This is a genomic window from Enterobacter sp. BRE11 (genome assembly GCF_031844285.1).
Taxonomy (GTDB): Bacteria; Pseudomonadota; Gammaproteobacteria; order Enterobacterales; family Enterobacteriaceae; genus Pantoea.
Window position 1 is genome coordinate 1 of record NZ_JAUZUX010000013.1, and the last position, 55,475, is coordinate 55,475.

54 protein-coding genes, 1 tRNA gene and 2 pseudogenes (1 of these 57 running past the window's edge) are annotated in these 55,475 nt (G+C 60.0%); 47 read left to right on the plus strand and 10 right to left on the minus strand.

Features of this window, described 5'->3' with window-relative positions:
* The 7 genes and pseudogenes from Q9R34_RS14750 to Q9R34_RS14780 form a co-directional block, all read left to right on the plus strand.
* Positions 1-439, plus strand: a pseudogene (locus Q9R34_RS14750) (type VI secretion system tip protein VgrG); the annotation flags it as partial.
* Between the two features lie 2 nt (positions 440-441).
* A complete protein-coding gene (locus Q9R34_RS14755) occupies positions 442-1,899 on the plus strand; it encodes a hypothetical protein (RefSeq protein ID WP_485894657.1) in 1,458 nt (485 codons plus the stop codon).
* Positions 1,899-2,963 carry a type VI secretion protein ImpA gene (locus Q9R34_RS14760; RefSeq protein WP_485894659.1) on the plus strand — a complete coding sequence of 355 codons (1,065 nt, stop codon included), beginning with the start codon at positions 1,899-1,901 and terminating at the stop codon, positions 2,961-2,963. The genes Q9R34_RS14755 and Q9R34_RS14760 overlap by 1 nt, the downstream gene beginning before the upstream one ends.
* A 780-nt stretch (positions 2,964-3,743) precedes the next feature.
* Positions 3,744-4,454, plus strand: coding sequence for a hypothetical protein (locus Q9R34_RS14765; RefSeq protein ID WP_485894661.1), 711 nt, complete (start codon positions 3,744-3,746; stop codon positions 4,452-4,454).
* Positions 4,455-4,456: 2 nt separating this feature from the next.
* Positions 4,457-4,906 carry a type VI secretion system baseplate subunit TssE gene (gene tssE / locus Q9R34_RS14770; RefSeq protein WP_485894663.1) on the plus strand — a complete coding sequence of 150 codons (450 nt, stop codon included), beginning with the start codon at positions 4,457-4,459 and terminating at the stop codon, positions 4,904-4,906.
* A gap of 13 nt (positions 4,907-4,919) precedes the next feature.
* Positions 4,920-5,390, plus strand: coding sequence for a hypothetical protein (locus Q9R34_RS14775; RefSeq protein WP_485894665.1), 471 nt, complete (start codon positions 4,920-4,922; stop codon positions 5,388-5,390).
* 82 nt (positions 5,391-5,472) lie between these two features.
* Positions 5,473-6,849: a VasL domain-containing protein gene (locus tag Q9R34_RS14780; protein ID WP_485894667.1), complete on the plus strand. Its 1,377-nt coding sequence runs from the start codon at positions 5,473-5,475 to the stop codon at positions 6,847-6,849.
* Positions 6,850-7,025: 176 nt separating this feature from the next.
* On the opposite strand, the gene Q9R34_RS14785 is transcribed toward Q9R34_RS14780, so the two are convergent.
* Together Q9R34_RS14785 and Q9R34_RS14790 are read right to left on the minus strand one after the other, a co-directional pair.
* A tRNA-Arg gene (locus Q9R34_RS14785) sits at positions 7,026-7,100 on the minus strand.
* A 75-nt stretch (positions 7,101-7,175) separates the two neighbouring features.
* Positions 7,176-8,093, minus strand: coding sequence for a formate/nitrite transporter family protein (locus tag Q9R34_RS14790; protein ID WP_485894669.1), 918 nt, complete (start codon positions 8,091-8,093; stop codon positions 7,176-7,178).
* Positions 8,094-8,336: 243 nt separating this feature from the next.
* Here Q9R34_RS14790 and ccmA point away from each other — a divergent pair, with 243 nt between their 5' ends.
* From ccmA to mlaA, 10 genes are read left to right on the plus strand one after another with little or no spacing between them, the layout of a single operon-like run.
* Positions 8,337-8,954: a cytochrome c biogenesis heme-transporting ATPase CcmA gene (gene ccmA, locus Q9R34_RS14795; protein ID WP_485894671.1), complete on the plus strand. Its 618-nt coding sequence runs from the start codon at positions 8,337-8,339 to the stop codon at positions 8,952-8,954.
* On the plus strand, positions 8,954-9,613 hold the full coding sequence (gene ccmB, locus Q9R34_RS14800; RefSeq protein WP_485894673.1) for a heme exporter protein CcmB: 660 nt from the start codon (positions 8,954-8,956) through the stop codon (positions 9,611-9,613). Before ccmA ends, ccmB begins: the two co-directional genes overlap by 1 nt.
* Before the next feature lie 56 nt (positions 9,614-9,669).
* Positions 9,670-10,410 (plus strand): heme ABC transporter permease, encoded by a 741-nt coding sequence (locus Q9R34_RS14805; RefSeq protein ID WP_048784707.1) that lies wholly within the window; start codon positions 9,670-9,672, stop codon positions 10,408-10,410.
* A complete protein-coding gene (gene ccmD / locus Q9R34_RS14810; protein ID WP_033750637.1) occupies positions 10,407-10,640 on the plus strand; it encodes a heme exporter protein CcmD in 234 nt (77 codons plus the stop codon). The genes Q9R34_RS14805 and ccmD overlap by 4 nt, the downstream gene beginning before the upstream one ends.
* Entirely contained in the window at positions 10,637-11,122 is a 486-nt protein-coding gene (ccmE, locus tag Q9R34_RS14815) for a cytochrome c maturation protein CcmE (RefSeq protein ID WP_485894675.1), read from the plus strand. The genes ccmD and ccmE overlap by 4 nt, the downstream gene beginning before the upstream one ends.
* The gene (locus Q9R34_RS14820; protein ID WP_485894677.1) at positions 11,119-13,077 is read left to right on the plus strand and encodes a heme lyase CcmF/NrfE family subunit; all 1,959 of its coding nucleotides are present in this window, start codon (positions 11,119-11,121) and stop codon (positions 13,075-13,077) included. Before ccmE ends, Q9R34_RS14820 begins: the two co-directional genes overlap by 4 nt.
* Positions 13,074-13,628, plus strand: a complete 555-nt coding sequence (locus tag Q9R34_RS14825; protein WP_485894679.1) for a DsbE family thiol:disulfide interchange protein — start codon at positions 13,074-13,076, stop codon at positions 13,626-13,628. Before Q9R34_RS14820 ends, Q9R34_RS14825 begins: the two co-directional genes overlap by 4 nt.
* Positions 13,625-14,083 carry a cytochrome c-type biogenesis protein gene (locus Q9R34_RS14830; protein WP_485894681.1) on the plus strand — a complete coding sequence of 153 codons (459 nt, stop codon included), beginning with the start codon at positions 13,625-13,627 and terminating at the stop codon, positions 14,081-14,083. Before Q9R34_RS14825 ends, Q9R34_RS14830 begins: the two co-directional genes overlap by 4 nt.
* Positions 14,080-15,291 (plus strand): c-type cytochrome biogenesis protein CcmI, encoded by a 1,212-nt coding sequence (gene ccmI / locus Q9R34_RS14835; protein ID WP_485894683.1) that lies wholly within the window; start codon positions 14,080-14,082, stop codon positions 15,289-15,291. Before Q9R34_RS14830 ends, ccmI begins: the two co-directional genes overlap by 4 nt.
* Before the next feature lie 35 nt (positions 15,292-15,326).
* The gene (gene mlaA / locus Q9R34_RS14840; RefSeq protein ID WP_033750623.1) at positions 15,327-16,091 is read left to right on the plus strand and encodes a phospholipid-binding lipoprotein MlaA; all 765 of its coding nucleotides are present in this window, start codon (positions 15,327-15,329) and stop codon (positions 16,089-16,091) included.
* Between the two features lie 240 nt (positions 16,092-16,331).
* Here the strand turns inward: mlaA and fadL are convergent.
* A pseudogene (gene fadL / locus Q9R34_RS14845) lies at positions 16,332-17,615 on the minus strand (long-chain fatty acid transporter FadL).
* Positions 17,616-17,976: 361 nt separating this feature from the next.
* On the opposite strand from fadL, the gene Q9R34_RS14850 reads away from it, so the two are divergent.
* The 4 genes from Q9R34_RS14850 to sixA all read left to right on the plus strand — a co-directional run bounded on the left by Q9R34_RS14850 (position 17,977) and on the right by sixA (position 22,549).
* On the plus strand, positions 17,977-18,273 hold the full coding sequence (locus Q9R34_RS14850) for a YfcZ/YiiS family protein (protein ID WP_075203216.1): 297 nt from the start codon (positions 17,977-17,979) through the stop codon (positions 18,271-18,273).
* A gap of 161 nt (positions 18,274-18,434) precedes the next feature.
* A complete protein-coding gene (fadI, locus tag Q9R34_RS14855; protein ID WP_485894686.1) occupies positions 18,435-19,745 on the plus strand; it encodes an acetyl-CoA C-acyltransferase FadI in 1,311 nt (436 codons plus the stop codon).
* Positions 19,745-21,862, plus strand: coding sequence for a fatty acid oxidation complex subunit alpha FadJ (gene fadJ, locus Q9R34_RS14860; protein WP_485894688.1), 2,118 nt, complete (start codon positions 19,745-19,747; stop codon positions 21,860-21,862). Before fadI ends, fadJ begins: the two co-directional genes overlap by 1 nt.
* 204 nt (positions 21,863-22,066) lie before the next feature.
* Positions 22,067-22,549, plus strand: a complete 483-nt coding sequence (gene sixA / locus Q9R34_RS14865) for a phosphohistidine phosphatase SixA (protein ID WP_485894690.1) — start codon at positions 22,067-22,069, stop codon at positions 22,547-22,549.
* Positions 22,550-22,582: 33 nt separating this feature from the next.
* Here sixA and smrB read toward each other — a convergent pair whose 3' ends face one another.
* The gene (gene smrB, locus Q9R34_RS14870; RefSeq protein WP_033791677.1) at positions 22,583-23,131 is read right to left on the minus strand and encodes an endonuclease SmrB; all 549 of its coding nucleotides are present in this window, start codon (positions 23,129-23,131) and stop codon (positions 22,583-22,585) included.
* Between the two features lie 160 nt (positions 23,132-23,291).
* Here smrB and prmB point away from each other — a divergent pair, with 160 nt between their 5' ends.
* Genes prmB through Q9R34_RS14900 form a run of 6 tightly spaced genes read left to right on the plus strand, consistent with a single transcriptional unit; the run spans position 23,292 to position 27,882 of the window.
* Entirely contained in the window at positions 23,292-24,224 is a 933-nt protein-coding gene (prmB, locus tag Q9R34_RS14875) for a 50S ribosomal protein L3 N(5)-glutamine methyltransferase (RefSeq protein ID WP_434122744.1), read from the plus strand.
* Between the two features lie 27 nt (positions 24,225-24,251).
* Positions 24,252-25,337: a chorismate synthase gene (aroC, locus tag Q9R34_RS14880; RefSeq protein ID WP_485894693.1), complete on the plus strand. Its 1,086-nt coding sequence runs from the start codon at positions 24,252-24,254 to the stop codon at positions 25,335-25,337.
* Between the two features lie 4 nt (positions 25,338-25,341).
* Positions 25,342-26,166, plus strand: a complete 825-nt coding sequence (gene mepA, locus Q9R34_RS14885; protein ID WP_485894695.1) for a penicillin-insensitive murein endopeptidase — start codon at positions 25,342-25,344, stop codon at positions 26,164-26,166.
* Positions 26,167-26,175: 9 nt separating this feature from the next.
* Positions 26,176-26,973, plus strand: a complete 798-nt coding sequence (locus Q9R34_RS14890; RefSeq protein ID WP_434122747.1) for a sulfite exporter TauE/SafE family protein — start codon at positions 26,176-26,178, stop codon at positions 26,971-26,973.
* Between the two features lie 50 nt (positions 26,974-27,023).
* On the plus strand, positions 27,024-27,569 hold the full coding sequence (locus Q9R34_RS14895) for an elongation factor P hydroxylase (RefSeq protein WP_434122748.1): 546 nt from the start codon (positions 27,024-27,026) through the stop codon (positions 27,567-27,569).
* A 31-nt stretch (positions 27,570-27,600) separates the two neighbouring features.
* On the plus strand, positions 27,601-27,882 hold the full coding sequence (locus Q9R34_RS14900; RefSeq protein ID WP_434122749.1) for a YfcL family protein: 282 nt from the start codon (positions 27,601-27,603) through the stop codon (positions 27,880-27,882).
* 31 nt (positions 27,883-27,913) lie between these two features.
* Here the strand turns inward: Q9R34_RS14900 and mnmC are convergent, their stop codons facing one another.
* Positions 27,914-29,926: a bifunctional tRNA (5-methylaminomethyl-2-thiouridine)(34)-methyltransferase MnmC2/FAD-dependent 5-carboxymethylaminomethyl-2-thiouridine(34) oxidoreductase MnmC1 gene (gene mnmC, locus Q9R34_RS14905; protein ID WP_485894698.1), complete on the minus strand. Its 2,013-nt coding sequence runs from the start codon at positions 29,924-29,926 to the stop codon at positions 27,914-27,916.
* Positions 29,927-30,082: 156 nt separating this feature from the next.
* Here mnmC and fabB point away from each other — a divergent pair, with 156 nt between their 5' ends.
* Both fabB and Q9R34_RS14915 read left to right on the plus strand, forming a co-directional pair.
* Positions 30,083-31,303, plus strand: a complete 1,221-nt coding sequence (gene fabB, locus Q9R34_RS14910) for a beta-ketoacyl-ACP synthase I (RefSeq protein WP_033750590.1) — start codon at positions 30,083-30,085, stop codon at positions 31,301-31,303.
* A gap of 97 nt (positions 31,304-31,400) precedes the next feature.
* Positions 31,401-32,576, plus strand: a complete 1,176-nt coding sequence (locus tag Q9R34_RS14915; RefSeq protein WP_485894700.1) for an arabinose transporter — start codon at positions 31,401-31,403, stop codon at positions 32,574-32,576.
* 17 nt (positions 32,577-32,593) lie between these two features.
* Here Q9R34_RS14915 and flk read toward each other — a convergent pair whose 3' ends face one another.
* Positions 32,594-33,625: a flagella biosynthesis regulator Flk gene (flk, locus tag Q9R34_RS14920; RefSeq protein ID WP_485894701.1), complete on the minus strand. Its 1,032-nt coding sequence runs from the start codon at positions 33,623-33,625 to the stop codon at positions 32,594-32,596.
* 100 nt (positions 33,626-33,725) lie between these two features.
* Positions 33,726-34,622: a DMT family transporter gene (locus tag Q9R34_RS14925; protein WP_485894703.1), complete on the minus strand. Its 897-nt coding sequence runs from the start codon at positions 34,620-34,622 to the stop codon at positions 33,726-33,728.
* A gap of 94 nt (positions 34,623-34,716) precedes the next feature.
* Here Q9R34_RS14925 and Q9R34_RS14930 point away from each other — a divergent pair, with 94 nt between their 5' ends.
* The 15 genes from Q9R34_RS14930 (at position 34,717) to hisP (ending at position 48,822) form a co-directional block, all read left to right on the plus strand.
* Entirely contained in the window at positions 34,717-35,496 is a 780-nt protein-coding gene (locus Q9R34_RS14930; RefSeq protein WP_485894705.1) for an AraC family transcriptional regulator, read from the plus strand.
* A gap of 58 nt (positions 35,497-35,554) precedes the next feature.
* On the plus strand, positions 35,555-36,688 hold the full coding sequence (pdxB, locus tag Q9R34_RS14935) for a 4-phosphoerythronate dehydrogenase PdxB (protein WP_485894779.1): 1,134 nt from the start codon (positions 35,555-35,557) through the stop codon (positions 36,686-36,688).
* Between the two features lie 104 nt (positions 36,689-36,792).
* On the plus strand, positions 36,793-37,803 hold the full coding sequence (locus Q9R34_RS14940) for an aspartate-semialdehyde dehydrogenase (RefSeq protein ID WP_485894707.1): 1,011 nt from the start codon (positions 36,793-36,795) through the stop codon (positions 37,801-37,803).
* On the plus strand, positions 37,803-38,606 hold the full coding sequence (gene truA / locus Q9R34_RS14945; RefSeq protein WP_434122757.1) for a tRNA pseudouridine(38-40) synthase TruA: 804 nt from the start codon (positions 37,803-37,805) through the stop codon (positions 38,604-38,606). Before Q9R34_RS14940 ends, truA begins: the two co-directional genes overlap by 1 nt.
* A 27-nt stretch (positions 38,607-38,633) precedes the next feature.
* Positions 38,634-39,296, plus strand: a complete 663-nt coding sequence (locus Q9R34_RS14950; protein WP_084882521.1) for a DedA family protein — start codon at positions 38,634-38,636, stop codon at positions 39,294-39,296.
* Between the two features lie 150 nt (positions 39,297-39,446).
* Positions 39,447-40,358 carry an acetyl-CoA carboxylase, carboxyltransferase subunit beta gene (gene accD / locus Q9R34_RS14955; RefSeq protein WP_485894709.1) on the plus strand — a complete coding sequence of 304 codons (912 nt, stop codon included), beginning with the start codon at positions 39,447-39,449 and terminating at the stop codon, positions 40,356-40,358.
* Positions 40,359-40,444: 86 nt separating this feature from the next.
* Positions 40,445-41,719 carry a bifunctional tetrahydrofolate synthase/dihydrofolate synthase gene (gene folC, locus Q9R34_RS14960; RefSeq protein WP_434122759.1) on the plus strand — a complete coding sequence of 425 codons (1,275 nt, stop codon included), beginning with the start codon at positions 40,445-40,447 and terminating at the stop codon, positions 41,717-41,719.
* Positions 41,709-42,488 (plus strand): cell division protein DedD, encoded by a 780-nt coding sequence (gene dedD, locus Q9R34_RS14965; protein WP_485894711.1) that lies wholly within the window; start codon positions 41,709-41,711, stop codon positions 42,486-42,488. The genes folC and dedD overlap by 11 nt, the downstream gene beginning before the upstream one ends.
* A gap of 252 nt (positions 42,489-42,740) precedes the next feature.
* On the plus strand, positions 42,741-43,226 hold the full coding sequence (gene cvpA / locus Q9R34_RS14970; RefSeq protein WP_485894713.1) for a colicin V production protein: 486 nt from the start codon (positions 42,741-42,743) through the stop codon (positions 43,224-43,226).
* A 36-nt stretch (positions 43,227-43,262) separates the two neighbouring features.
* Positions 43,263-44,780: an amidophosphoribosyltransferase gene (gene purF / locus Q9R34_RS14975; RefSeq protein ID WP_434122761.1), complete on the plus strand. Its 1,518-nt coding sequence runs from the start codon at positions 43,263-43,265 to the stop codon at positions 44,778-44,780.
* 112 nt (positions 44,781-44,892) lie between these two features.
* Positions 44,893-45,462, plus strand: coding sequence for a UbiX family flavin prenyltransferase (locus tag Q9R34_RS14980; RefSeq protein ID WP_485894716.1), 570 nt, complete (start codon positions 44,893-44,895; stop codon positions 45,460-45,462).
* 268 nt (positions 45,463-45,730) lie between these two features.
* Positions 45,731-46,513, plus strand: a complete 783-nt coding sequence (argT, locus tag Q9R34_RS14985) for a lysine/arginine/ornithine ABC transporter substrate-binding protein ArgT (RefSeq protein WP_434122763.1) — start codon at positions 45,731-45,733, stop codon at positions 46,511-46,513.
* Between the two features lie 127 nt (positions 46,514-46,640).
* Positions 46,641-47,327, plus strand: coding sequence for a histidine ABC transporter permease HisQ (locus tag Q9R34_RS14990; RefSeq protein WP_033750538.1), 687 nt, complete (start codon positions 46,641-46,643; stop codon positions 47,325-47,327).
* Entirely contained in the window at positions 47,324-48,040 is a 717-nt protein-coding gene (locus Q9R34_RS14995; RefSeq protein WP_434122764.1) for an ABC transporter permease, read from the plus strand. Before Q9R34_RS14990 ends, Q9R34_RS14995 begins: the two co-directional genes overlap by 4 nt.
* Before the next feature lie 8 nt (positions 48,041-48,048).
* On the plus strand, positions 48,049-48,822 hold the full coding sequence (gene hisP, locus Q9R34_RS15000; protein WP_485894719.1) for a histidine ABC transporter ATP-binding protein HisP: 774 nt from the start codon (positions 48,049-48,051) through the stop codon (positions 48,820-48,822).
* Between the two features lie 46 nt (positions 48,823-48,868).
* Here the strand turns inward: hisP and Q9R34_RS15005 are convergent, their stop codons facing one another.
* Positions 48,869-49,789, minus strand: a complete 921-nt coding sequence (locus Q9R34_RS15005) for a TIGR01777 family oxidoreductase (RefSeq protein ID WP_485894721.1) — start codon at positions 49,787-49,789, stop codon at positions 48,869-48,871.
* 172 nt (positions 49,790-49,961) lie between these two features.
* Here Q9R34_RS15005 and yfcF point away from each other — a divergent pair, with 172 nt between their 5' ends.
* Together yfcF and yfcD are read left to right on the plus strand one after the other, a co-directional pair.
* Positions 49,962-50,603, plus strand: coding sequence for a glutathione transferase (gene yfcF, locus Q9R34_RS15010; protein WP_434122767.1), 642 nt, complete (start codon positions 49,962-49,964; stop codon positions 50,601-50,603).
* A 113-nt stretch (positions 50,604-50,716) separates the two neighbouring features.
* Positions 50,717-51,235 carry an NUDIX hydrolase YfcD gene (gene yfcD / locus Q9R34_RS15015; protein ID WP_033750514.1) on the plus strand — a complete coding sequence of 173 codons (519 nt, stop codon included), beginning with the start codon at positions 50,717-50,719 and terminating at the stop codon, positions 51,233-51,235.
* 187 nt (positions 51,236-51,422) lie between these two features.
* Here yfcD and pta read toward each other — a convergent pair whose 3' ends face one another.
* On the minus strand, positions 51,423-53,567 hold the full coding sequence (gene pta, locus Q9R34_RS15020) for a phosphate acetyltransferase (protein WP_434122768.1): 2,145 nt from the start codon (positions 53,565-53,567) through the stop codon (positions 51,423-51,425).
* A 67-nt stretch (positions 53,568-53,634) separates the two neighbouring features.
* Positions 53,635-54,837, minus strand: coding sequence for an acetate kinase (ackA, locus tag Q9R34_RS15025; protein WP_434122769.1), 1,203 nt, complete (start codon positions 54,835-54,837; stop codon positions 53,635-53,637).
* Between the two features lie 337 nt (positions 54,838-55,174).
* Between ackA and yfbV the strand changes: the two genes are divergently transcribed.
* Positions 55,175-55,475, plus strand: the 5' portion of a protein-coding gene (yfbV, locus tag Q9R34_RS15030; RefSeq protein WP_434122771.1) for a terminus macrodomain insulation protein YfbV. The gene runs 152 nt beyond the window's last position; 301 of the gene's 453 nt are visible here — the first part of the coding sequence; the start codon lies at positions 55,175-55,177; its stop codon lies beyond the right edge, outside the window.

The window sequence follows — 55,475 nt, forward strand, 5'->3', positions numbered from 1 at the left end:
TCTCATCTCTGCAAAAGAGATGCTGCTGGCCGGTAAAAAGCGAATACGGCTGGTGGGCGGCGGGAGCTCCATCCTTATCGAGCAGGGACAAATCAGGTACGAGACGGCGGGGACGTACACCCGCAGGGCGAGCCGGCTGGATACGGAAGGTGGGGCTTCGCAGACGGTAAAAGTGCCCTATCTACCGAGGAAGGGGGAGAACGACCTTGTTCTGAACTTCTTTGACGGGACGGTTGCTATCCCAAAAGCACCTTATACCCTCTGTTTCGACGGTGGAAGTGAACTTGCTGGCGAGCTGGATGAACAGGGATATGCCCTGCATAAGAATGTTCCGTTTGAGTCAGCAATCGTGACTTACCAGCTTCCGCCGCCTGAGCCGGAAAAGCCCTGGGCACCGTGGGATTTACTGCTGAAAAAAACCAGTATCAGGGAGGGATGAAAATGATAGATCAGGAACTGCAGCGCGCCCTAGCTTTTTACCAGCCACCGCCGCAAAGCTGGTATGACGAACTGGCCGATAAAGCGAAAGCATCCGGAGAGTGGCTGTGGGAAACGCTTCAGGGCGACTTTAACGAACAGCAGACGACCGGACAGATTGTTACCGGGACGGTTATCTCAATGATCCCCCTGGTGGATCAGATCTGCGATGTTCGTGATCTTATCGCCAACTGTAAGAAGATAAAAGAGAATGACACTGAGGTCTGGCCGTGGGTGTGCCTTGGTCTGACGCTGGTTGGTTGCTTCCCGACGCTGGGGTCTCTGGTGAAAGGCAGTGCGAAGGTGATGTTTCTGTCGGTACGAAAGGCCCACTTTAAAGAACTGAGCAAGGCGGGTAACTACAGCCGCCTGCTGGACGGAAGCATTACACAGCTTAACCGTTTTCTGGCCACCCCTGCGGTGCAGGGTACACTGCGAACGTTGCGAATATATAACCCGTATCACTATCTGGCGGGTAAACTCGATGAACTAAAAAGTATGCTCAGTACGTCGGAGTTGCTAGCGGTAATGGACAAGCTGATGAAGGTCATCCGGAGCTTGTTTGATACCGTCACTGACTGGGGGCCGGTATCATTACAGCGCTCGGTGGCGGCGCTGTGGAATACGCTTGTTTCAGTACGTAACAAAGCAAACGCCATGCTGGCAAAAGCCCTGAAGCCACTGAACGACATCCTTGAGCATCTGGCGAATCGTCTGAGGGTGGAGGGGGATAATGCGTTTCGTGCACATGTCGGTGATAACGCTCATTTCTATGGCGCGACCCGTGCCAGTGAAGAACTCGACTTCTTCAAACGTGAGAAGCCGGACTGGGTAGATGTTGGGGCAAGAAAACGGGCATATCCGGCATTAGGAAAATTTAAAGATAAGGAACCTGTTACTGAAGGTTGGCCGGATATCAGTGAAACAAGCAAAAATCCGGCGCTTATAAATAAATTCGATATTTTCGATAGCTCAATGCAGGCGGTTGAAATTCCACCGGGCACGGTTATCTATCGTGTAGTTGATCCTTCCTCCAGTGATAACAATATCTGCTGGATGCGTAAGTCTGAGTTCGACAAATTAACCAGTAAAGGCGACTGGCGCCGACGGTTTGCGGTATGGAAAAAGTGGAATGAAAACGGTGAATATGTGACCTATACCGTTCCCCCAGGACAACCCCTGAAAGTCTGGGAAGGCCGGGCTGGTACGCAGATTAATCGTGAGGCTCCTGAATATTCGCTGGAAGGCGGAGCCGTGCAGATTGTCCTGGACCCGTCGCAGTTAAAAAAAGAGTACACCGGGCCACGGCAGAAAACAGGCTGGGGCTATGGTGATGCCGCGAATGACCCGGCTTATCCCTACCTGGGCCTTCCCAGACTGGAAAACACCCATAACTGGTATGAACCAAAGGATAAAAAATAATGGCTGTCCTACATCCTCAGGAATGTTATTTGCTGGAGAAGTTTATTTCTCCTGAACATTATGCTGCTACCCGTGATGCGATTATTGCTTATATTGATGCGCATGAAGCGGCGTTTGCTCGTTATCTGCGGGAAATGCCGTTAAACAGCCGTAAACTGCCTTTATGGCAGCAGGCTGATATAGTGTGGGGGAATCGCGTGTTGCCTAATATTCGCTCTGCCAGAGAGCGTTATACAGAGGCCTTTATTCTGCGTACTCATAATAATATCAGGGCATTTAACATCGGTCATACCATGAGTGATATCGGCAAAGGCATTACAGAATGCTGGGATGGCTGGATGACGCAGGAGGAAATCGAAATAATATCTGAACTTCAGAGCATTGCGTCCAAATTAGATCGCAGATTATCCGCAACTCTGGATGCCACCTGGAATGAGGGGGATCTAACATATGATGGTTATGACGAAATTGGATATGGTGCTTATAACCTCCATGATCTTCCATCCCAGGTTCCTCGTTACGAGCTTGATCCAACAGTCCGAATAGAATTGGGTGAAAACCCTGTTCAGACGGGGATTTATCTTCCTGATATTGACTTTTCTCCGGCCCGATTTATCCCGGCTAATTTTGGTGAATCACCCGAAACTCGGCAGGGAATAAAACGAAGTGATTATGTCAGTAAAAGTGGAAAACGAAGCTACAGCTGGAAAGAATCCAAGTGGGCTAAAACAGGCTGGACGCTGATCCGTCGTATCGAAGGTGAATTTATCGATGTGCCGCCGGGTGGTTTTTTTCCAGAGGGGAAACCGGAAGAGCTTTATAACTGGCCACAGCGTGAAAAGAAAATTTGGGCGGAGGAAAGGGAACATATTACCTGCTGGAGCGGCGCTTTTGCACCGTTTAGTGGTCGCTGGGCGACCATTATTAACGGTGCAACGCAATATACTCACACTCAGGCTGGACAGGTCATGCCGGAATTTGAAGATAAGCATGGTAATAAACACCGCGCTTGCTGGTCATTACTTGAAAGGGAGGATGGAGGTAATGCTTTTAGCCACTCCTGATGAGAAAAACGGATTTCATCAGTAACCCGCTATTGCGATGGAATTATTCCTGATGAATCGGACTATTTTCTGGATGATGAATCGGGTAAACGCATTACCTGCTCAAGCGGAGAACGCTGTCCGCACTCTGGATGCTGGGCAACACTTACCGGAGGGCATCAGCAGTTTATTGATGTTCAGGCAGGCACGTTGATGCCAGAGGCCGCGAAGTATCAGCGTAACAGGTGCACGCCTGAAACACGCATCCCGGCGGAGTGGAGCCTTATTCGCAGGGATGACGGCGGGAGTATTTATTTGCAACATGAAGAAAAGTAAATATTAGTTATCTCTCTGAATATTGCGGGCCAGCTCACCGCCCGTCTTAAAATCAATGAGAAAAATATCCTGTATGCGCACCTCGATAAAACGGAGCGCTACCGGATGAGGCTGGACTTCAGCCGTGAAGACGCAGAACCCGGTTATAACTGACCGAGGCAGAAAACAGGCTGGCATAAGGTTGTGCAGCTGACTATTCTGTTTATCCATATAAGGATCTGCCAAAAAAGAAAAATATTCATATCTGGTGCGAATTATAGGATGAAAATAATGGGGTTATTACATCCACAGGGATTTGATTTGCTGAGGTTTTATTTCGTCCGAAAACTGTGCAGATGCCCGTGATGCGATTGTTGCCTGTGCCGTTGCTCATGAGGAAGGCATTTCCCGTTATTTGCAAGAAATACTGTCAAGCAGTCGTAAACGGCCTTTGTTGCAACAGGCTAATATAGTGAGGGGGATTGTGTGATGCTTAATATTCGACCAGGGAAAGAGCGGTATATGCAGATATATATTCTTCATGCCCATAATGATACCAGTGCATTTAATATCTTTCATGCCATGAGTAATACAGGAAAAGGCATTGCTAAATGCTGGGATGGCTGGATGATGCGCTATGAAATTGAACATTCAGTTCGTATAGAAGCAGAAGAAAAAACAGTCCAAACAGGTATCTTTCTACCAGATACAGAGTTTGCACCAGCATGCTTTATACCAGCCAATTACGACCCTTCTTCAGAAGTATATCAGGGTATTGAACGAAGTGATTATGTTGAAATCGATGGGTGGCCTGGTTACAGCTGGAAAGACTCCGTATGGGCCAAAACAGAATGGATTCTGATCCTTTGCATTGAAGGTGAATTAATTGACGTTCCGCCTGAAGGTTTTTTCCCTGAAGGCAGACTTGAAGAACTTTATAAATGGCTCAGGCGAGAGAAGGAGTTGCTGCAAGAAAAAAGGGTTCGCATCACTCGCTGGAGTGGTGATGTTGCTCCATTTTACGCTCGTCGGGATACAACAGTTAGTGGTACGACACAATACACTCAGATTCGCGCAGGACAGCCTATGCCAGAGTTTGATGATGTACACGGCAAGAAGCACCGTGTCTGCTGGTCACTGCTGGATCGTAATGATAAAGGCAGTGTGTCTGTGAGCACTACAGGTGGGCAGTACTGACGATGCCGAGAAATAGCCCTTCTTTATGTGAGATGCTTTACGGTAATTTTGTTGGCGATCTCGACCTTCAAAATATCAGTGAAGAAAATCAGGTCATCCTGTCGGTGCTGGATAATATGCAACGGATCCTTAACTGTCGCGCCGGCACACTGGCGCATTTACCGGACTATGGCCTGCCCGATATGACCAAAATAGTGCAGGGCATGCCGGGTACCGCTCACCAGCTGCTGCATATTTTTTCCGAAGTGCTGCTCAAATACGAACCGCGCCTGAAAAGTATCAATGTCATTCTGCTCGACCAGAAACTCCCCGGCGAATTGCGTTACGCCATTGATGCCGAGCTAAAAGGCATTGGCCTTGTCCGCTACGACACAAAGTTTATGCCGGAAGGGCGAGTGTTACTCCGACATCTTAAGCAACAGCAGTATCTGGACAACGCAACCCGTCTGTAAGGCGTGATAAACCATGTCAGTAAAATCACAATTTCTCCAAAAATTGCAGTTCAGACAGCCTGCTCTGGCTTTATCTGTTAGTAAGTGTCAGGCCGATATTGCGGAGTTTCGCCTGCGAATGACACAGCTTCAGGAGCAGATGGACACGTGGCTGGAGGGGACCGGGCTGAATCTGGAGGCGCTCAATACATCCGTTATGGACCTGCTGGTTGAAGGAGGGGCTTTTGATATTGCTGCCCTCATTCTGCGCATAGACGATCGATCTGTAAAATTTGTGCCGACATTTCTCTATGACCAGAGCGTTAACGGGTGTGTGGATGTGACGCTTCACGCAGATGGGAGTGTCACTTCAGTGGGGCGTTTATTCATGAGGACAGGGCAGCTTAACGAGTGGAGGCTGACTCATCCGGGGGCACCGGTACTGCCCGGAGAGCATTTTGACGAAGACGCGTTTTTTGGTCTGATTTTATCGCTGCTGCCATAGCAGGACTGAAGTATCCGCCAACGCGCGTGAAGACGCCTAAAAAGAAAACATAGCCTCGTAATCCTGACAGGGATATTCAGCCATGAATAACAAGACCCCAAGTAAAATCAAAACCGGCAACGACCCGCGCACGCTGCCGGATTATGCCGCCCTGCGCGAAGAACTGAGTAAGCTGACCCATCCGGCTCGTCCGGATGTGAGCTGGCAGTATGTCGAAAAACTCTGCCTCTCGCTGTTTGAGCAGAACGGCGTGGAGCTGCAAACGGCGGCCTGGTTCACCCTGGCGCGTACACACCTGGGCGGCTTATCAGGGCTTAATGAAGGTCTGGCAATACTGGAGGCGCTGATCTGCCATCAGTGGGGGACGCTATGGCCGCAGCCAGTCCATGTCCGCATGGAAATCCTCAACCTTTTAAGCCAGCGCCTGCAGCAGCAGATGCGCGCCCGCCCGTTAACGACCAGCGACCTCAGTCTGTTGTATCGGGCAGAGCAACTGCTTTCCAGTCTGGTTGCGACGCTGCAGCGCCTGGAGCCTGAGCAGCGGAGCCAGCTTGATGCGTTGCGTAATCTATTGCATCACAATGCTGTCAGGCTAAAAACAAACGCGGACATAACCAGCATAGGGCCGAACATTCAGCCAGGTATCGTTTTGCCAGACAAGGTGAAAAATAAGGTGGCAGCCGCAGCGACAGTACCTGCTGGCAGCCTGCCTGAAGATACGCCAGACGAGCCTGCGAAGCGGGTGTACGTTGCGCAGCCAGAACGTCAGGCGAACAGGGAAGTAGAGACAGCACAGCTTGCGTCGGAAAAAAAATGGAAATCCTTCGCAGCCGGAATGTGTACCATGCTGGTGATAAGCAGCAGCGTGGCGTGGGGCTGGCACTATCTTCACCGGCCAGATTCGCTACAGACTCAGCTTGCTGTCTCCCTGGCTCCGTTACCCGCACCCCTCGCCTCTGAAAAGCTGGTTATGCTGCGCCAGCAAGCTCCGTTGCCGAAGGATCTTATTGCCCAAACAGAGCAGCAGCTTGCCCGGCTGGATAAACTTCCGCCTGACTGGAATATCGCTTACGCCAGCAAACTGACAGAACAGGCTCAGGCGCTGTGGCCGGAAAAGGCCGATCCTCTGATGAAGCAGTGGCAGCAGCAGATTAACATCTCCGCGCTGCCAGCGGATGCCATGAACGGCTGGCATGAAGGAATGGCCCAGCTTCAGGCCCTTACCGATAAGCTGAACAGGCTTGACGGTCAAAGGGGAAAATATCTCACCGTCAGTGAGCTTAAATCACAGGTCTTTGGCATGCTGACGAGCTTCAGGCAGACCGTGCCGGTGGAAGAACAGCTTCGTCTGCTGAAACAGTTGCCTGAGGACTCGCTGCAGCGTCAGCAGCAGATTCACCTGGTTGAGCAGCGCCTCCGGGCTCAAATCTACACGCTGGCGCAGGAAAGACAGCGTTGATGATGCAAAGCATTAAGTGGCCGTGTTGAGGGATAACAGAAATTTTATCGTAAAAGCGCTTATGGATTCACGTCGAGATGGGTGGGTATCAGTTGACGTCGCATCGCCAGAGGAAGGGGGAATCGCGAGTTGTAAGGGTTTTTACTGAATGCGTCAGGAGTCAGGAGAGCTGCATATGGCGTCCCCTGCAGGAATCGAACCTGCAACTAGCCCTTAGGAGGGGCTCGTTATATCCATTTAACTAAGGGGACGGCGGCGCGCAGTATAGCGCAAATGCGCCGCAAGAATAACCCAACTGCGGCGCGTTTGCTCATTTCCTCAACAGCTTAGCGCTGTTTTTCCTGCTGCTTCTCTTCGCGCTGTTTCGCTTTCGCTTCGGCTTTCGCCGCCTCGCTCATATCGTTACGGATCTGTGCATGGCTGATCAACGCAAAAATCAGCGTGCCGCCGGTGATATTTCCCAGCAGCGTCGGCAGCGCGAACGGCCAGATAAACGCATACCAGCTAAGCTGTCCGGTGAAGACCAGATAGAGGATCTCCACCGAACCCACCACGATATGCGCCAGATCGCCCAATCCCACCAGCCAGGTCATCATCACGATCACAATCAGCTTGGTGGCACCCGCCTGCGGCATCATCCAGACCATCGTGGCGATAATCCAGCCGGAAATCACCGCATTGGCGAACATCTCGCCGGGCGTGTTTTCCATCACTTTCTGGCTGATGGCGCTAAAGGCCTGGCGCGTCGCGTCATCAAAAATGGGCATCTCCGCAAAGGCGAGGGAGGCGAGAGCGGTGCCGATCAGGTTGCCGAGCAGCACCAGACCCCACAGCCGGAGCAGCAGGCCGACATTGCCCAGCGTCGGTTTATGCATCACCGGCAGCACCGCCGTCACCGTATTCTCGGTAAAGAGCTGCTGGCGCGCCATAATAACGATAACAAAGCCGAAGGTGTAGCCCAGGTTTTCCAGCAAAAAGGCGCCGGGCAGGCCGTCAAGATGCACCTGAAAAATACTCTTCGCCATCAGCGAGGCGCCCATCGACAGACCAGCCGCAATGGCTGACCAGAGCAGTGCCATCCCGTCGCGCTCCAGCTCCTTTTCGCCATCCTGACGAATCTCTTCATGTATCGCCGCCGCACGCGAGGGCAGGGCGTCCTCATCTACCTCAATCTCAGTGCCTTCTTCTTTCTCTTCGCTGTCGACATCGTTTTCATCCTGGTGAACAGATGGGGAAGGTTTCATGTTTGCTCCTTGTTATTATTGCTGCGCGTAATAAGCGTAGCCTGTTTTAGCAAGGGCGAAATGTAACTATCCTTCAGATGAAGCGTAACAAAATTTTAACGCTGAGCGTTTTTTATCCATATTCGCCTCAGAAGAGGCATAACCATCATGCGAGGCGGGCCGCGCCGCACGCCATGGGCTTCGGCCCACCGCAACCTTGTGCTATCATCCTGGCCACTTTTTTTCTGGCGCGACTCTTCCGGCATGCTCGAAGTCATTAATCTCTCTTGCGTTCGCGATGAACGCACGCTGTTCCACGGCCTGTCGTTCGGCGTGGCGGCGGGCGATATCGTACAGATCGAAGGGCCAAACGGCGCCGGTAAAACCTCGCTGCTGCGCCTGCTGGCGGGACTGAGCCGTCCGGAAGAGGGCGAGGTGCGCTGGCAACGCGAGCCGATACGCCAACAGCGCGAACAGTGGCATCAAAGCCTGCTTTTTCTTGGCCATCAGCCTGGCGTAAAAGGGGTACTATCGCCGCTGGAAAATCTGCGCTTTTATCATCCGAACCGCGATGCGGCGCAGATATTTGACGCGCTGGAGTGCGTTGATCTGCTGGGCTATGAAGAAGTACCGGTGGCGCAGCTCTCGGCGGGACAGCAGCGGCGCGTGGCGCTGGCGCGGCTCTGGCTCAGCGACGCCGCCCTGTGGATCCTGGATGAGCCGCTGACGGCGATAGATAAAGAGGGTGTGGAGAAATTAATGAAGCGCTTTACGCAACACGCCGAACAGGGCGGCTCGGTTGTTCTCACCACCCATCAGGATCTGCCAAAAAGCGCCGCGCGCGTGCGTAAAATACGGCTTACTGGCGCGGAGCGGCTCTGATGTCGCTGCGCGTGATTCAGCGCGAGCTGCGCATCGCCTTTCGCAGCGGCGCAGAGGCGGTTAACCCGCTCTGGTTCTTTCTGATCGTGATTACGCTGTTCCCGCTCGGCATCGGGCCGGAACCGCAGCAGCTGGCGCGCATCGCGCCGGGCGTCGCCTGGGTCGCCGCCTTGCTCTCATCGCTGCTGGCGCTGGAGCGCCTGTTCCGCGACGATTTTATCGACGGATCGCTGGAGCAGCTGTTGCTGCTGCCGACCCCGCTGCCGGTTACCGTGCTCGGCAAGGTAATCGCCCACTGGCTGGTGACCGGCCTGCCGCTGATCCTGCTGTCGCCGCTGGCGGCGCTACTGCTGTCGCTCGATTTCAACAGCTGGCTGGCAATGGCGCTGACGCTGCTGCTCGGCACGCCGACCTTCAGCTTTCTCGGTGCCATCGGCGTCGCGCTGACGGTTGGGCTGCGGCGCGGCGGCGTGCTGCTGAGCCTGCTGGTGCTGCCGCTGGCGGTGCCGGTGCTGATTTTCGCCAGCGCGGCGATTGACGCGGCGGGCCAGGGACTACCCATCGGCGGTTATCTGGCGATCCTTGGCGCGATGCTGATGGCCAGCGCGACGCTGGCGCCGTTCGCCACCGCCGCCGCGCTGCGTATCGCGCTGCACTGATCCGCACATGCGTCAGACATGTCGGGAATGATTTTTTAACCTGTGAGCAATGCAACATGTGGAAATGGTTACATCAGCTGGGAAGGCCGGAGCGGCTCTATCAGCTCTGCGGGCGTTTAATTCCCTGGTTTGCCGTGGCGGGCGCGGCGACGCTGCTGCTCGGCTGGATCTGGGGCTTTGGTTTCGCGCCGGCCGACTATCAGCAGGGCGATAGTTTCCGCATTATGTATATCCACGTTCCGGCGGCGATGTGGTCGATGGGCGTTTACGCCGCGATGGCGGTTGCCGCGTTTACCGGCCTGGTGTGGCAGATGAAGATGGCGGATCTGGTCTCTACCGCGATGGCGCCGGTCGGCGCGGTCTTTACCTTTATCGCCCTGATCACCGGCTCCGCCTGGGGCAAGCCAATGTGGGGCACCTGGTGGATCTGGGACGCGCGCCTGACCTCGGAGCTGGTGCTGCTCTTCCTCTATATGGGCGTGATAGCGCTCTATCAGTCGTTTGACGACCGCCGCACGGCGGGACGCGCGGCCGGCATTCTTATCCTGGTCGGCGTGGTCAACCTGCCGATCATTCACTTCTCGGTACAGTGGTGGAACACCTTACATCAGGGCTCGTCGGGCATTCTGCAGCAGGCGATTGCGCCGAGCATGCGCACGCCGTTGCGCTGGGCGATCCTCGGCTATCTGCTGCTGTTCGTTACGCTGACGCTGATGCGCCTGCGTAACCTTATCCTCTACACCGAGCGTCACCGCCCCTGGGTGGCGAACCTCGCCAACGGAGGCCGCAAAGCATGACGCCAGCTTTCTCTTCCCTCTCCGCCTTTTTCGCCATGGGCGGCTACGCCTTTTACGTCTGGCTGGCGGTGATCTGCACCCTTGTTCCGCTTGGCGGGCTGCTGCTGCATACGCTGCTGCAGCGCCGCCGCCTGCTGGCCGAGATCCGCCAGCGTCAGTCCAGGGAGCGCCGCATCCGTTCGGCGAAAATGAAACAAGCCGCCGGTGAAGCGGCAGGAGATCCAATGTGAATACCCGTCGTCGTCAGCGCCTGTACGTTGTTGTGGCGATCCTGGTGGGGCTGGGCCTCGCCACGTCGCTGGTTATGTATGCGCTGCGTTCCAATATCGACCTCTTCTACACGCCGAGCGAAATCCTCTTCGGCAAAGGCGAGGATCATCAGAAGCCGGAAGCGGGGCAGCGCCTGCGCGTCGGAGGCATGGTGATGCCGGGCAGCGTGAAGCGCGACCCGAATACGCTGGCCGTCTCCTTTAAGCTTTACGACGCCAACGGCGTGGTCAGCGTCAGCTTCGAAGGCATTCTGCCGGACCTGTTCCGCGAAGGGCAGGGCGTCGTCGCGCAGGGCGTGCTGGAAGAGGGCAACCTGGTCAACGCCAAAGAGGTGCTGGCGAAGCATGACGAGAAGTACACGCCGCCGGAAATCGAGGATGCGATGAAGAAGAATCACAAGAGCCCGCAGGCGCTGGCGGAACAGGCGAGAACCCAGTCATGATGCCAGAAGTTGGAAGTTTTCTGCTCTGCCTGGCGCTGGGCATCGCGCTGCTGTTGAGCGTCTATCCGCTGTGGGGCGCAGTGCGTCAGGACGCGCGCCTGATGGGACTGGCGCGCCCGCTGGCGAGTGGGCTTTTCCTCTGCATCGCCGGGGCGTTCCTCGTGCTGGTGCACGCCTTCGTGGTCAACGACTTTACCGTCGGCTACGTAGCCGCCAACTCCAATACGCTGCTGCCGGTCTATTACCGCATCGCTGCAACCTGGGGCGCGCACGAAGGTTCGCTGCTGCTCTGGGTACTGCTGCTCAGCAGCTGGACGCTGCTGGTGGCGATATTCAGCCGCGGCATGCCGCAGGATGCGCTGGCGCGCGTGCTGGCGGTGATGGGAATGATCAACCTCGGCTTTCTGCTGTTTATTATTCTCACCTCGAATCCTTTTACCCGTACGCTGCCGGACTTCCCCATCGACGGGCGCGATCTCAATCCGATGCTGCAGGATATCGGCCTGATCTTCCATCCGCCGCTGCTCTACATGGGCTACGTTGGCTTCTCGGTGGCCTTCGCCTTCGCCATCGCCTCGCTGATGGCGGGTCGGCTGGATACCGCCTGGGCGCGCTGGTCGCGGCCCTGGACCACGGCGGCCTGGGTGTTCCTGACCATCGGCATCGTGCTCGGCTCGGCGTGGGCCTATTACGAACTCGGCTGGGGCGGCTGGTGGTTCTGGGATCCGGTCGAGAACGCCTCCTTTATGCCGTGGCTGGCGGGCACCGCGCTGATGCACTCGCTGGCGGTGACGGAGAAGCGCGGCACCTTTAAAGCCTGGACGGTGCTGCTGGCGATCACCGCCTTCTCCCTCAGCCTGCTCGGCACCTTTCTGGTGCGCTCCGGCGTGCTGGTGTCGGTGCACTCCTTCGCCTCGGATCCGGCGCGCGGTATGTTTATCCTCGCCTTCCTGGTGATCGTAATCGGCAGCTCGCTGCTGCTCTACGCCATTAAGGGCGGGCAGGTGCGCAGCCGCGTGCAGAACGAAACCTGGTCGCGCGAATCTTTCCTGCTCGGCAACAACGTGCTGCTGATCGCCGCGATGCTGGTGGTGCTGCTCGGCACGCTGCTGCCGCTGGTGCACAATCAGCTCGGCCTGGGCAGCATCTCCGTGGGTGAGCCTTTCTTTAACACCATGTTCAGCTGGCTGATGGCGCCGTTCGCGCTGATGCTCGGCATCGGGCCGCTGGTGCGCTGGCGTCGCGACGAGCCGCAGAAGCTGTGGAAGCGCCTGGCGCTGGCGCTGGTGGTGACGCTCGCCAGCGCCATCCTGCTGCCCTGGCTGATGCAGGATCGCATCGAGGCGATGACGGTGGTAGGACTGCTGATGTCGGTCTGGATCCTGGTGCTGACGCTGATGGAGCTGCACGAACGCGCCACGCACCGTCACGCTTTCTTCCGCGGCCTGCGCCATCTGTCGCGCAGCCACTGGGGCATGGTACTGGGCCATATCGGCGTCGGCGTCACGGTGATCGGCATCGCCTTCAGCACCCAGTACAGCGTCGAGCGCGACGTGCGCATGAAAGCGGGCGACAGCATTGATATTCACAGTTATCACTTCGTGTTCCGCGACGTGCATAACCTGCAGGGGCCGAACTACAGCGGCGGGGTCGGCATTATCGACGTCAGCCGCAACGGCAAGCCGGAAGCGGTGCTGCACGCGGAAAAACGGTTCTACACTGCGGCGCGCACCATGATGACCGAGGCGGCGATTGACGGCGGCTTCACGCGCGACCTGTACGCCGCGCTGGGCGAGGAGCTGGATAACGGCTCCTGGGCGGTGCGCATCTACTACAAACCCTTTGTGCGCTGGATCTGGTTCGGCGGCGTCTTTATGGCGGTCGGCGGCCTGCTTTGCCTGCTCGATCCGCGCTACCGCTCGCGGAAAAAAGCCGCGCGTGAGGAACGGGCATGAACAAAAAAATTCTCTTTATTCCGCTGATCCTGTTTTTGCTGCTGGCGGCGGCGCTGCTGTGGCAGCTGTCGCGCAACGCCAGCGGCGACGATCCGACCCGGCTGGAGTCGGCGCTGATCGGCAAGCCGGTGCCGCTGTTTAAGCTGGAAGCGCTCGATCGGCCCGGCAAGATCTACGACCAGAAGGTGCTCAACGACGGCAAACCAATCCTGCTGAACGTCTGGGCAACCTGGTGCCCGACCTGCCGCGCAGAGCATCAGTATCTCAACCAGCTGGCGGAGCAGGGTATTCGCGTCGTGGGCCTCAACTATAAAGACGATCGCACCAAAGCGGTGACCTGGCTTAATACGCTGGGCAACCCTTATGCGCTTAGCCTCTATGACGGCGACGGCATGCTGGGGCTGGATCTCGGCGTCTACGGCGCGCCGGAAACCTTCCTGATCGACGGCAACGGCATTATCCGCTATCGCCACGCGGGCGATCTCAACGCGCGCGTCTGGCAGCAGGAAGTGCTGCCGCTGTGGCGGAAATACAGCAAGGAGGGCGTATGAAGCGCCTGATTATTATGCTCTGCGGAGTGCTGTTCAGCGTTAGCCTGTGGGCGGCGATCGACACTTACCAGTTCGACTCGGTGGCGCAAGAGGAGCAGTACCGCGATCTCACCGCCTCGCTGCGCTGCCCGAAATGCCAGAACAACAGCATCGCCGACTCAAATGCGATGATCGCGGCGGATATGCGCCTGAAGGTATATGAGCTGATGAAGCAGGGCCAGAGCCGCCAGCAAATCATCGACTATATGGTGGCGCGCTACGGCAATTTCGTCACCTATGAGCCGCCGGTAACGCCGTCGACGCTGATCCTCTGGGTCGGCCCGGCGCTGTTCGCCGTGCTCGGCGGTCTGGTGATTGTTCTGCGCAGTCGCCAGCGTAAAACGCGCAGCGATCTGGACGATACCGATCAACAGCGCCTTGCGGCGATACTGAAACGCGACGGGAAGCTGAAATGAGCGCTTTGTGGATAAGCATTGTTATTCTGCTGGCGGCCGCCAGCGCCCTGTTTCTCGGCGCGGGCTGGCGTCAGCGCCAGGCGAGCGAGGCCGATCGCGATCGCCTGAATACCGACTTTTATCATCAGCGCCTGCGCGAGCTGGAAGAGGATGAAGCGCAGGGCGTTATCGGCGAGCGCGCCACTATGGTGAGCGAACTGCAGCAGACGCTGCTGACCGATATTCCGCCGCAGCACGCCGCGCCGTCGCGCGCCAGCGGCCGTCTGGTACTGCTGCCCGGCGTCGTAGCGCTGATCGCGGTGTCGCTCGGCTTCTATCTGAAAAGCGGCGGACTGGCGCAGGTCGCTGGCTGGATGCAGGTGCAGCAGGATTATCCGGCGCTGCGCGCGCGGGTGATGGACCCGCAGGCGAAGCCGCTGACCATGGAGGAGTTGGCGCGCCTGCAGCTTGGGCTGCGCACCGCGCTGCAGTCAGAGCCTGATAACCTGAACGACTGGACCATGCTGGGCCGTCTCGGCATGGTGCTCAACAACGCCGCCAGCGCCAGCCAGGCGTTCGAACATGCGCTGCAGCTTGCGCCCAACAACCTCTCCCTGAAGCAGGACTATGCTGAAGTCCTGACCCGCTCCAGCGATCCGCAGGATAACCGCCAGGCGGGCCTGATGCTGCGAGATATGCTGAAAGAGGAGGGCGGCAACCTGCGCACGCTCGGCCTGCTGGCGTTTAACGCCTATGAACAGCAGCAGTATGACCAGGCGATTAGCAGCTGGCAGGCTATGCTGAAACAGATCCCGGCCGACGATCGCCGCCGCGCGATGATCGAGCGCAGCATTGAACAAGCAAAAACCGACGCCGGTCAGCAGAATACGCAGCTGGCGCTGACGGTGACGCTGACGCCGGAGGCAGAAAAAATGTTACCGCCGGGCGGAGTCATGTATATTTCTGTTTCTGACGGTGTTTCACCGGTGCCCGTGGCCGTTAAGCGCTTGCCGCTGAGCCACTTTCCGTTATCGCTTACGCTGGATGACAGCAACGCCATGATGCCGGAGCGCCTGCTTTCGGCGCAGCATCAGGTGCAGGTTCGGGTGCGTATTTCCCGCGACGGCAGCGCCAGTCCGCAATCCGGCGACTGGTTTGGTCTGAGCGCGGTGACGCCCTGGGATGGTCATCAGCACATGGCTGTGGAGATTAATCAACAGCAGCCCTGAAGCGATACTTCATTAAACCGCACAGGGAGATAACAATGGCTTACCGCCTGACCAGCCTGGTTTTGGCCAGCGTCATTCTGGCTGGATGCGCCAGCTCAAAGCCGGACAGCGAGGCGCCTGCGCAGCGCAGCGATCCGCTTGAAGGCTTTAACCGCACGATGTTCAACTTTAACTACAACGTGCTGGATCCATACGTGCTGCGTCCTGTCGCGGTGGCGTGGCGCGACTACGTGCCAGTGCCGGCGCGTACGGGCTTAAGCAATTTCCTCGGCAACCTGGAAGAGCCGGCCAGCATGGTGAACTCGATTCTGGTCGGCGAGCCGCGCCAGGCAGGGATTCACTTCACCCGTTTCTTCCTGAACTCGATTCTGGGCCTGGGCGGCTTTATCGACGTGGCGGGCAAGGCGAACCCGGAGCTGGCGCGCGAAGTGCCGCACCGTTTCGGCAGCACGCTCGGCCACTACGGCGTCGGCTACGGTCCCTACGTTGAGCTGCCGGCCTACGGCAGTTTCACCATCCGCGAAGATGGCGGCGACTATGTCGATACGCTCTACCCGGTGCTGGGCTGGCTGACCTGGCCGATGTCCATCGCGAAGTGGACGCTGGAAGGGGTAGAGACGCGCGCTCAGCTGCTTGATTCTGATGCGCTGCTGAAGCAGCAGTCGGATCCCTACGCCTTTATTCGCAACGCCTATTTCCAGCGTCACGATTTCCTGGCGAACGGCGGCCGTCTGAAGCCGGAAGAGAACCCGAACGCCAGCGCGATTCAGGACGATCTGAAAGATATCGACGCGCAGTAACGGCGGTAAAAATAGCAATGGCGACCCAGGGGTCGCCATTTTTTTCAGCTAAGGTGCCTACGCGCGTGGCATGGGCCGATCGCAAAGACGCAAAAAGCGGCATCCCTGCCAGCTCGGCCCGCGCCATCCCTGGCGCGGGACGCTTTGCTCTTCTGCCCATGCCACGCGCGTTTTACGATTAGTGCATACCATTAAAAATAGCGACCCAGGGGTCGCTATTTTTATATCCTAACCTCAGCATCAGAACTTGTAGTTAAAGTTCGCGCCGTACAGCCAGGCTTTGCCCACCGAGTTAAAGGTATAGGGACCTTCTTCCACCGTCACGTGCTGGCCGTGCATATAAGAGACGCCCACATCGACCGAAGCGTCGTCGTTAAAGGCGTACGAGGTGCCAGCGCTCAGCCAGAGACGATCCTGATCGGGAATAGAGATAGAGCGCTTGTCCGCCGGAACCGGACTGTCATCAAAGGCGATACCGGTACGGAAAGTCCAGTTCTGATCGTAATAGTAGGTGGTGCCCAGCGCGATACGGTAGGCATCCTTGAAGCTCTCATCTTTATAGAACAGCGTCTGGCCGCTCGAGCCGGTCGCCTTAAGCTCCTGGAACTGGCTCCAGCTAGTGTAGGCCAGGCTATAGTGCACCGCCCACTGCGGCGCCACTTTATGCCAGCCGGAGACTTCCCACATCTCCGGCAGGTTTAGCGTCAGCGCGCCCGGAATGGTGGAGCCGCCGGTGGCGTAAGGAAGCCCTAAATTGGCCGCCTGGTTGATGCGGTTAATCGCTGTCGGCAGGCTGCTCTTATAGTCGCCGTCGAAATCGACTTTCACTTCCGAGCGATAGCTCAGACCAAAGCGGTTATTTTTATCCACCTCATAAAGTATGCCCGCGTTCCAGCCGTAGCCCCACTCGTCGCCTTTCAGATGGGCTACCTGGGTATCCGCCGGGATACGCAGCGCCGCCCCCGACTCGCCCGCGTAGCGCTCAATCTTGGCGCGCGCATAAACCGCATCGAAGCCGACGCCGAAGCTGAAGTGCTCGTTAAGGCGATAGGCGGTGCTGAGGTTGAGGTTGGCGGTCATCAGATCGGTCTTGCCGCCGTAGCCGCCAGCGGTTTAGCCGTCGTTGAATTCCGTCGCCAGACCGTAGTTTGAGGTGGCGGATGCGCCAATCCACCATTGATCGTTAATCGGCTGCACATAGTGAATATTTGGCACCCACTGCGTCGGCGCGATATTGCTGGCATCGAGGCTGCGGCCAGTCGGGCTGTTGCCGGTAATATCGACATCGGGATCGATAAAGACCGCGCCGACAGAAAACATCGGACGATCCATCAGCGCCATGGTCGCCGGGTTGCGGCTGGCGGAGGCAGCAGTATCGCCCATCGCGCCCTCGCCGGAATAGGCGCGGCCCAGACCGGCAGAGGAGAATTCGTTAAGCTGAAATCCCGCTGCGTATACGTGTGAAGAAACAAGCGCCACTGCAGCCGCCACGGCTGACTTTGCAAACAGGTTTTTATGGCTCATGACCATAACCTCATCTGAATTATTATTAAACTGTAATTGTTACATCGCGTAACAAGGGACGGCGGATTGTAGGGACTGACCAGAAGCTGACAAATCAGACCAGTGCGGCAAGTATAGGTCTGACCTGTGTAGATGTTGCAATATTGTTTTTAAAATATTTCTGGATTGATCCGCAAAATTTCGATCCGCTTAACAAAACCGGCAGGGCAGAGCGTAGCATACCGACTCTAATTTGTTTTGGATCAAATTTTATTGTGATATTCGTCACTTAGCGCCTCTGACATAGCGCATTTCAAACCGGGGGCGTAAAATTTCGGGCGTCAATCCAGCTCGCCCACAGATTTATGTCCAGGAGAACGCAATGACCAATACCATGAATAAATGCAGCGCCAATGAAACCGCTGCCTGCTGCTGCGTGGATGTCGGCACCGTGATGGATAACAGCGACTGCACCGCCAGCTGGTCAGAATGGTTTGCGCAGCGCAGTGAGGCGGAGGCCAAACTGGCGAGCCTGACGGAAAAGGCGCGGCAGATTGAGTCGGATCCTTGTCAGATCGACGCCCGCTTTGACGAGCGCGACAACGGCGTGCAGCTGGATATCGATTTCACCTTCGCCTGCCAGGCCGAAACCCTGATTTTTCAGCTGGGCCTGCGCTAAGCCTCTGAACGCCGTTGCTAAACGGCGTTTTCTATTTTCGTGTTTTCCCTCGCACTTTTTTTCTTTCCTGATTGGCGGCGCGCCCGCTTGTCGTTAACACTGTGGATCAGGTCAGACCTCTCAGGGCGATGGCGCCCGGTCAACATTCACAGGTGAAACAGATGAGCAAAGCGCAGCCGTTGCTGACGCGTGCGGGCGATCGCATCGCCATTACTCACGGACTCCGTACGCCGTTCCTGCGTCAGGCGACCGGTTTTCATGGCATTCCTGCCGTGGAACTGGGGCGAATGGTGGTAAGCGAACTGATGGCGCGCAGCGAACTCCCGGTCGAGGCGGTAGAGCAGCTGGTGTTCGGCCAGGTGATCCAGATGCCGGAAGCGCCCAATATCGCGCGGGAAATCTTGCTCAGCAGCGGGCTGAGCGTGCATACCGACGCCTACAGCGTCAGCCGCGCCTGCGCCACCAGCTTTCAGGCGGTCGCCAACGTGGCGGAAAGCCTGATGGCGGGCACCATCCGCGCGGGTATTGCGGGCGGCGCGGACTCCTCATCGGTATTGCCGATCGGCGTCAGCAAAACCCTGGCGCGCGCCTTGCTCGATCTTAGCAAAGCGCGCAACCTGGGGCAGAAAGCGCAGATTCTGCGTCGCCTGCGGCCGCGCGATCTGCTGCCGGTGCCGCCCGCCGTCGCCGAGTACTCTACCGGCCTGCGCATGGGCGATACGGCGGAACAGATGGCAAAAACGCACGGCATAAGCCGCGCGGCGCAGGATGCGCTGGCGCTGCGGTCGCACCAGCACGCCGCTCGCGCCTGGCAATCCGGCGTGCTGCAGCAGGAGGTGATGCCCGCCTTCGCGCCGCCGTGGAAAGCGCCCATTGAGCAGGACAACAACGTGCGCATGGCGGCAAAAATCGAAGACTATGCGCGGCTGCGGCCGGCGTTTGACCGCCAGCACGGCAGCGTCACGGCGGCCAACAGCACGCCGCTTACCGACGGCGCGGCGGCGGTGGTGTTGATGAGCGAAGGGCGCGCGCGCGAGCTGGGCATTGCGCCGCTGGGCTATCTGCGCAGCTACGCCTTTACCGCCATCGATGTACAGCAGGACATGCTGCTCGGTCCCGCCTACGCCTCGCCGCTGGCGCTGGATCGCGCAGGCGTCGCGCTGAGCGACCTGACGCTGATCGATATGCACGAAGCCTTCGCCGCCCAGACGCTCTGCAACCTGCAGTGCTTCGACGACGAACGTTTCGCGCGGGAAAAACTGAATCGCCCGCAGGCGCTGGGCGAGGTCGACGAGGCGCGCTTCAACGTGCTCGGCGGCTCCATCGCCTACGGCCATCCTTTCGCCGCCACCGGCGCGCGCATGATTACTCAAACGCTGCATGAGCTGCGGCGTCGCGGCGGCGGGCTGGCGCTGGTCACCGCCTGCGCGGCAGGCGGCTTAGGCGCGGCCATGGTTCTGGAGGCGGAATAATGGAGCAGAACGCTTTCTCTTTACAGATGCGGCCGGATCACGTCGGCGTCATCGTCATTGACGTGCCGGGTGAAAAGATGAATACGCTGCGGGCCGCCTTTGCGCAGCAGCTGACGGCGGTGATCGACGAGGCGCGGCGCGATACGCAGCTGGCTGGCCTGGTGCTGATCTCCGGCAAGCCTGACAATTTTATCGCCGGTGCTGATATCAGCATGATCGCCGACTGCCGCAGCGCCGAGCAGGCGGAGTCGCTGGCGCGACAGGGTCAGGAAGCGATGGCGGCGATTGCGGCGCTGCCGTTTCCGGTTGTGGCGGCGATCCACGGCGCCTGCCTGGGCGGCGGGCTGGAGCTGGCGCTCGCCTGCGATGCGCGCATCTGTACCCTGGACGATAAAACCCGGCTCGGTCTGCCGGAGGTCCAGCTGGGGCTGCTGCCGGGATCGGGCGGCACTCAGCGCCTGCCGCGACTTATCGGGCTGCGACAGGCGCTGCCGCTGATCCTGACCGGCAAAACCCTGCGGGCGAAGCAGGCGCGCAGGATGGGGCTGGTGGATGACGCGGTGCCGCAGGCGATCCTGCTGGACACCGCGGTAGCGCGCGTGCTGAAGGGCAGACATGCCGCGCGCGCGCTGCCGCTGCGCGATCGCGTCGTGCAGGCGCCGCTGGCGCGCCACGCGCTCTTTGCGCTGGCGCAGCGCGAAACCGCGCGCAAAACGCACGGCAACTATCCGGCCGCGCAGCGCATTATCGATGTGGTGCGTATCGGCATTGAGCAGGGCAGCGAGGCGGGGCATCGGGCAGAGGCGCGCGCCTTTGGCGAACTGGCGATGACGCCGCAATCCGCCGCGCTGCGCAGCCTGTTCTTCGCCAGCACGGCGATGAAAAAAGAGACCGGCGCCGACGCTGAGCCGCGCACGCTGCGGCAGATCGGCATCCTGGGCGGCGGGCTGATGGGCGGCGGCATCGCCAGCGTCACGGCGATCAACGCCGGGCTGCCGGTGCGCATCAAGGATATCCACCTGCAGGGCGTTAACCATGCGCTGAAGGCGAGCTGGGAAGGTCTGAGCAAAAAGGTCAAACGACGCCATCTCAGCGCGGCGCAGCGCCAGCAGCAGCTGGCGCGCATCACCGGCGGCACCGATTATCAGGGCTTTGCCCAACGCGACCTGGTGATTGAAGCCGTGTTCGAAGATCTGCCGCTCAAACAGCAGATGGTGCGCGAAGTGGAAAGCCACTGTGCGCCGCACACCATCTTCGCCTCCAATACCTCATCGTTGCCGATCGCGGATATCGCCGCGCAGGCGCAGCGGCCGGACAACGTTATCGGCCTGCACTACTTCAGTCCGGTGGAAAAGATGCCGCTGGTAGAGGTGATCCCGCACGCCGGCACCTCACAGCAGACGCTGGCCACCACCGTGGCGCTGGCGAAAAAACAGGGCAAAACGCCCATTGTCGTGGCGGACCGCGCCGGCTTCTATGTGAATCGCATTCTCGCGCCCTATATAAATGAGGCGATGCGCTGCCTGCTGGAGGGCGAACCGGTGGAGCATATCGATCGCGCGCTGGTTCGGGCGGGCTTTCCCGTCGGCCCGCTGCAGCTGCTGGACGAGGTGGGCATCGACGTCGGCAGCAAGATCACCCCGGTGCTGCAGCAGACTTACGGCGATCGCTTCGCCGCGCCCGCCGCGTTTGAGGCGGTGCTGAAGGACGATCGCAAAGGGCGTAAAAATGGCAAAGGCTTCTACCTTTATGGCGGCGGGCGACGCGGTGGCAAAAAGCCCGATCCGGCAATCTACCCGCTGCTCGGCGTGCAGCCTGCGGCAAAGCTGAGCGAAGCGCATATCGCCGAGCGCTGCATGATGATGATGCTGAACGAGGCGGCGCGCTGTCTTGACGAAGAGGTGATTCGCAGCGCGCGCGACGGCGATATCGGCGCGGTGTTTGGCATCGGTTTTCCGCCGTTTCTCGGCGGCCCGTTCCGCTATATGGATCAGCGCGGCGCGGCGGATATTGCGCAAACATTACGCGCCTTAATGCGCCAGTATGGCGAGCGTTTTGCCCCGTGCGAGGCGCTGCTGGCGGCGGAGCAGCAGGAGAAGAAATTTTACATTTCCTGACCGAATGGAATATCCGCACCGATTCAGCGGGTTAGAAATGCGCCGTCAGGGCAGGCGGCGCGGCACGATTCTGAGAAGCGCTTATTTAATAAACAACCGGTTGACTATACTCAAGGCATTGGGGTACAACACAGCGTTCATTCGCAGAATGAAGAGTCAGGCGCCTCCGCGCCGGGCGATATCGACAAACAACAGCGGTGCTTTATGCAAGTTTTTATCATGCGTCACGGCGATGCGGCTCTTGAAGCCGCCAGTGATTCGGTCCGACCTCTCACCCACTGTGGCTGTGACGAATCACGCCAGATGGCGAGCTGGCTCAACAGCCAGACGGTGGAGGTAGAACGCGTGCTGGTCAGTCCCTATCTTCGGGCCCAGCAGACGCTGGCGACGGTACGCGAAGCGTTAACCCTGCCGGAAGGGCAGGAGATTTTGCCGGAGCTGACGCCCGGAGGCGATCCTGGGCTGGTGGCCTGCTATCTGCTGGCGCTGGGAAATCAGGGCGTGAAGTCGGCGATGGTGATTTCGCATCTGCCGCTGGTCGGCTATCTGGTTTCTGAGCTCTGCCCGCAGGAAGCGCCGCCGATGTTCGCCACCTCCGCCATCGCCTGCGTCGATTTCGATCCCGCCAGCTGCGAAGGCAAGCTGTTGTGGCAGGTCAGCCCCTCTAAACTGGCGAAGGCCATATAACGCCCGCGGGCCGCGCAGACGGCCCATCCCTTCTCAAGGCAGCTCGGGCGGTTGCCACTCCTCCACCTCAATCAACACCAGCAGCGCCGCGTCTCCGCCGAACATTTTCGGCGCCTGATGGAACGCCATCACATAGGGATGCTGCGCCAGCCAGAGCGGCGTCTGCTGCTTAAGAATATGCTTGCCGTGGCCGGTCATCACGCTGGCGCAGAACAGATGCTCGCGGCGACAGGCGGCGATCAGCGCGCCCAGCTCTTGTTTAGCCTGCTGCTGCGTCAGGCCGTGCAGGTCGAGGAAAATCTCCGGCGTATAGTCGCCGCGCCGCAGCTTTTTCAGCTCGTAGTGGCTGACGTCGGCGCGCACGTAGCGCGTCGCGCCCTCGGTCGCCAGCAGCGGCTGAAACTCGTCGGAAAAGTAGTGGCTGTTGTCCACCTGTTCGGAAATCAGCCGCTTCAGCGGCAGCTCGCGGCTTTTCACCGCAGGCTTATGCACCACGGTATCCTGCTTGATTTTGCGCGTGCCGCTCATCAGCTGGCGAAACAGCGCTTTGTCGTCGTCGTTAAGAGAAGTTTTTTTACTCATTGCAGGCGAATCTTGTCTGATAAGGCTGGAAAACAGCGAATGGCGTTACCTTACCGCCCGATCCGCTAATTGTCAGCTTTTTCACCTTGCTGCGCTGAATTCTCCCCGGCTTCATGGCACACTATCGGCCGATTTAGCAATTGGGCCTGCGGAGGGCTACGTGGACAAAATTTTCGTCGATGAGGCAGTCAACGAACTGCACACCATTCAGGATATGTTGCGCTGGGCGGTCAGTCGTTTTTCCGCCGCCGGGATCTGGTACGGTCACGGCACCGACAATCCCTGGGACGAAGCGGTGCAACTGGTCCTGCCCACGCTCTGGCTGCCGCTGGACATTCCGGAAGATATGCGCAGCGCGCGCCTTACCGCCAGCGAGCGTCACCGCATCGTTGAGCGCGTGATCCGCCGCGTCAACGAGCGCATTCCGGTCGCCTACCTCACCAACAAAGCCTGGTTCTGCGGCCACGAGTTCTACGTCGACGAACGCGTGCTGGTGCCGCGCTCGCCGATTGGCGAACTGATTGAAAACCGCTTCGCCGGCCTGGTTGCCGAGACGCCACGCCATATCCTCGATATGTGCACCGGCAGCGGCTGCATCGCGATCGCCTGCGCTTACGCCTTTCCGGAAGCGGAAGTGGATGCGGTGGATATCTCTTATGACGCGCTGGCGGTTGCCGAGCAGAATATCGAGGATCACGGTTTGATCCATCAGGTGACGCCGATCCGCGCCGATCTCTTCCGCGAGCTGCCGCCGGTAAAATACGATCTGATCGTCTCCAATCCGCCCTACGTGGACGCGGAAGATATGGAAGATCTGCCGAACGAATATCGCCATGAGCCGGAACTCGGTCTGGCGGCGGGCAGCGACGGCCTGAAGCTGGTGCGCCGCATTCTTGCCTGTGCGCCAAATTATCTGAGCGACAACGGCGTGCTGATCTGCGAAGTCGGCAACAGCATGGTGCATATGATCGATCACTATCCCGACGTGCCCTTTACCTGGCTGGAGTTCGACAACGGCGGCGACGGTGTCTTTATGCTGACGCGCCAGCAGATCGTCGACGCACAACATCACTTCTCTATTTATAAAGACTGAGCGAACGCTTCGTAACAAGGAATCCCCATGGCCGGAAACAGCATCGGACAATTCTTTCGCGTAACCACTTTTGGCGAGTCGCACGGCATCGCGCTGGGCTGCATCGTTGACGGCGTGCCGCCGGGCATTCCGCTGACCGAAGCGGATATTCAGCACGATCTCGACCGCCGCCGTCCCGGCACCTCGCGCTATACCACCCAGCGTCGCGAGCCGGATCAGGTGAAAATTTTGTCCGGCGTCTTCGAGGGGGTCACCACCGGCACCTCAATCGGCCTGCTGATTGAAAATACCGACCAGCGTTCGCAAGATTACGGCGCGATCAAAGATCTCTTCCGTCCCGGCCACGCCGATTACACCTACGAGCAGAAGTATGGCCTGCGCGACTACCGCGGCGGCGGCCGCTCGTCGGCGCGTGAAACCGCGATGCGCGTTGCCGCGGGCGCGATTGCCAAAAAATATCTGCAGATGAAGCACGGCGTCGTGGTGCGCGGCTATCTGGCGCAGATCGGCGACGTGGCGTGCGAGCTGAAGGACTGGAGCATCGTTGAAGAGAACCCGTTCTTCTGTCCAGATGCCAGCAAGCTGGAGGCGCTGGACGAGCTGATGCGCGCCCTGAAAAAAGAGGGTGACTCCATCGGGGCTAAAGTGACGGTCATGGCGGAGAACGTGCCGCCGGGCCTCGGCGAGCCGGTTTTCGATCGGCTTGATGCTGACCTCGCACATGCGCTGATGAGCATCAACGCGGTGAAAGGCGTGGAGATCGGCGACGGCTTTGCGGTGGTAAAACAGCGCGGCAGCCAGCATCGCGACGAGATCCGCGCCAGCGGCTTCCAGAGCAACCATGCCGGCGGCATTCTCGGCGGCATCAGCAGCGGCCAGACCATCAGCGCCAATCTGGCGATGAAGCCGACCTCCAGTATTACCGTGCCGGGCCAGACCATCACCCGCCGCGGCGAAGAGGTGGAGATGATCACCAAAGGGCGGCACGATCCCTGCGTGGGCATTCGCGCCGTGCCGATCGCCGAAGCGATGATGGCGATCGTGCTGATGGATCACCTGCTGCGCCAGCGCGCGCAGAACGGTGACGTTAACAGCACCGTGCCGCGCTGGTGACGCCATGAAATCACTGCTTATTCTCGTATCGACGCTGCTCTTCAGCGCCTCAGCCCTGGCCGCGACGCCATGGCAGCGTATTCAGCAGCCGATCCCGGGCAGCGCGCAGTCTATCGGCTCTTTCGCCAACGGCTGCATCGTCGGCGCGCAGGCGCTGCCGCTCAACGCGCCCGGCTATCAGGTGATGCGCCAGGATCAGCGGCGCTATTTCGGCCATCCCGATCTCATCCTGTTTATTCAGCGCCTCAGCGCCCAGGTGCATAACCTGCAGCTGGGCAACGTGCTGATTGGCGATATGGGCATGGCGGCGGGCGGGCGCTTCAGCAGCGGACACGCCAGCCATCAGACCGGGCTCGACGTCGATATCTGGCTGCAGCTGCCGAAAACCCGCTGGAGCGCGCAGCAGCTGCTGAAGCCGCAGCCGCTTGATTTGGTGACGGCGGATGACAAAAGCGTGGTGGCGCGTCACTGGCGGCCGGAGATCGACAGCCTGATCAAGCTGGCGGCGAAAGACAACGATGTGACGCGTATCTTCGTCAATCCGGCGATTAAAAAGCAGCTTTGCGCCGACGCAGGCGCAGACCGCGACTGGCTGCGCAAGGTGCGCCCGTGGTTCGCGCATCGCGCGCATATGCATGTGCGTCTGCGCTGCCCGGCCAACAGCATCGGCTGTGAAGATCAGCCTGCACCGCCGCCGGGCGACGGCTGCGGCGCCGAGCTGGAGAGCTGGTTCCTGCCGAAGAAACCGGGCAGCGGCGTGCCGGTGAAGCGTGAGCCGCCACCGCTGCCGCAGGCGTGTCAGGCGCTGCTGGATAAACATCTTTTATAAGGGATCGCCATGGAGTGGTTCGTCGTCAGCCCGATAGTGGTCGGGGTGCTGTTTCTGGTCGCCGTGCTGGCGGCGTTTATCGACTCTATCGCCGGCGGCGGCGGGCTGCTTACCGTGCCTGCGCTGCTGGCGGCCGGTTTATCGCCTGCGCAGGCGCTGGCTACCAATAAACTGCAGTCCGTCGGCGGCTCGTTCTCCGCCAGCCTCTATTTCATCCGCCGCGGCGCGGTCAACCTGCGCGAACAGCGGCTCAATATCGCCATGACCTTTATCGGCGCGGTGCTGGGCACCCTGCTGATCCAGCACCTGAACGCCGACGCGCTGCGTCAGGTGCTGCCGCTGCTGCTGATCGCCATTGGCCTGTGGTTTCTGCTGATGCCGCGCCTCGGCGAAGAGGATCGCGCGCGTCGCCTTTACGGGCTGCCATATGCGCTGGTGGGCGGCGGCTGCATCGGCTTCTACGACGGCTTCTTCGGCCCGGGCGCCGGTTCCTTCTATGCGCTCGCCTTTGTCACCCTCTGCGGCTTCAACCTTGCCAAAGCCACCGCGCATGCCAAAATTCTGAATTTCACCTCGAATTTCGCCAGCCTGCTGTTCTTTATGTTCGGTGGCAAAGTGATCTGGGGTATCGGTTTAATTATGCTGATCGGCGCCTTCTGCGGTGCACGGCTGGGGGCGCGGCTGGTGCTGAGCCGTGGACAGAAACTGATCCGCCCGATGGTGGTCATTGTTTCTGCGGTTATGAGCGCGAAGCTGCTGTGGGACGCTCACGGCAGCGCGCTGCTGGCGTGGATCGCCGCGCTGTAATACATTCATTCCCGGCGCCGCGATAATGACGCCGTTTTTACGATGACACCATGAACACGACGCACCATTACGAACAACTGATTACGATTTTCGATAGCTGCTTTCGCGACGAGTTTCAGACCCGTCTAATTAAAGGCGACGATGAGCCCATCTATCTTCCGGCAGACGAGCGTTCGCCGTGGCACCGCGTGGTGTTCGCCCACGGTTTTTACGCCAGCGCGCTGCACGAGATTTCTCACTGGTGCATCGCCGGCGAGGCGCGGCGCAAGCTGGTGGATTTTGGCTACTGGTACTGTCCGGACGGCCGCGACGCCCAGACGCAGAGTCAGTTCGAGTCTGTGGAGATTAAGCCTCAGGCGCTGGAGTGGATGTTCTGCGTTGCAGCAGGCTTCCCGTTCAACGTCAGCTGTGACAATCTCGATGGAGATTGTGAGCCGGATCGCGTCGCGTTTCAGCGTAAGGTCCATGCGCAGGTCATCTCTTATCTGGAGAAGGGCATCCCTGCACGGCCCGCGCGTTTTATCGCCGCGTTAGCGGACTTTTATGGCACGCCTGCACTGACGTCAGCACAGTTTCCCTGGCCAGACGATCTGTGATGAGTGCAGACAATATTAAAGAGGAATTGAGATGATCGCAGAATTTGAAGCGCGTATTCTGGCCCTGATTGACGATATGGTCGATCACGCCAGCGATGACGAGCTGTTCGCCAGCGGCTATCTGCGCGGTCACCTGACCCTCGCGGTCGCGGAAATCGAACAGTCGGGCGACCATACGCCGGAAGCGTTGCAAACCCAGGTTGCCAACAGCCTGCAAAACGCCATTGCCGCTGGCGAACTCTCGCCGCGCGACCAGGTGCTGGTGGTGGGCATGTGGGACAATCTGTTTCAGCAGGCGCGTCAGACCGCCTGATTTCACGGGGCGGCGCCGTGCCGCCCCGATGCTATCTTCCCGCTTTTTTCCCTTTCAGCAGCTTTCTCACCCAGTAGCGGTTCGGGCTGAGCGCGGCCAGCGTCGCGCTATCCAGCGGCTGCGGTTCGCCGCTCATCTGCGCCGCCAGCGCTTCGGCGGCGAGTGGCGCGCTGCACAGCCCGCGCGAGCCGAGCGCCCCCAGCACAAACAGACCCGCGTAATGCGGCGCCTCGGCGATCGCTTCGCTGCGCGCACGCTGGTCGGCAAGATCCTGATAGCGCGCCAGCGTCGCCTCATAGTTGGGCAGCGCGCCCGCCATCGGCAGATGGTCGCGCGTGGCGCAGCGCACGCCGATGCGCGCCTCGCCTGCGCTGACATCCACCTTTTCCGCCCAGCGGCGGCCCGGCAGCGAGTGGAGCAGCCGCGTGCGGTTCTGCTGCTGATCCTCTTCGCGGTAAGCGGTGGCGGTCTCGCCGCGATGATAGCTGGCGCCGATGCAGTGCGTGGCGAACTGCGGGCTGACCGGCGTCAGGTAGCCGTCGTAGCAGAGCACGGTTTGCAGCGCGTCAAGGCCGGGCGTACTGGGCACGTGGCTCACCTGGCCGGCAACCGCATAGGTCGGCAGCGGCGCGCTTTGCGGCAGGGCGCTGAGCGCATGGCCGGTCGCCAGCGTCACGTTGTGATGCGTCGCCGCGTTGCCATCGGCGAAGCGCAGCGTCCAGCCCTGTTCCGTCGGGGCGAGCTGCGTCAGGCGATGGAGCCAGTGAATGCGCAGCCCCAGCGTTTCAGCGTGCGCCAGCAGGCTGGCGGTGAGTTCAGCGGGCGAAAGCCAGCCGCCGAGCGGATAGTAAATGCCGCCGACCCCCAGCTCGACCTGCGCCAGCGCCTCCGCCTCTTCAGGCGTGACGCCGCGCGCGATCGCCTCCGGCAGCGCCATCGCCAGCATCTGCGCGATTTTGTCGGCGCTTTTCTCATCCCAGCCGAGCTGCAGCACGCCGCTCCAGCAGTGCTCATAATTTACCGGCGCCGCGTCATAGAGACGGCGCGCAAAGCTAAAGGCGGCGGGGAAGAAGCGCGCCAGCGCCGGATCGTGCTGGTTCAGCAGCGGATAGAGCGCGCCCTGACGATTGCCCGACGCGCCCAGCGCGGCCGCTTCGTCGGCGCAGTAGAGCGTCACGCGCCAGCCGCGGCGCAGCAGGGCGAGCGCCAGCACCGCGCTCGCCACCCCGCCGCCGATAATCGCTGTTTCTCTTTCCCGTGCGGCGGGGCGCGCAAACCAGGGCTGCGTGACCGGCAGATCCGGCGCGTGCGTCAGGGTGCCGCACAGCATCTCACGCTTCGCGCCAAATCCTTTGCGGCGGCTGACCTCGAAACCCGCCTCCTGTAGTCCGCGGCGCACGAAACCGGCGGCGGTAAAGGTGGCGAAGGTACCGCCGGGTCGGGCCAGCTTCGCCATAGCGTTGAAGAGGCGCGGCGTCCACATATCGGGATTTTTCGCCGGCGCGAACCCGTCGAGGAACCAGGCGTCTACCTGGCGATGCAGGCTGTCATCAAATGTCTCTATAAGGGTATTAATATCGCCGAGCCAGAGATCGAGCGTCACGCGTCCGCCGTCGAACAGCAGACGCTGGCAGCCGGGCAGGGCAACCGGCCACTGCCGCTGCAGCTGCTCGGCCCAGGGCTGAAGCGCTGGCCAGCGCTGATGCGCCGCCGTTAAGTCGGCCTGCGTCAGGGGGAATTTTTCCACGCTGATAAAATGCAGCCGCCGCAGGGCGGCGTCGGGGTGCGCCTGCTGGAAGGCGTCAAACGCCTGCCACAGCATAAGAAAATTAAGGCCGGTGCCGAAGCCGCTCTCCGCGACGATAAAGAGATCGCGCGGATGACGCGCGAAGCGATCGGGCAGATCGTTGCCGCCAAGAAACACGTAGCGCGTCTCTTCCAGACCGTTGTCATTGGAAAAATAGACGTCGTCAAAGGCTCGGGAAACAGGTGTACCCTGTTCATTCCAGCTTAGCTGGGCATGTTCGACCGGGGATAATTTCACAGCGAAGGCTCATTTTTCAGGCTGTGGCGCGATTTTAGCGACCAGGGTCACATGACGCAAATTTACAAAAGGAAATGGCTGATCGGACTTGTTCGGCGTACAAGTGTAAGCTAGAGTGCACGTCAATCCAAAAAGAAGTGGAATGAGGACAACTGAATGAAACGTGCAGTGATTACTGGCCTGGGGATTGTTTCCAGCATTGGTAATAACCAGCAGGAAGTGCTCGCTTCTCTGCGTGAAGGCCGTTCCGGCATTACCTTCTCCCAGGAGATGAAGGATTCCGGCATGCGTAGTCACGTCTGGGGTAACGTCAAACTGGATACCACCGGCCTTATCGATCGCAAGATTGTGCGTTTTATGAGTGATGCGTCCATCTATGCCTACCTCTCCATGGAAGAAGCGATCAAAGATTCCGGTCTGACCGACGAACAGTATCAGAGCAACCCGCGCGTGGGTCTGATCGCCGGCTCCGGCGGCGGTTCACCGCGCTTCCAGGTGTTCGGCGCTGACGCGATGCGCAGCCCGCGCGGTCTGAAAGCGGTCGGCCCCTACGTGGTGACCAAAGCGATGGCGTCTGGCGTTTCTGCCTGCCTCGCTACGCCGTTTAAAATCCACGGCGTAAACTACTCTATCAGCTCCGCCTGTGCGACCTCCGCGCACTGTATCGGCAATGCGGTTGAGCAGATCCAGCTCGGCAAACAGGACATCGTCTTTGCCGGCGGCGGCGAAGAGCTCTGCTGGGAAATGGCCTGCGAGTTCGACGCCATGGGCGCGCTCTCCACGAAATATAACGACGCGCCGGAAAAAGCGTCTCGCACCTATGACAGCGAGCGCGACGGCTTTGTCATCGCTGGCGGCGGCGGCATGGTAGTGGTGGAAGAGCTGGAGCACGCGCTGGCGCGCGGTGCGCACATCTACGCTGAAATCGTCGGCTACGGCGCCACCTCTGACGGCGCGGATATGGTCGCGCCATCGGGCGAAGGCGCGGTGCGCTGCATGAAGATGGCGATGCACGGCGTGGATACGCCGATCGATTATCTCAACAGCCACGGCACCTCCACGCCGGTGGGCGACGTGAAAGAGCTGGGCGCTATCCGTGAAGTTTTCGGCGACAACACGCCGGCTATTTCCGCTACCAAAGCGATGACCGGCCACTCACTGGGCGCGGCGGGCGTACAGGAAGCGATCTACACCCTGCTGATGCTGGAGCACGGCTTTATCGCGCCGAGCATCAACATCGAAACGCCGGACCCGGCGGCGGAAGGCATGAACATCGTCACTAAACCGACGGAAAAAGCGCTGACCACCGTGATGTCCAACAGCTTCGGCTTCGGCGGCACCAACGCCACCCTGACGATGCGTAAGTTTCAGGCATAATTGCTAAAAATGTTTTATAAAGGGCCGGTCTGACCGGCCCTTTTTGTTTTTGTGGATCGGGTGCAGGCGCGTTTGACAACAGGGAGCTTCGTCCGTTATGACCACCACCGCAACTGAACCGCAGGCCGCATCTACCTTGCCGCTGGCCTGCTCCTCGCTGGCCGTCTTTATGACCTATCTCACCGCCGGGCTGGCGCTGCCGGTTATTCCGCTCTATGTGCATCAGGAACTGGGTATGAATAACGTGATGGTCGGCGTCGCGGTGGGCATACAGTTTTTCGCCACCCTGCTGACGCGCGGCTTTGCTGGTCGCCGCGCCGATCGGCACGGGGCGAAGCGCACTACCCAGCAGGGGATGCTGGCGATTATGCTGGTGGGTGTCGCCTACCTCGCCGCCGCGCTGCTGCCAGCCCCGGCGCTGGTTAAATTCGCGCTGCTGGCGCTGGGGCGTCTGCTGCTCGGCTTCGGCGAAAGCCTGCTGCTTACCGGCAACCTGACGTGGGGGCTGGGGCTGGTGGGCGCCAGGCGATCCGGCCTGGTGATGTCGTGGAACGGCATGGCGATCTACGGCGCGCTGGCGGCTGGCGCGCCGCTCGGCCTGATGCTGCATCAGCACGGCGGCTTTGCGCTGCTGAGCGCGGTAGCCACGGCGCTGCCGCTGGTGGCGCTGGCGCTCAACAGTACTATCCGGCCGGTGCCGGTGGTGGGCGGCGAGCGGCCTTCGCTGTTCAGCGTGATCCGCACCATTTTTCAGCCGGGCCTCGCGCTGGCGCTGCAGGGCGTCGGCTTTGCGGTGATCGGCACCTTCACCTCGCTCTACTTCGCCGCGCAGCAGTGGGGCAACGCGGGCTTTACCCTGACGGCATTCGGCGTCGCCTTTGTGCTGGTGCGTCTGCTGTTCGGCGGCATGCCGGATCGGCACGGCGGTATTCGCGTCGCGCTGGTTTCGCTGCTGGTGGAGGCGGCAGGTCTGCTGCTGCTGGCGTGCGCTGCTGAAGGCGGGACAGCGCTTATCGGGGCGGCGTTGACCGGCTGCGGCTGTTCGCTGATTTTCCCGGCGCTGGGCGTGGAGGTGGTGAAACGCGTTTCGCCGCAGGTGCGCGGCACGGCGCTAGGCGGTTTCTCCGCCTTTCAGGATGTCGCCTACGGCGCCAGCGGGCCGATTGCCGGACTGCTGGCGACCGCGCTTGGCTACGGCTCGGTCTATGTGGCTGGCGCCTGCTGCGCGCTGCTGGGCATCTTCATTACCGGGCGTTTTTCGCGCCGCGCCTGAAGTGCGCGGCGGCTCAATCAGATCACCAGCCAGAGCAGTAAGAGGACGACGATCAGCGCCGCGGCGATGCCCAGCATTGGGCGCTGCGCCAGCGGCTGGGGCAGCACGGCGATAAAAGGTGCCCAGATGGGCTGCGGGCGCAGCGCGCTGTCGGCCAGCGGCTGTTCCTGATGCCTTTCGGCGCGGCGCGCAAAAAGATGGTTGAGCAGATCCTGGGTCTGCGCCGGGGTCAGAATCGTCTGCGGCGTCGCCTGGAAGCGCTGCAGGCTGTAATCCTCCAGCTGCTGGCGTTCATTGCTATCAAGCGGCTGCTTCAGCGAGGCCTCGAGCACCTGCAGGGTAGGGGCGCTGTGCTGGCTCAGCGTCTGACGCACCTGCAAATATTGCGTCAAAAGCGGGAAGTGGCGCGACGGAATGGGGTCGCCGCTGGTGAGGTTGGCCAGCTTCAGCGCTGAAGCCCAGATCTTGCCGGTGGATTCACCGGTCGCAGCGGCCAGCCGCGCGATCTGCTGGTTCAGCGTCTGGTGCTCGGCAGGCAGCAGCGTGCGGTCGGTGGTGCGCGACTGCTGGGGCTGCGGAATTGCCATCTGGCCGTTCTGCAGCATGGTCAGCACCTGACGCAGCTGATCCTGCGAAAGGGAACTCAGCACCGTCTGGCCGAACTGCTGACGAATAAAATCGCTGACCGCCTGACGATTATTGCCCTGCGGCAGCAGATCGGTGAGCTGAGTCAGCAGCTGACGCGTGGCGCGTCCGGTCTCCGCCTGCGTCAGACGGCTATTAAGGTACTGTTCCGCCGCCGGGAAATGGCGCGACTGCAGCTCCGCCTCGCTTTTTACCCCTACTTCGCGCTGCACGCCTGCCCAGAGTTCAGGCGCTTTTAAGGTGCTGAGAGAGATAATGCGCACGATTAGGCGTTCCAGCGTGGTGCGCTGGGCCGGTGAGAGTGGCTGGTCGCCAGGCGCCGCGCCGGGAGGGGACGCGCCGTTTAACGGCGGAACAGCAGAACGATCGCCCATCGGCGCACCGGGGCCGCTAAGAGGTTGCATGGCGGAATCCTTGAAAACAAGACAGCGTGGGGTGCGCCGGAAAAAAGATGCGCCATGATAGCAAAAGCCCCCGAGAAATCCCACGGGGGTCTCTGTTTATTCAGCCGGGCGTCGGCTCCGCCTCAGGACGCCTGAGCGGCGTCTTCAGACGCTGAGCGAGGATGACGCCCACCAGCGTCATGGCGCCGCCGATCCAGTGATAAGCGCGCAGCTGTTCATGCAGAAACAGCACCGCGATGATGGCGGTAAAGGCGGGAACCAAATTCATAAAAATGCTGGTGGTGCTGGCGCCCAGACGCTGCACGCCGAGGATCCACAAGAAGGGCGCGATAATCGAGGCGAACAGCCCGGCAAACAGTACCAGCGGGATATTCTGCGCGTCGAGCGCGACGCTGGGCGCGTGCAGAAATCCCGGCAGCAGCAGCAGCACGCCAAAAAAGATTTGCACGTAGAGGCTTTGCCAGGTTGGCAGGGCGATTGCCCAGCGTTTAGTCAGCACGCCGTAGAGCGCGTAGGAGGTTGAGGCGGCCAGCATCATCAGCTCGCCGCTGCCGAGGCGCTGGTGCAGCAGCTGGGCGGGGTGGCCTGCGCTCACTAGCCACACCAGCCCCACGAACGACAGCACGCCGCCGATGAGAATGCCGCGCGTCGGCGCCAGCCGCAGCAGCACCAGGCTCAGCAGAATGGTGAGCAGCGGGATAGTGGCGCCAAGAATGCCCATCATCACCGCCGAAACGCTGTGCGCCGCGTAGTAGGCCAGGCTCTGGTAGAGCACCATGCCGAGCAGGCCGAGTATCAGCAGGCGTCCCAGGCTGGCGCGGATGGCACGGCGATGTCGCCACACGCCCGGCAGCGCAAAGGGCGTGAGCACCACCAGCGCCAGCAGCCAGCGGTAAAATGAGATGGCGGCGGGATCGATGCTGCCGGCGGAAAGCTTGCTGACGATGGTGTTCACCGACCAGATCAGCACCGCCAGCAGTGGAAAAAGTAAATTCATGCTCTTCTCCTGGAGAGGTAGGCGACCAGTTTACTTTTGACCGCTTTTAGGGAGATAGTTAAAAACAGACAAAAAACGTTGCTGACCGGACAGAATGAGTTTACAGGTTAAATACCAGCCGCCCGAAGATGCGCTGCGGCTTCGCTACTTTATGCGCTATGAACAAACCAATGCGAAAACCGAATATCTGCCGCACGCCCATGAATGGGGGCAGGTGATCTTTGTGACGCGTCACGTGCTGGAGATGAACGTCGCGGGTGAACGGCTGCTGACGCCCGCCAGTATCCCCATCTGGATCCCGCCGCGACAGCAGCACGCCAGCTACAACCATCAGCAGGCGCAGTTCCGCACCTTTAATCTCGCCGCCGCGCTGTGCGACGGCCTGCCGCAGCAGGCGTGCCTGCTGAACGTCGACGCCATCGTGCATGCGATTATGGACGAATTTGCGCGCCTCGGCCTTGAACAGCCTGAGAGCGCGGAGCAGTGGCGGCTGTGCGAGGTGCTGCGCGATCGGCTGCGGCTGGCGCCGGTGCAGGAGAGCTATTTGCCGGGTTCGCAGGATAAGTTTCTCGCGCCCGTGCTGCACGCGCTGGAGGCGTATCCCGGTGACAACACCACGCTGGCGGAGTGGGCGGCGCGGGTCTTTACCACGGAGCGCACCCTGGCGCGCCGCTGCCGTCAGGAGCTGCATATGTCCTTCGGCGAGTGGCGCCAGCGGCTGCGTTTTCTGCACGCCGTCGCGCAGCTGGGGCAGGGCAAAAGCGTGCAGGCGATTGCGCACGATCTCGGCTATAGCTCGGCGTCGGCGCTGATCGTCATGTTCCAGCAGCAGGCGGGCACCACGCCGGATCGCTACCGCGCACGCCTGGGTTAACCGGCGCGTTTGTGCCACAATAACGCATCTCAATAACGCAACCAGCAGGAAAGCCGTGGTGAAGATTCTTGTCGATGAAAATATGCCCTATGCGCGCGAGCTGTTCAGCCGTACCGGCAGGGTGCTGGCGGTGCCGGGTCGTCCGCTGCCGCAGCAGGAGCTGGATGATGCCGACGGCCTGATGGTGCGCTCGGTGACGCAGGTCAATGAAGCGCTGCTGGCGGGCAAGCCGGTGAAGTTCGTCGGCACCGCCACGGCGGGCACCGACCATATTGACGACGCCTGGCTGGAACAGGCGGGCATCGCCTTCTCCGCCGCGCCGGGCTGCAACGCTATCGCGGTGGTGGAGTATGTCTTCTCCGCGCTGCTGCTGCTGGCGGAGCGCGACGGCTTTGCGCTGCGCGACCGCACCGTCGGCATCGTCGGCGTCGGCAACGTCGGCGGTCGGCTGCAAAAACGGCTGGAAGCCTGGGGCGTGAAAACCCTGCTGTGCGATCCGCCGCGCGCCGATCGCGGCGACGCAGGCGACTTCCGTTCGCTCGACGCGCTGGTGGCGGAGGCGGATATCCTAACCTTCCATACGCCGCTGTTCAAAGAGGGGCCCTATAAAAGCTGGCATCTCGCCGATGCGGCGCTGCTGATGGCGCTGAAGCCCAACGCCATTCTGATCAACGCCTGCCGCGGGCCGGTGGTGGATAACGCCGCGCTGCTGGAGGTGCTGAAGATGCGCGCCGACCTCAGCGTGGTGCTCGACGTCTGGGAGCCGGAACCGGCGCTGTCGCTCGACCTGCTGGATCGCATAGATATCGGCACTGCCCATATCGCTGGCTATACGCTGGAGGGGAAAGCGCGCGGCACCACCCAGGTATTCGAAGCCTGGTGCGACTTCCTCGGCCAGCCGCAGCAGGTGCCGCTCAGCGAGCTGCTGCCAGCGCCGGAATTCAGCAGCATCACGCTCAACGGCCCGCTCGATCAGCCAACGCTGAAACGTCTGGCGCATCTGGTGTATGATGTGCGCCGCGACGACGCACCGCTGCGTAAAGTGGCGGCGAAACCCGGCGAATTCGACCGCCTGCGCAAAACCTATCAGGAGCGCCGCGAGTGGTCATCGCTGGAGGTGATCTGCAACGACGCAGAAACCGCCAGCCTGTTGAACGCCCTCGGTTTTTGCGCGCGTCTCAACAACAGCTAAATTAATCTTCTCGCCGCGCCGGACGCGGCGGGGGATAATTCCGAAACCTGGGCGGTGAATATCACCGCCTTCTGTTTTTATGTCATTGTCTGGAGTAAACCAACATGTCTGACGGCTGGAATATTGCGCTACTTGGCGCGACAGGCGCAGTAGGGAACGCTGTACTGGAACTGCTGGCGGAACGCCAGTTCCCGGTTGGTGAATTGTATCTGCTGGCGAGTGAAAACAGCGCCGGCGAAACGCTGCGTTTCGACGGGCGCTCGCTGCGCGTCGAAAACGCAGCCGGTTTTGACTGGTCGCAGGCGCAGCTCGCCTTTTTCGTCGCCGGACGCGACGCCTCGGCGCGCTATGCCGACGAGGCCGCCAGCGCCGGTTGCCTGGTGATCGACAGCAGCGACTGCTTTGCGCTGTCGCCGGACGTGCCGCTGGTGGTGCCGGACGTTAATCCGCAGGTGCTGGCGGACTACCGCAACCGTAACCTGGTGAGCGTCGCCGACAGCCTGACCAGTCAGCTGCTCAGCGCCATCAAGCCGCTGGTTGACGCGGCGGGCCTGGGCCGTTTGCAGGTCACTAACCTGCTCTCCGTCTCCAGCCACGGCAAAAGCGCGGTCGACGGCCTGGCGGGCGAGAGCGCGCGACTGCTTAACGGCGTGCCGGCGGAAGAGCACTTTTTTGGCCGTCAGCTGGCGTTTAACCTGCTGCCGCAGCAGGCCGACGCGGAGGGCAGCGTCGCCAGCGAACGTCGCCTGGTTGAGCAGGTGCGTAAGGTGCTGCAGGACGACGGGCTGCCGATAGCGGTCACCAGCGTGCAGGCGCCGGTGTTTTACGGCAACGCGCAGATCGTGCACCTGGAGAGCCTGCGTCCGCTGTCGGCGGACGAGGCGCGCGCCGAGCTGGCGCAGGTGGCCGATATCAACCTGAGCGACGAGGAGAGCTATCCGACGCAGGTGGGCGACGCTTCTGGCAACGAACAGCTCAGCATCGGCTGCGTGCGTAACGACTACGGCATTCCCGAGCTGCTGCAGTTCTGGTCGGTGGCGGACAACATTCGCTTCGGCGGCGCGCTGATGGCGGTGAAAACGGCTGAGAAGCTGGTGCAGGAGTACCTCTGGTAATGTCGGAAGGTCAGACCTATAAGCTGGCGCTGGGCGTCGAGTATGACGGCAGCCGCTACTACGGCTGGCAGCGCCAGCAGGAAGTGCGCAGCGTGCAGGAGAAGCTGGAAAAGGCGCTGTCGAAGGTGGCGAACCATGAGGTAAGCGTGTTCTGCGCGGGCCGTACCGACGCTGGCGTGCACGGCACCGGTCAGGTGGTGCACTTTGAAACCACGTCATCGCGCGCCGACGGCGCCTGGACGCTGGGCGTTAACGCCAACCTGCCGGAAGATATCGCCGTGCGCTGGGTAAAAGCGGTGCCGGACGACTTCCACGCGCGCTTCAGCGCGACGGCGCGGCGCTACCGCTACCTGATCTACAACCAGCGGCTGCGTCCGGCGATCCTGGGACGCGGCGTCACCCATTTTTATCATCCGCTGGATGCTGAGAAGATGCACCGCGCCGGGCAGTGCCTGCTGGGCGAAAACGACTTTACCTCGTTCCGCGCCGTGCAGTGCCAGTCGCGCACGCCGTGGCGCAACCTGATGCACCTGAAGGTCACGCGCCAGGGGGCGTTCGTTATCGTCGATATCAAGGCCAACGCCTTTGTGCATCACATGGTGCGCAATATCGTCGGTAGCCTGATGGAGATCGGCTGCGGCAACCAGCCGGAGGAGTGGATGGCGACGCTGCTGGCGGCGAAAGATCGCACCCTGGCGGCGGCGACGGCGAGAGCGGAAGGACTCTATTTAGTGGCGGTGGATTATCCGTCGCATTTTGCGTTACCCGAACCGCCAATGGGGCCGTTGTTCCTGGTGGATTAATTAAGCAGGTCATTTCAGAGAGGCGTTATGGAGTTCGTCCATTTTTTGGTTGATTTTATTCTGCATATTGATGTGCATCTGGCCGAGCTGGTTGCGCAGTACGGCATCTGGATTTACGCCATTCTGTTCCTGATCCTGTTTTGCGAAACCGGGCTGGTGGTCACGCCTTTCCTGCCGGGCGACTCGCTGCTGTTTGTGGCGGGCGCGCTGGCGGCGCTGCCGGGCAACGATCTCAATGTCCACCTGATGGCGGCGCTGCTGGTGGTGGCCGCCGTGCTGGGCGACGCGGTGAACTACACCATCGGGCGTCTGTTCGGCGAGCGCCTGTTCAGCAACCCGAACTCGCGCATCTTCCGCCGCAGCTATCTCGATAAAACCCATGCGTTTTACGATCGCCACGGCGGCAAAACCATTATCCTGGCGCGTTTCGTGCCGATTGTGCGCACCTTTGCGCCTTTCGTCGCCGGCATGGGGCATATGTCCTATCGCCATTTCGCCCTGTTTAACGTCGCTGGCGCGCTGGCGTGGGTGCTGCTGTTCTCCTACGCAGGCTATCTGTTTGGCGACCTGCCGGTGGTGCAGGAGAACCTTAAGCTGCTGATCGTGGGGATTATTGTGGTGTCGGTGCTGCCCGGCGTGATCGAAGTGTGGCGTCACCGCCGCCAGGCAAAACAGAGCAAACAGCCGTAACAGGTTCGGTCGCGCCGCGGTTAGACCAGATTTTTATCCACAGTCGGAATGGGTTGTGGTTTAATGAGCGACATTTCATGTCTGCTGAAGCGGTTTTCAGCGGCAAATAAGATGACTGGACCAGGTCAGTTTTAAACAAAAAGGTCTTCAATGAGCTGGATTGAACGCATTCTTAATAAAAGCAACGTTACGCCTGCACGCCGTGCCAGCATCCCGGAAGGGGTCTGGACCAAGTGCGACAGCTGCGGTCAGGTTCTGTACCGCGCCGAGCTGGAGCGTAATCTTGAGGTCTGCCCGAAGTGCGACCATCACATGCGCATGCACGCCCGCGAGCGCCTCAACAGCCTGCTCGACCAGGGCACGCAGACCGAGCTGGGCAGCGAGCTGGAGCCGAAGGATATCCTGAAATTCCGCGACTCCAAGAAGTATAAGGATCGCCTTGCCGCTGCGCAGAAAGAGACAGAAGAGAAAGACGCGCTGGTCGTCATGAAAGGTCAGCTGCATGGCATGCCGGTTGTGGCCGCCGCATTCGAGTTCGCCTTTATGGGCGGCTCAATGGGTTCGGTGGTCGGTGCGCGCTTCGTGCGTGCGGTCGAGCAGGCGCTGGAAGACAATTGTCCGCTGATCTGCTTCTCCGCCAGCGGCGGCGCACGTATGCAGGAAGCGCTGATGTCGCTGATGCAGATGGCGAAAACCAGCGCCGCGCTGGCCAAAATGCAGGAGCGTGGTCTGCCCTATATTTCGGTGCTGACCGACCCGACCATGGGCGGCGTTTCCGCCAGCTTCGCGATGCTGGGCGACCTTAACGTCGCTGAGCCGAAGGCGCTTATCGGCTTCGCCGGTCCGCGCGTTATCGAGCAGACCGTACGTGAAAAACTGCCGCCGGGCTTCCAGCGCAGCGAGTTCCTGATTGAGAAGGGCGCGATCGATATGATCATTCGCCGCCCGGAAATGCGTTATAAACTGGCGAGCCTGCTGGCGAAGATGATGAATCTTCCCGCGCCGCTGCACGATGGCGAACTGACCGCGCCTGCGGAAGCGCCGGAAAGCAACGAGGCCTGACAGGAGAGAGAGGCGCGCGCGCCGCGCCTTTCACCAATGCACCGTCGAACCGGCTGAACCGGGTCAAAATCTGTTAAACGGGACATATGGACACTCTTCACCTTCCTCAAGCCACGTCGCCTTTGGCCACGTGGCTTTACTATCTTGAGCATCTGCACACGCAGACCATCGAGCTGGGCCTGGATCGCATTCGCTGCGTCGCGCAGCGCCTCGACCTGTTAAAACCCGCACCCTTCGTCTTCACCGTCGCCGGCACCAACGGCAAAGGCACCACCTGCCGTACGCTGGAAACGCTGCTGATGGCGGCGGGCTACCGCGTCGGCGTCTACAGCTCGCCGCATCTGGTGCGCTATACCGAACGCGTGCGCGTGCAGGGCGAAGAGCTTGACGAAGCGCTGCATACCGCCAGCTTTGCCAAAATCGAAGCGGGACGCGGCGACGTCTCCCTGACCTATTTTGAATTCGGCACGCTCTCCGCGCTGAACCTGTTTCAACAGGCGCAGCTCGATGTGGCGATCCTTGAAGTCGGGCTGGGTGGCCGCCTGGACGCTACCAATATTGTCGACGCTGACGTGGCAGTGGTGACCAGCATCGCGCTGGATCATACCGACTGGCTCGGCCCCGACCGTGAGAGCATCGGCCGCGAGAAAGCGGGCGTGTTTCGCGGCGGCAAGCCTGCGGTGGTCGGTGAGCCAGATATGCCCGCCAGCATCGCCGCCGTCGCGGCGGAGAAGGGCGCATTGCTGTTGCGGCGCGACCACGACTGGCGCTACAGCCAGCAGCCGGAAAGCTGGGCCTACCGCGACGCGCAGGGCGAGCTGAACGATCTGCCGCTGCCGCAGGTGCCGCTGCCCAATGCGGCTACGGCGCTGGCGGCGCTGCGTGCCTCCGGCCTGAAGGTCAGCGAAGCGATTATCCGCCATACCCTGCCGCTGGCGATCCTGCCTGGCCGTTTTCAGACGGTAAGCGAATCGCCGCGCGTGATCCTCGACGTAGCGCATAATCCGCATGCGGCGAGCTATCTGGCGTCGCGCCTGGCGCAGCTGCCGAAACGCGGCCGGGTGCATGCGGTGGTAGGGATGCTGCATGACAAAGATATTGCCGGCACGCTGGCGGCGCTGGCGCCGCAGATCGATCGCTGGTACTGCGCGCCGCTTGACGGTCCGCGCGGTGCCACTGCAGATGAGCTGATGGCGCATCTGCCTCGCGACGCGGCCACCGCCTTTGCCGACGTGGAGAGCGCCTGGCAGGCGGCGCGCGGCCAGGCCGAGGCGCAGGAGATCGTGCTGGTATGTGGATCTTTCCATACCGTGGCGCAGGTCATGGAATCGACAGAGACGGAGAAAGGTCGTGGCAAGTAAGTTTCAGAACCGCCTGGTCGGCACCATTATTCTGGTGGCGGTCGGCGTGATTGTGCTGCCGGGCCTGCTGGACGGCAAAAAGAAGCACTACAAAGAGGAGTTCGCAGCGATCCCGCTGGTGCCGAAGCCGGACGATCAGCAGGATAGCGAGATGGTGCCGCCGGTAACCCAGCCGCTACCGGCGCAGCCGCCGCAGGGCGCGGGCAGCGCGGTAAGCAGCGGCGGCAGCGCCGTCAACAACCCGGTTGCCGAGCAGGGCAACGCCACGCCGCAGCGCGAAAGCGAGCCCAGCGTAGTGACGCCGCCGCCGGTGCATCAGAATACGCCGGCGAAACCGCGTCAGGTTGAGCAGCCGAAAACCCGGCCGGCGGAAACGCCGAAAGCGAGACCGGTCGAGCAGCCAAAAGCGCAGGCGAAACCGGTCGAGCAGCCGAAAACGGCTGAGTCGAAGCCGGTGGAAACGAAGCAGAGCGAACCCGCGAAGCCGGTGGAAACGCCGAAGGCCGCCGAGCAGAGCGCGCCTGCCGGTCAGGCTTACGTGGTGCAGCTCGGCGCGCTGAAAAATGCGGCGAAGGTCAGCGAAATTGTGGCGAAGCTGCGTCTGTCGGGCTACCGCGCCTTTACCGTGCCGTCGACGCCGGTGCAGGGCCAAATCACCCGTATCTATGTCGGTCCGGACGCCTCGAAAGCCAAACTGCAGGGCTCCCTTTCCGAGCTGCAAAGCGTCTCCGGCCTCGGCGGCGTGGTGAAGCCCTACAGCGCGCGCTGAGGCATCAATTGGCGCCGCCTATGGCATAAACAGGCGGCGCCGCACGCAGGGTTAAAGCTGCGCTGCGCATGATAATTAGTTTTGATTCAACGGCTTGAAGGGTTGAATCTTCAGAGGGCGAGGAAAGTTTTTTTCATCGCCCTTTTTATGGAAGGTGAAAAGGAAAAGCGCTACGCAAACGTTTTCTTTTTCTGTTAGAATGCGCCCCGAACTGGATGCAGGGGTGCAAACGCACTGGCGCTGGAAGAGTTCATGATCTGGATTGATTACGTCATTATTGCGGTAGTTGGTTTTTCGGCTCTGGTCAGCCTGATTCGAGGGTTTGTCCGCGAAGCCTTATCTCTCGTTACCTGGGGATGCGCGTTTTTTGTCGCCAGTCATTACTACGCCTACCTTGCAGTCTGGTTTACAGGTTTTGACGACGAACTGGTGCGTAACGGCATCGCCATCGCGGTGCTGTTCGTCGCGACGCTGATTGTCGGCGCGATAGTCAACTATGTGATCGGCTCGCTGGTTGAAAAGACCGGCCTGTCGGGAACCGACAGGGTGTTGGGGATCTGTTTCGGGGCGTTACGCGGCGTGCTGATCGTTAGCGCGATCCTTTTCTTCCTCGACACATTCACCGGCTTTTCCAAAAGTCCGGACTGGCAGCAGTCCCAGCTCATTCCCCAGTTCAGTTATATAATCAGATGGTTTTTTGACTACCTGAAAAGCACGTCGAGTTTTTTGCCCCGGTGACGCCACCGGGAGTGCGGCTAATGAGGAAATGACAACATGTGCGGTATTGTTGGTATCACCGGGTTTATGCCGGTCAACCAGTCGATCTATGATGCGTTAACGGTGCTGCAGCACCGCGGGCAGGACGCCGCAGGCATTTGTACTATCGATGCGCTGAAGTGCTTCCGTCTGCGTAAGGCGAACGGCCTCGTCAGCGATGTCTTTGAAGCTCGCCACATGCAGCGTCTGCAGGGCAATATGGGGATCGGCCACGTTCGCTACCCAACCGCAGGCAGCTCCAGCGCCTCTGAAGCGCAGCCGTTCTACGTTAACTCGCCGTACGGTATTACGCTGGCCCATAACGGCAACCTGACTAACGCGCACGACCTGCGCAAGCACCTGTTTGAAAAGGGCCGCCGTCACGTCAACACCACCTCAGACTCTGAAATCCTGCTGAATATCTTCGCGCAGGAGCTGGACCGTTTTCAGAACGACCCGCTGGAGTCGGACAACATTTTCGCTGCGGTGGCGGCGGTGCATCAGCAGGTGCGCGGCGCTTACGCCGTTGTCGCCATGATCATCGGCCACGGCATGGTCGCCTTCCGCGATCCCAACGGCATTCGTCCGCTGGTGCTGGGTAAGCGCGTGCTGCCTGACAGCCGCGTCGAGTATATGGTGGCCTCCGAGAGCGTGGCGCTTGATACGCTGGGCTTTGAGTTCCTGCGCGACGTCGCGCCGGGCGAAGGCGTCTATATCACCGAGCAGGGCCAGCTCTTTACGCGCCAGTGCGCCGAAAACCCGAAAAGTAACCCGTGCCTGTTCGAGTACGTCTACTTTGCGCGTCCCGATTCGTTCCTCGACAAAATCTCCGTCTACAGCGCGCGCGTGCGCATGGGCACCAAGCTGGGCGAGAAAATCGCTCGCGAGTGGGAAGATCTCGATATCGACGTGGTGATCCCGATTCCGGAAACCTCTACCGATATCGCGCTGGAGATCGCGCGCATTCTCGACAAGCCATATCGTCAGGGGTTTGTGAAAAACCGCTACGTCGGCCGCACCTTTATCATGCCGGGCCAGCAGCTGCGCCGCAGCGCCGTTCGCCGCAAGCTCAACGCCAACCGCGCTGAGTTCCGCGACAAGAACGTGCTGCTGGTGGATGACTCTATCGTGCGCGGCACCACCTCCGAGCAGATTATCGAGATGGCGCGCGAAGCGGGCGCGAAACGCGTTTACCTGGCGTCCGCCGCGCCGGAAATTCGCTTCCCGAACGTTTACGGCATCGATATGCCGAGCGCCACTGAGCTGATCGCGCACGGCCGTGAAGTCGATGAGATCTGTCAGCTGATCAAAGCTGACGCGCTGATCTTCCAGGATCTGGATGACCTGATCGAAGCGGTGCGCGAAGAGAACCCCGATATCGCCCAGTTTGAATGCTCGGTGTTCAACGGCGTCTACGTCACCAAAGATGTCGATCAGCAGTACCTGGAGTATCTCCAGTCGCTGCGCAACGACGACGCCAAAGCGCTGCAGCGCCAGAACGAAGTCGAGAACCTCGAGCTGCATAACGAAGGCTAAGCGCGTTCTCAGCGATAACAGGAAAAGCACGGGGCGGAGAAATCCGCCCCGTCTGTTTTCCTGTTCTGGCCCGCGCTATCATAGCGCCTCTCTGAACCCGCAAGGAATACGCATGAAACGACTCATCATTGGCATCTCTGGCGCAAGCGGCGCGATCTACGGCGTGCGGCTGCTGCAGGTGCTGCAACTGGTCAGCGAGGTGGAAACCCATCTGGTGATGAGTCCGGCGGCACGGCAGACGCTGAGCCTGGAAACCGACTACACGCTGCGCGAAGTGCAGGCGCTGGCCGATGTGGTGCACGACGTGCGCGATATCGCCGCCAGCATCTCGTCGGGATCGTTCAAGACCCTGGGCATGGCAATCCTGCCCTGCTCGATGAAAACCCTTTCCGGCATCGTGCACAGCTACAGCGACAGCCTGCTGACGCGCGCCGCCGACGTGGTGCTAAAAGAGCAGCGCAAGCTGGTGCTGGGCGTGCGTGAAACGCCGCTGCATATTGGTCATCTGCGTATGATGACCACCGCCGCTGAGCTGGGCGCGGTGATTATGCCGCCGGTGCCGGCGTTTTATCATCGCCCGCAGTCGATTATGGAACTGGTGGATCAGACGGTTAATCGCGTCGTCGATCAGTTCGACATTTCGCTGCCGCAGGATCTTTTTACGCGCTGGAACGGTGCATAACCGTCATATTTTGCACTTTTAAAGTGCAAATGCGCGCGGGCGATCACTCTTCGTGCATTTGGTGCACCAAAAGTTAACAAGGTCGCTTTTTCTCTCTGACATCACTGATATATTCCCCTCACAAACCCGGCGGCAATGCCTTGCTGGCGCGCCGCCGGGTGCGCGAATGGCTTGCATTGCTGGCATGAAATATGCAAGAAATATGTGGCTTAACAAGCGCAAACACATCACGCACCCATAACAAAAAGCACTTCACTGAGGGTAATCTATGAAAAAGCGAGTTCTGGCTCTTTCTCTCATGCTGGGCCTGACCAGCGCCGCCAGCGTTTTCGCCGCGGTGCCGTCGTCGATTCGCATTGGGACTGACCCGACTTACCCGCCGTTTGAATCGAAAAACGCGCAAGGAGAGCTCGTTGGCTTCGATATCGATCTCGCCAACGAAATCTGTAAACGCATTAATACGAAGTGCACCTATGTCGAAAGCGATTTCGACGCGCTGATCCCGTCGCTGAAAGCGAAGAAGATCGACGCCATCATCTCCTCGCTCTCCATTACTGCCAAGCGTCAGGAAGAGATCGCCTTCTCCGACAAACTCTACGCGGCCAACGCTCGCCTGGTGGCGCCGAAAGGATCAAAGATCCAGCCGACCATTGAGTCGCTGAAGGGTAAAAACATCGGCCTGCTGCAGGGCACTACGCAGGAAACCTACGCTAACCAGAACTGGCGCCCCAAAGGTGTCAACGTGACGCCTTACGCAAACCAGGATCTGGTTTATCAGGATCTGAACGCGGGCCGTATCGACGCGGCGTTTCAGGATGAAGTGCAGGCGAGCGAAGGCTTCCTCAAGCAGCCGGTAGGCAAGAACTACGCCTTCGCCGGTCCGGCGGTGAAAGACGACAAGATTTTTGGCGTCGGCACCGGCATGGGACTGCGTAAAGACGATAGCGAGCTGAAGGCGGCGATCGACAAAGCGTTCGAGGCGATGCGCAAAGACGGTACTTACGACAAGATCGCGAAAAAGTATTTTGATTTTAATGTGTACGGTGACTAACCCTGTCGACCTTTACCTGATCCTTCTGCGTTGAGCCGCATGGCACAACGCGCAATCTGGTCAGGACTGCCCGCTGGTGCGCCCGCGGGCAGGACATTAATGTTTTCTCCACGACAGGATCGATTACATGTTGTACGGCTATTCCGAGGTTATTCTCAAAGGCACCCTGGTGACGCTGGAGCTGGCGCTCAGCTCGGTGGTGCTGGCTGTTGTGCTCGGCCTGATCGGCGCGGGCGCAAAACTCTCCCGCAGTCGCCCGCTGGCGATGCTGTTTGAAGGCTATACCACGCTGATCCGCGGCGTGCCCGACCTGGTGCTGATGCTGCTGATTTTTTACGGCCTGCAGATCGCCCTTAACGCCCTGACCGACGCGATGGGCCTCGCCCAGTTCGATATCGACCCGATGGTAGCCGGTATCATTACGCTCGGCTTTATCTACGGCGCCTACTTCACCGAAACCTTTCGCGGCGCGTTTCTCGCCGTGCCGAAAGGGCAGATCGAAGCGGCTACCGCCTTCGGCTTTACCGGCTCGCAGGTTTTTCGCCGCATTCTGTTTCCCGGCATGATGCGCTACGCGCTGCCCGGTATCGGCAATAACTGGCAGGTGATCCTGAAAGCCACGGCGCTGGTGTCGCTGCTGGGGCTGGAGGATGTGGTGAAAGCGACGCAGCTGGCGGGTAAAAGCACCTGGCAGCCGTTCTACTTCGCCATCGTCGCCGGCGCGATCTATTTAATCTTTACCACGCTGTCGAACGGCGTGCTGTGGTGGCTGAATCGCCGCTACTCGGTCGGCGTAAAAAGGGCGGAGTTATGATCGATATTATTCAGGAGTACTGGAAATCCCTGCTCTGGACCGACGGCTATCGCTTTACCGGCGTCGCCATTACGCTGTGGCTGCTGATCCTGTCGGTGGTGATCGGCGGCTGCCTGGCGGTGCTGCTGGCCATTGCGCGCGTCTCGCCGAACCGTTTTATCAGCACGCCGGTCTGGCTGTTTACCTATGTGTTTCGCGGCACGCCGCTCTATGTGCAGCTGCTGGTGTTCTATTCCGGCATGTACACGCTAGAGGTGGTCAAAGGCTCGGAGCTGCTTAACGCCTTTTTCCGCAGCGGGCTGAACTGTACGCTGCTGGCCTTTACCCTTAATACCTGCGCCTACACCACAGAGATCTTCGCCGGGGCGATCCGCGCCGTGCCGCACGGCGAAATCGAGGCGGCGCGCGCCTACGGCTTCTCTACCTTTAAGCTCTACCGCTGCATTATCCTGCCGTCCGCGCTGCGTACCGCGCTGCCCGCCTACAGCAACGAGGTGATCCTGATGCTGCACTCGACGGCGCTCGCCTTTACCGCGACGGTGCCGGACCTGCTGAAGATCGCGCGCGATATTAACTCGGCGACCTATCAGCCCTTTACCGCCTTTGGTATCGCGGCGGTGCTCTACCTGATTATCTCTTATGTGCTGATTAGCCTGTTCCGTCTGGCGGAGCGTCGCTTCCTCGCACATATCAAACCTTCGTCATCGCATTGAGTAGAACTATGGCTGATAACAAATTAAGCGTGACCGAACTGCATAAGCGTTACGGTGACCATGAAGTATTAAAAGGGGTCTCTTTACAGGCCGATGCGGGCGATGTGATCAGCATCATCGGATCGTCAGGATCCGGCAAAAGTACCTTCCTGCGCTGCATTAACTTTCTGGAGAAGCCGAGCGAAGGCACCATTTCCGTGACCAACGAGCCGATCAGCCTGGTACGCGACGCCGACGGTCAGCTCAAGGTGGCTAACAAGGAGCAGCTGCGTTCGCTGCGCACCCGCCTCACCATGGTGTTTCAGCACTTTAATCTGTGGAGCCACATGACGGTGCTGGAGAACGTGATGGAGGCGCCGATTCAGGTGCTGGGACTGAGCAAAGCGGACGCCCGCGCCCGCGCCGTCAACTATCTCAATAAGGTTGGCATCGACGAGCGCGCGCAGGCGAAATATCCGGTGCACCTGTCGGGCGGTCAGCAGCAGCGCGTCTCAATTGCGCGCGCGCTGGCGATGGAGCCGGAGGTGCTGCTGTTTGACGAACCGACCTCGGCGCTCGATCCCGAGCTGGTGGGCGAAGTGCTGCGCATCATGCAGAAGCTGGCGGAAGAGGGCAAAACCATGGTGGTGGTGACCCACGAGATGGAGTTCGCGCGCCACGTCTCCAGCCACGTGATCTTCCTGCATCAGGGCAAGATTGAAGAGGAGGGGCCGCCGGAGGTGCTGTTCGGCAATCCGAAAAGCCCGCGCCTGCAGCAGTTTTTGAAGGGATCGCTGAAATAAAGGCCGCCTTCTCCGTCGCATGGAGAAGGCGGTAAGCAGTCCGACGCTACGCCGCGCCTTTGCCTGCAGATTTCCCGACTACATCCTGCAGCGCCTCCTGCAGATCGTACCAGCGAAAGCCGAAGCCGGAGGCCTCGAGCCGCTTCGGCAGTACATGCTGCCCGCCCAGCACCAGCACCGCCGATTCGCCCATCATCATTTTGATGGCGCTGGCGGGCGTGCGCATAAAGGCCGGGCGATGCATCACATGGCCGAGCGTGGCGGCGAACTGCTCGTTGCGCACCGCGTAGGGCGCCACCATATTAAACGGGCCGCTCAGGTCGTCGCGATCCAGCAGCCAGAGAATGGCGTTGACCATATCATCGATATGGATCCACGGCAGATACTGTTTGCCGCTGCCGACAGGGCCGCCGACGCCGAGCTTGAAGGGCAGCTTCATTTTGCCCAACGCGCCGCCTTCGCTGGCCAGCACCACGCCGGTGCGCAGCAGGCAGACGCGGGTGCGATCGCTCTGGGCGTTCAGCGCCAGCTGCTCCCAGCGTGCGCAGAGGCTGTGGGTGAACTCCTCCTGACCCTGGTCCTCCTCCGTCAGCACCAGCTCGCCGGTATCGCCATAGTAGCCGGTCGCCGACCCGGAGATCAGCACGCGCGGCGGTGTCTGGCTGGCATTGATCAGTGAGGCAATATGCTCGGTGATTTGCCAGCGGCTTTCGCACAGCCGCTGCTTCTGCTGTTCGGTCCAGCGCTTGTCGGCGATAGGCTCGCCAGCAAGATTAATTACCGCGTCCACTCCGTCGAGGTTTTGCTGCTGCGCCAGGCCTGACCAGAGCGCGACGCGCGCGTCGAGCTTCTCACGCGCGGCGGCGACATCGCGCGTGACCACGCTGACCTGGTGCCCCAGCGTCAGCAGGCGAGGAATAAGATGGCGGCCGATCAGCCCGGTGCCGCCGGTCATCAGTATGTGCATCTCGCGTCTCCTTATCATTTTTCTGATACGCACTGTTTCAGCATAGAAGAAGCGCGGCCGCGCGCTGCCGCAGTGCGTCGCGCTTTGAGAAGATCGGACCAGCCGGACATTGCTTTGCGGAAAGAAAGTCGGTAAATATCAGGCTACCCGGATAAGCCAGTTGAGGTAACAGATGAATTACCCGTCCATCACCCTGTGGTCTGATTCACTGTTTTTTAGTCCTTACGCTCTGTCGGTTTACGTCGCGCTAACGGAAAAGGGCATTCCCTTTTCGCTGAAACGCGTCGATCTTGCGCAAAGTCAGCAGTTCCATAGCGACTATCGCGCGCTGTCGCTCACCTGCCGCGTGCCGACGCTGCAGATTGCCGATTTCGTGCTGAGCGAATCCTCTGCTATCGCTGAATATCTGGAAGAGCGCTTTCCGGCGCCTGAGTTTGAGCGCCTCTATCCGCGCGATCGCGAGAAGCGCGCGCGGGCGCGCGAAGTGCAGGCGTGGCTGCGCAGCGATTTTTTGCCCCTTCGTCAGGAGCGGCCAACGGAAGTGTTATTCGCCGGCGAGCGTTTCCCGCCGTTGAGCGCGGCGGCGGCGCAGGCAGCGGAGAAACTGGTTGCGGCGAGTCTGCGCTTGCTGCCGGACAAGCAGCAGAATCTGTTCGGCGAGTGGTCCATTGCCGATACGGATTTAGCGGTGATGCTGAACCGTCTGGCGCTGCACGGCGACGCGCTGCCTGATAAGCTCAGGGAATATGCTGAATTTCAGTGGCAGCGCGCCTCGGTGCAGCTCTGGCTGGCGGAAAGCGGCAAACAACGATAGTTTGCGCCGCTTGCTCAGGCGAGCGGAAGTGATTACCTTACAGCACACTATAACAACGACGTGGCAATCAGGCGCGTGTCGCACGGCACGCCAGAACAGAAAAGGGTTACCGGATGGTGGATCAAACCGCGGGCGACGCTATCGAGTGGGTCGATATCGTTAATGAAGAGAATGAAGTGATTGCGCAGGCAACGCGTGCACAGATGCGCGCGCAGCGTATGCGCCATCGCGCCACCTATATTGTGGTGCATGACGGCGCAGGCAAGATTCTGGTGCAGCGCCGCACCGAGACCAAAGACTTCATGCCCGGCATGCTGGACGCCACCGCGGGCGGCGTGGTGCAGAGCGGCGAAGATCTGCTGGAGTCGGCGCGCCGCGAAGCCGAGGAGGAGTTGGGCATTGCCGATGTGCCTTTCGCCGAGCACGGCAAGTTCTACTTCGAAGATGAGCATGTCCGCGTCTGGGGCGGATTGTTCAGCTGCGTTTATCACGGCCCGTTCGCCATGCAGGAAGAGGAGGTGGATGAGGTGTTCTGGATGACCCCCGATGAGATTACCGCGCGCTGCGACGAGTTCACCGATGATTCGCTCAAGGCGCTGTCGCTGTGGCTGACGCGTAACGGCGACGCGTAAAAATATCTGGTTGAAAAAAACGCCCGTCCGGGCGTTTTTTTGTTTTTGCGGCCGGTGATGCTTGTGCTGTTCAGACGAGGGCAACAGCCGGGTTACGTAAAGTCGGCGCGATCGCATCCGTGTGGCCTCGGCCGCCGCTTCCCTGCGGCGGACGCTCTACTTTTCTGACCGTTACCCGCGCGCAGGCTTAGCCTTCCGCCTGCTGCGACTGGATCGCGGTCAGGGCGATGGTATAGACAATATCGTCGACCAGTGCGCCGCGCGACAGGTCGTTAACCGGCTTGCGCATACCCTGCAGCATTGGACCGATAGAGATCAGATCCGCCGAGCGCTGCACCGCTTTGTAGGTGGTGTTGCCGGTGTTGAGATCCGGGAAGATAAACACCGTGGCGCGACCGGCGACTGCCGAGTTCGGCGCTTTGGATTTGGCCACATCTTCCATAATCGCCGCGTCATACTGCAGCGGGCCGTCGATCACCAGATCCGGACGTTTCTCCTGCGCGATACGCGTCGCTTCACGCACTTTTTCCACGTCGCTGCCGGCGCCGGAGGTGCCGGTTGAGTAGGAGATCATCGCCACACGCGGTTCGATGCCGAACGCATGGGCGGAGTCGGCAGACTGAATGGCGATTTCCGCCAGCTGTTCCGCGGTCGGGTCTGGGTTGATGGCGCAGTCGCCATAGACCAGCACCTGCTCCGGCAGCAGCATAAAGAACACCGAGGAGACCAGCGAGCTGTTTGGCGCGGTTTTGATCAGCTGCAGCGGCGGACGAATGGTATTGGCGGTGGTGTGCACGGCGCCTGACACCAGACCATCCACTTCGCCGCTCTCCAGCATCATGGTGCCCAGCACCACGTTGTCTTCCAGCTGCTCCTGCGCCACCACTTCGGTCATGCCTTTGTTCTTACGCAGCTCGACCAGGCGCGGCACGTAGTTGTTGCGAACCACTTCGGGATCAACAATTTCGATGCCTTTGCCCAGTTCTACGCCCTGTGCGGCGGCGACGCGCTGGATCTCATCGGGATTGCCCAGCAGCACGCAGGTCGCGATGCCGCGCTCGGCGCAGATGGCGGCGGCTTTGACGGTGCGCGGCTCATCGCCTTCCGGCAGCACGATGCGTTTGCCCGCTTTGCGCGCCAGCTCGGTGAGCTGATAGCGGAAGGCCGGCGGTGACAGGCGACGGCTGCGTTCAGAGGTCGCGGTCAGCGATTCGATCCAGTCGGCGTTGATATAGCTGGCGACATACTCCTGCACTTTCTCTACGCGCTGGGTATCGTCGCTCGGCACTTCCAGGTTGAAGCTCTGCAGGCTGAGCGAGGTTTGCCAGGTGTTGGTTTTCACCATAAAGACCGGCAGGCCAGTCTGGAAGGCGCGCTCGCACAGCTTCGCGATGCGGCTGTCGATCTCGTAGCCGCCGGTCAGCAGGATGGCGCCAATCTCTATGCCGTTCATCGCGGCGAGGCAGGCGGCTACCAGCACGTCGGGGCGGTCTGCCGAGGTCACCAGCAGCGAGCCGGGACGGAAATGCTCCAGCATATGCGGCAGGCTGCGCGCGCAGAAGGTCACCGACTTAACGCGGCGCGTGGCAATCTCGCCTTCGTTAATCACTTCAGCATGGAGGTGACGGCACATATCGATGGCGCGCGTGGCGATCAGATCGAAGCTCCAGGGCACGCAGCCCAGTATCGGCAGCGGGCTGTCGGCGAACAGCTGTTTCGGGTCGATATTGGCGACGCTCGCCTTGGTGGAGTCGTCGAAAATTTCCGACAGATCCGGGCGCGTGCGGCCCTGCTCATCCACCGGCGCGTTCAGCTTGTTAATGATGACGCCGGTAATGTTTTTGTTCTTACTGCCGCCGAAGCTGCTTTGCGTCAGTTCGATGCGCTCTTTCAGCTGAGCGGGTGAATCGTTGCCCAGCGCCATAACAAACACGATCTCGGCGTTAAGCGTCCTGGCGATCTCATAGTTGAGCGCGTTGGCGAACTGATGCTTACGCGTCGGCACCAGGCCTTCAACCAGCACCACTTCCGCCTCTTTGGTATTTTCGTGGTAGCGCGCGATGATCTCTTCCATCAGCACGTCCTGCTGGTTAGCGCCCAGCAGCGACTCCACGCGCGACATCTTGAGCGGATCGGCGGCGGGAATCGACGAGTTCTTCCGAATGATCATCGTGGTCTGGTCCGGCTTATCGCCGCCAGCGCGCGGCTGCGCGATAGGTTTGAAGACGCTGAGACGAACGCCTTTACGCTCCATGGCACGAATAACGCCGAGGCTGACGCTGGTCAGGCCGACGCTGGTGCCGGTAGGAATAAGCATGATTGTACGCGACACGTTTGAACCTCGCTTTAGGTAGTGTCAAAAACAACGCCGTCAGCCGAAGCTGACGGTGAAGGAAACATCAGGCGGTAAGTCGCGCCGCATCCTGGGCGATTACCAGCTCTTCATTCGTGGGGATAACAATCGCCGGGCGGGTGCCCTCTTTATTAATAAAGCCGGATTTGCCGAAGCGCGCCGCCAGGTTGCGCTCATGATCGACCTCAAAGCCGAGCAGGCCCAGCTTTTTCAGCGACAGCTCGCGGACCATCGCCGCATTTTCGCCGATGCCGCCGGTAAAGATCACCGCATCCAGGCGACCTTCCATCATAGCGCTGTAGCTGCCGATGTATTTTGCCAGACGATGACAGAAAACATCCATGGCGCGCTTCGCGTCCTCTTTGGTTTCATAGTTGTCTTCGACATAGCGGCAGTCGCTGGTCACGTCAGTCAGGCCCAGCAGGCCGGACTCTTTGGTCAGCAGCTTGTTGATGGCGTCGACGCTCATGCCCAGGGTGTCGTGCAGATAGAAAATAATGGCCGGATCGATATCGCCGCTGCGGGTGCCCATCACCAGACCTTCCAGTGGGGTCAGGCCCATTGAGGTATCGACGCACTTGCCGTTACGCACCGCCGCTACAGAGGCGCCGTTGCCGAGGTGGCAGGTAATGATATTGAGTTCATCGACCGGTTTGTTCAGGATCTTTGCCGCTTCGTGCGTAACGTAGTAGTGGCTGGTGCCGTGCGCGCCGTAGCGACGAACGCCGTGCTCCTTATAGAGGCGATAGGGCAGGGCATAAAGATAGGACTCTTCCGGCATAGTCTGATGGAAAGCCGTGTCGAAAACCGCCACATTTTTGTCGGAGAGGTGCGGGAAGTTTTTCATCGCCTCTTCAATGCCGATCAGATGCGCCGGATTGTGCAGCGGCGCGAAGGAGGCGTTGTCTTTAATACCCTGGACTACTTCGTCGGTAATAAGCACCGATTCTGTCAGCTGCTCACCGCCATGCACGATGCGATGACCAATTGCAGCAATTTGTGCCGACAGCGCTGGTTTTTGTGCCAGAATAGTTTTAACGATGAAATTCAGGGCTTCGCTATGTGCGGCACCCGCGCCGAGGGGCGCTTCGTGTTTTTCGCCGTCCAGTTTCCACTTAATGCGCGCTTCCGGAAGGTGGAAGCATTCGGCCAGGCCGGAGAGGTATTCCTCTCCGCTGGCGGCATTAAGGATGGCGAACTTCAGTGAAGAGCTGCCGCAGTTCAGAACCAGTACTAACTTACTCGACATGGAAGTACCTATTTGTTAAAAGTGGCTAAAAAAAAGGCAATCAGACTATCAGCGTAGCCCATGAATGCGGGGAGCTTAATCATAACTCCGCTGCGGTAGTCAAAATGTTGCTTTCCCGCAAAAAATTTCGGTAATTTTACGCAATTTTTTGAAGTTTACTTAGCGAAAGCTGGCCGCTACGTTTGTGATTTACGTTTTTACCCGCTTCCGGTAGGTTATCAAGGCGGATCAGCATAGCGAGACTGCCCTTTAAAGACAAAAAATTTTGAAGGATGTCACGTAAAGTTGTGTAGTTATAAAATAATTTTATTTTTTGCAGTTTTAGTTGAGGTCCGCCATGGCGAATGATTCTGGCAATACTGGCTGGTTCCGTATTTTTCAAAACGGCCAGCACTATATGAAGACCTGGCCGAATGACAAACGCCTCGCGCCAATCTTTCCTGAAAATCGCGTCTCGAGCGTGACCCGTTTTGCCATCCGCTTTATGCCGCCGCTGGCGGTATTTACGCTGACCTGGCAGATCGCACTGGGCGGACAGCTGGGCCCGGCAGTCGCTACCGCGCTTTTTGCCTGTAGTCTGCCGATGCAGGGGCTGTGGTGGCTGGGCAAACGCTCCGTAACGCCGCTGCCGCCTACGC

Excerpts from the sequence above, each read along its gene's own strand:
- Q9R34_RS14760 (WP_485894659.1), top strand. The coding sequence starts at position 1,899 with ATGGCTGTCCTACATCCTCAGGAATGTTATTTGCTGGAGAAGTTTATT.
- mepA (WP_485894695.1), top strand. The coding sequence starts at position 25,342 with ATGAAATCACTGCTTATTCTCGTATCGACGCTGCTCTTCAGCGCCTCA.
- fadJ (WP_485894688.1), top strand. The coding sequence starts at position 19,745 with ATGGAGCAGAACGCTTTCTCTTTACAGATGCGGCCGGATCACGTCGGC.
- ccmB (WP_485894673.1), top strand. The coding sequence starts at position 8,954 with ATGTCGCTGCGCGTGATTCAGCGCGAGCTGCGCATCGCCTTTCGCAGC.
- Q9R34_RS14805 (WP_048784707.1), top strand. The coding sequence starts at position 9,670 with ATGTGGAAATGGTTACATCAGCTGGGAAGGCCGGAGCGGCTCTATCAG.
- folC (WP_434122759.1), top strand. The coding sequence starts at position 40,445 with ATGGACACTCTTCACCTTCCTCAAGCCACGTCGCCTTTGGCCACGTGG.
- Q9R34_RS14900 (WP_434122749.1), top strand. The coding sequence starts at position 27,601 with ATGATCGCAGAATTTGAAGCGCGTATTCTGGCCCTGATTGACGATATG.
- mlaA (WP_033750623.1), top strand. The coding sequence starts at position 15,327 with ATGGCTTACCGCCTGACCAGCCTGGTTTTGGCCAGCGTCATTCTGGCT.
- ccmI (WP_485894683.1), top strand. The coding sequence starts at position 14,080 with ATGAGCGCTTTGTGGATAAGCATTGTTATTCTGCTGGCGGCCGCCAGC.
- Q9R34_RS14940 (WP_485894707.1), top strand. The coding sequence starts at position 36,793 with ATGTCTGACGGCTGGAATATTGCGCTACTTGGCGCGACAGGCGCAGTA.
- Q9R34_RS14850 (WP_075203216.1), top strand. The coding sequence starts at position 17,977 with ATGACCAATACCATGAATAAATGCAGCGCCAATGAAACCGCTGCCTGC.
- aroC (WP_485894693.1), top strand. The coding sequence starts at position 24,252 with ATGGCCGGAAACAGCATCGGACAATTCTTTCGCGTAACCACTTTTGGC.
- Q9R34_RS14925 (WP_485894703.1), bottom strand. The coding sequence starts at position 34,622 with ATGAATTTACTTTTTCCACTGCTGGCGGTGCTGATCTGGTCGGTGAAC.
- yfcF (WP_434122767.1), top strand. The coding sequence starts at position 49,962 with ATGAATTACCCGTCCATCACCCTGTGGTCTGATTCACTGTTTTTTAGT.
- accD (WP_485894709.1), top strand. The coding sequence starts at position 39,447 with ATGAGCTGGATTGAACGCATTCTTAATAAAAGCAACGTTACGCCTGCA.
- sixA (WP_485894690.1), top strand. The coding sequence starts at position 22,067 with ATGCAAGTTTTTATCATGCGTCACGGCGATGCGGCTCTTGAAGCCGCC.
- Q9R34_RS14790 (WP_485894669.1), bottom strand. The coding sequence starts at position 8,093 with ATGAAACCTTCCCCATCTGTTCACCAGGATGAAAACGATGTCGACAGC.
- ackA (WP_434122769.1), bottom strand. The coding sequence starts at position 54,837 with ATGTCGAGTAAGTTAGTACTGGTTCTGAACTGCGGCAGCTCTTCACTG.
- flk (WP_485894701.1), bottom strand. The coding sequence starts at position 33,625 with ATGCAACCTCTTAGCGGCCCCGGTGCGCCGATGGGCGATCGTTCTGCT.
- ccmD (WP_033750637.1), top strand. The coding sequence starts at position 10,407 with ATGACGCCAGCTTTCTCTTCCCTCTCCGCCTTTTTCGCCATGGGCGGC.
- Q9R34_RS14915 (WP_485894700.1), top strand. The coding sequence starts at position 31,401 with ATGACCACCACCGCAACTGAACCGCAGGCCGCATCTACCTTGCCGCTG.
- Q9R34_RS14755 (WP_485894657.1), top strand. The coding sequence starts at position 442 with ATGATAGATCAGGAACTGCAGCGCGCCCTAGCTTTTTACCAGCCACCG.
- tssE (WP_485894663.1), top strand. The coding sequence starts at position 4,457 with ATGCCGAGAAATAGCCCTTCTTTATGTGAGATGCTTTACGGTAATTTT.
- smrB (WP_033791677.1), bottom strand. The coding sequence starts at position 23,131 with ATGAGTAAAAAAACTTCTCTTAACGACGACGACAAAGCGCTGTTTCGC.
- argT (WP_434122763.1), top strand. The coding sequence starts at position 45,731 with ATGAAAAAGCGAGTTCTGGCTCTTTCTCTCATGCTGGGCCTGACCAGC.
- yfcD (WP_033750514.1), top strand. The coding sequence starts at position 50,717 with ATGGTGGATCAAACCGCGGGCGACGCTATCGAGTGGGTCGATATCGTT.
- hisP (WP_485894719.1), top strand. The coding sequence starts at position 48,049 with ATGGCTGATAACAAATTAAGCGTGACCGAACTGCATAAGCGTTACGGT.
- Q9R34_RS14825 (WP_485894679.1), top strand. The coding sequence starts at position 13,074 with ATGAACAAAAAAATTCTCTTTATTCCGCTGATCCTGTTTTTGCTGCTG.
- cvpA (WP_485894713.1), top strand. The coding sequence starts at position 42,741 with ATGATCTGGATTGATTACGTCATTATTGCGGTAGTTGGTTTTTCGGCT.
- Q9R34_RS14820 (WP_485894677.1), top strand. The coding sequence starts at position 11,119 with ATGATGCCAGAAGTTGGAAGTTTTCTGCTCTGCCTGGCGCTGGGCATC.
- Q9R34_RS14895 (WP_434122748.1), top strand. The coding sequence starts at position 27,024 with ATGAACACGACGCACCATTACGAACAACTGATTACGATTTTCGATAGC.
- Q9R34_RS14780 (WP_485894667.1), top strand. The coding sequence starts at position 5,473 with ATGAATAACAAGACCCCAAGTAAAATCAAAACCGGCAACGACCCGCGC.
- purF (WP_434122761.1), top strand. The coding sequence starts at position 43,263 with ATGTGCGGTATTGTTGGTATCACCGGGTTTATGCCGGTCAACCAGTCG.
- Q9R34_RS14830 (WP_485894681.1), top strand. The coding sequence starts at position 13,625 with ATGAAGCGCCTGATTATTATGCTCTGCGGAGTGCTGTTCAGCGTTAGC.
- Q9R34_RS14950 (WP_084882521.1), top strand. The coding sequence starts at position 38,634 with ATGGAGTTCGTCCATTTTTTGGTTGATTTTATTCTGCATATTGATGTG.
- fadI (WP_485894686.1), top strand. The coding sequence starts at position 18,435 with ATGAGCAAAGCGCAGCCGTTGCTGACGCGTGCGGGCGATCGCATCGCC.
- fabB (WP_033750590.1), top strand. The coding sequence starts at position 30,083 with ATGAAACGTGCAGTGATTACTGGCCTGGGGATTGTTTCCAGCATTGGT.
- truA (WP_434122757.1), top strand. The coding sequence starts at position 37,803 with ATGTCGGAAGGTCAGACCTATAAGCTGGCGCTGGGCGTCGAGTATGAC.
- ccmA (WP_485894671.1), top strand. The coding sequence starts at position 8,337 with ATGCTCGAAGTCATTAATCTCTCTTGCGTTCGCGATGAACGCACGCTG.
- Q9R34_RS14890 (WP_434122747.1), top strand. The coding sequence starts at position 26,176 with ATGGAGTGGTTCGTCGTCAGCCCGATAGTGGTCGGGGTGCTGTTTCTG.
- Q9R34_RS14980 (WP_485894716.1), top strand. The coding sequence starts at position 44,893 with ATGAAACGACTCATCATTGGCATCTCTGGCGCAAGCGGCGCGATCTAC.
- Q9R34_RS14995 (WP_434122764.1), top strand. The coding sequence starts at position 47,324 with ATGATCGATATTATTCAGGAGTACTGGAAATCCCTGCTCTGGACCGAC.
- Q9R34_RS14775 (WP_485894665.1), top strand. The coding sequence starts at position 4,920 with ATGTCAGTAAAATCACAATTTCTCCAAAAATTGCAGTTCAGACAGCCT.
- Q9R34_RS14930 (WP_485894705.1), top strand. The coding sequence starts at position 34,717 with ATGAGTTTACAGGTTAAATACCAGCCGCCCGAAGATGCGCTGCGGCTT.
- Q9R34_RS14990 (WP_033750538.1), top strand. The coding sequence starts at position 46,641 with ATGTTGTACGGCTATTCCGAGGTTATTCTCAAAGGCACCCTGGTGACG.
- Q9R34_RS15005 (WP_485894721.1), bottom strand. The coding sequence starts at position 49,789 with ATGCACATACTGATGACCGGCGGCACCGGGCTGATCGGCCGCCATCTT.